At 73.6% G+C, this 49,424-nt stretch carries 45 protein-coding genes and 1 pseudogene; 22 read left to right on the top strand and 24 right to left on the bottom strand.

Going from position 1 to position 49,424, the window contains the following annotated elements:
* Positions 1-714 (bottom strand): helix-turn-helix transcriptional regulator (locus tag ACWEJ6_RS44995; protein WP_452431555.1); only part of this gene is annotated, 714 nt, incomplete at its 3' end.
* A gap of 95 nt (positions 715-809) precedes the next feature.
* On the opposite strand from ACWEJ6_RS44995, the gene ACWEJ6_RS44990 reads away from it, so the two are divergent.
* On the top strand, positions 810-1,208 hold the full coding sequence (locus tag ACWEJ6_RS44990) for a VOC family protein (RefSeq protein ID WP_452431554.1): 399 nt from the start codon (positions 810-812) through the stop codon (positions 1,206-1,208).
* Between the two features lie 21 nt (positions 1,209-1,229).
* Here the strand turns inward: ACWEJ6_RS44990 and ACWEJ6_RS44985 are convergent, their stop codons facing one another.
* Complete coding sequence (locus ACWEJ6_RS44985) at positions 1,230-2,099, bottom strand: arylamine N-acetyltransferase family protein (protein ID WP_364335167.1); 870 nt, start codon at positions 2,097-2,099, stop codon at positions 1,230-1,232.
* A 209-nt stretch (positions 2,100-2,308) separates the two neighbouring features.
* On the opposite strand from ACWEJ6_RS44985, the gene ACWEJ6_RS44980 reads away from it, so the two are divergent.
* Genes ACWEJ6_RS44980 through ACWEJ6_RS44970 form a run of 3 tightly spaced genes read left to right on the top strand, consistent with a single transcriptional unit; the run spans position 2,309 to position 5,390 of the window.
* Complete coding sequence (locus ACWEJ6_RS44980) at positions 2,309-2,986, top strand: FkbM family methyltransferase (protein WP_358295545.1); 678 nt, start codon at positions 2,309-2,311, stop codon at positions 2,984-2,986.
* Entirely contained in the window at positions 2,986-3,750 is a 765-nt protein-coding gene (locus ACWEJ6_RS44975) for an enoyl-CoA hydratase/isomerase family protein (RefSeq protein ID WP_452431553.1), read from the top strand. Before ACWEJ6_RS44980 ends, ACWEJ6_RS44975 begins: the two co-directional genes overlap by 1 nt.
* The gene (locus ACWEJ6_RS44970) at positions 3,747-5,390 is read left to right on the top strand and encodes a CoA-transferase (protein ID WP_452431552.1); all 1,644 of its coding nucleotides are present in this window, start codon (positions 3,747-3,749) and stop codon (positions 5,388-5,390) included. The genes ACWEJ6_RS44975 and ACWEJ6_RS44970 overlap by 4 nt, the downstream gene beginning before the upstream one ends.
* Before the next feature lie 116 nt (positions 5,391-5,506).
* On the opposite strand, the gene ACWEJ6_RS44965 is transcribed toward ACWEJ6_RS44970, so the two are convergent.
* Positions 5,507-6,718, bottom strand: a complete 1,212-nt coding sequence (locus tag ACWEJ6_RS44965) for a kynureninase (RefSeq protein ID WP_452431551.1) — start codon at positions 6,716-6,718, stop codon at positions 5,507-5,509.
* Positions 6,715-7,500, bottom strand: a complete 786-nt coding sequence (locus ACWEJ6_RS44960) for a tryptophan 2,3-dioxygenase (protein ID WP_364335157.1) — start codon at positions 7,498-7,500, stop codon at positions 6,715-6,717. The genes ACWEJ6_RS44965 and ACWEJ6_RS44960 overlap by 4 nt, the downstream gene beginning before the upstream one ends.
* A 239-nt stretch (positions 7,501-7,739) precedes the next feature.
* Here ACWEJ6_RS44960 and ACWEJ6_RS44955 point away from each other — a divergent pair, with 239 nt between their 5' ends.
* Positions 7,740-9,023, top strand: a complete 1,284-nt coding sequence (locus ACWEJ6_RS44955) for an acyltransferase family protein (RefSeq protein WP_397157938.1) — start codon at positions 7,740-7,742, stop codon at positions 9,021-9,023.
* 6 nt (positions 9,024-9,029) lie between these two features.
* On the opposite strand, the gene ACWEJ6_RS44950 is transcribed toward ACWEJ6_RS44955, so the two are convergent.
* Both ACWEJ6_RS44950 and ACWEJ6_RS44945 read right to left on the bottom strand, forming a co-directional pair.
* Entirely contained in the window at positions 9,030-9,401 is a 372-nt protein-coding gene (locus tag ACWEJ6_RS44950) for a DoxX family protein (protein WP_387673419.1), read from the bottom strand.
* Between the two features lie 98 nt (positions 9,402-9,499).
* On the bottom strand, positions 9,500-10,450 hold the full coding sequence (locus ACWEJ6_RS44945; RefSeq protein ID WP_452431550.1) for an NADP-dependent oxidoreductase: 951 nt from the start codon (positions 10,448-10,450) through the stop codon (positions 9,500-9,502).
* A gap of 100 nt (positions 10,451-10,550) precedes the next feature.
* Here ACWEJ6_RS44945 and ACWEJ6_RS44940 point away from each other — a divergent pair, with 100 nt between their 5' ends.
* Positions 10,551-11,258, top strand: a complete 708-nt coding sequence (locus tag ACWEJ6_RS44940; protein ID WP_452431549.1) for a TetR/AcrR family transcriptional regulator — start codon at positions 10,551-10,553, stop codon at positions 11,256-11,258.
* Positions 11,259-11,268: 10 nt separating this feature from the next.
* Here ACWEJ6_RS44940 and ACWEJ6_RS44935 read toward each other — a convergent pair whose 3' ends face one another.
* The 3 genes and pseudogenes from ACWEJ6_RS44935 to ACWEJ6_RS44925 form a co-directional block, all read right to left on the bottom strand.
* Entirely contained in the window at positions 11,269-11,439 is a 171-nt protein-coding gene (locus ACWEJ6_RS44935) for a hypothetical protein (protein WP_452431548.1), read from the bottom strand.
* A gap of 17 nt (positions 11,440-11,456) precedes the next feature.
* Positions 11,457-11,804, bottom strand: a pseudogene (locus ACWEJ6_RS44930) (class I SAM-dependent methyltransferase); the annotation flags it as partial.
* Positions 11,805-11,857: 53 nt separating this feature from the next.
* Complete coding sequence (locus tag ACWEJ6_RS44925) at positions 11,858-13,024, bottom strand: MFS transporter (protein ID WP_452431547.1); 1,167 nt, start codon at positions 13,022-13,024, stop codon at positions 11,858-11,860.
* A gap of 104 nt (positions 13,025-13,128) precedes the next feature.
* On the opposite strand from ACWEJ6_RS44925, the gene ACWEJ6_RS44920 reads away from it, so the two are divergent.
* Entirely contained in the window at positions 13,129-14,112 is a 984-nt protein-coding gene (locus ACWEJ6_RS44920) for a GlxA family transcriptional regulator (protein ID WP_452431546.1), read from the top strand.
* A gap of 38 nt (positions 14,113-14,150) precedes the next feature.
* On the opposite strand, the gene ACWEJ6_RS44915 is transcribed toward ACWEJ6_RS44920, so the two are convergent.
* The 4 genes from ACWEJ6_RS44915 to ACWEJ6_RS44900 form a co-directional block, all read right to left on the bottom strand.
* Positions 14,151-14,603, bottom strand: a complete 453-nt coding sequence (locus ACWEJ6_RS44915; RefSeq protein ID WP_352359900.1) for a DUF1579 family protein — start codon at positions 14,601-14,603, stop codon at positions 14,151-14,153.
* A 61-nt stretch (positions 14,604-14,664) separates the two neighbouring features.
* Positions 14,665-15,072, bottom strand: coding sequence for a DoxX family protein (locus tag ACWEJ6_RS44910; protein WP_387673411.1), 408 nt, complete (start codon positions 15,070-15,072; stop codon positions 14,665-14,667).
* Between the two features lie 18 nt (positions 15,073-15,090).
* The gene (locus ACWEJ6_RS44905) at positions 15,091-16,557 is read right to left on the bottom strand and encodes a multicopper oxidase family protein (RefSeq protein ID WP_452431545.1); all 1,467 of its coding nucleotides are present in this window, start codon (positions 16,555-16,557) and stop codon (positions 15,091-15,093) included.
* A 141-nt stretch (positions 16,558-16,698) separates the two neighbouring features.
* Positions 16,699-18,012, bottom strand: a complete 1,314-nt coding sequence (locus ACWEJ6_RS44900) for an extracellular solute-binding protein (protein ID WP_452431544.1) — start codon at positions 18,010-18,012, stop codon at positions 16,699-16,701.
* 148 nt (positions 18,013-18,160) lie between these two features.
* On the opposite strand from ACWEJ6_RS44900, the gene ACWEJ6_RS44895 reads away from it, so the two are divergent.
* From ACWEJ6_RS44895 to ACWEJ6_RS44850, 10 genes are read left to right on the top strand one after another with little or no spacing between them, the layout of a single operon-like run.
* Entirely contained in the window at positions 18,161-19,378 is a 1,218-nt protein-coding gene (locus tag ACWEJ6_RS44895) for an NAD(P)/FAD-dependent oxidoreductase (protein ID WP_387673403.1), read from the top strand.
* 26 nt (positions 19,379-19,404) lie between these two features.
* Positions 19,405-21,144: an amino acid adenylation domain-containing protein gene (locus ACWEJ6_RS44890; RefSeq protein ID WP_387673400.1), complete on the top strand. Its 1,740-nt coding sequence runs from the start codon at positions 19,405-19,407 to the stop codon at positions 21,142-21,144.
* Between the two features lie 10 nt (positions 21,145-21,154).
* The gene (locus ACWEJ6_RS44885; RefSeq protein WP_352359912.1) at positions 21,155-21,367 is read left to right on the top strand and encodes an MbtH family protein; all 213 of its coding nucleotides are present in this window, start codon (positions 21,155-21,157) and stop codon (positions 21,365-21,367) included.
* 3 nt (positions 21,368-21,370) lie between these two features.
* A complete protein-coding gene (hppD, locus tag ACWEJ6_RS44880) occupies positions 21,371-22,459 on the top strand; it encodes a 4-hydroxyphenylpyruvate dioxygenase (protein WP_452431543.1) in 1,089 nt (362 codons plus the stop codon).
* Entirely contained in the window at positions 22,456-23,808 is a 1,353-nt protein-coding gene (locus ACWEJ6_RS44875; protein ID WP_387673394.1) for a condensation domain-containing protein, read from the top strand. Before hppD ends, ACWEJ6_RS44875 begins: the two co-directional genes overlap by 4 nt.
* 5 nt (positions 23,809-23,813) lie before the next feature.
* Positions 23,814-25,169: a nucleotide disphospho-sugar-binding domain-containing protein gene (locus ACWEJ6_RS44870; protein ID WP_452431542.1), complete on the top strand. Its 1,356-nt coding sequence runs from the start codon at positions 23,814-23,816 to the stop codon at positions 25,167-25,169.
* 30 nt (positions 25,170-25,199) lie between these two features.
* Positions 25,200-26,183, top strand: a complete 984-nt coding sequence (gene rfbB, locus ACWEJ6_RS44865; RefSeq protein ID WP_352327799.1) for a dTDP-glucose 4,6-dehydratase — start codon at positions 25,200-25,202, stop codon at positions 26,181-26,183.
* Positions 26,184-26,201: 18 nt separating this feature from the next.
* Positions 26,202-27,473, top strand: coding sequence for a class I SAM-dependent methyltransferase (locus ACWEJ6_RS44860; RefSeq protein WP_358295601.1), 1,272 nt, complete (start codon positions 26,202-26,204; stop codon positions 27,471-27,473).
* Positions 27,474-27,484: 11 nt separating this feature from the next.
* Positions 27,485-28,237 carry a class I SAM-dependent methyltransferase gene (locus ACWEJ6_RS44855; RefSeq protein WP_352359922.1) on the top strand — a complete coding sequence of 251 codons (753 nt, stop codon included), beginning with the start codon at positions 27,485-27,487 and terminating at the stop codon, positions 28,235-28,237.
* Positions 28,224-29,378 carry an aminotransferase class I/II-fold pyridoxal phosphate-dependent enzyme gene (locus ACWEJ6_RS44850; protein ID WP_387673386.1) on the top strand — a complete coding sequence of 385 codons (1,155 nt, stop codon included), beginning with the start codon at positions 28,224-28,226 and terminating at the stop codon, positions 29,376-29,378. The genes ACWEJ6_RS44855 and ACWEJ6_RS44850 overlap by 14 nt, the downstream gene beginning before the upstream one ends.
* A gap of 45 nt (positions 29,379-29,423) precedes the next feature.
* Here the strand turns inward: ACWEJ6_RS44850 and ACWEJ6_RS44845 are convergent, their stop codons facing one another.
* Positions 29,424-30,755 carry an MFS transporter gene (locus ACWEJ6_RS44845; RefSeq protein ID WP_452431541.1) on the bottom strand — a complete coding sequence of 444 codons (1,332 nt, stop codon included), beginning with the start codon at positions 30,753-30,755 and terminating at the stop codon, positions 29,424-29,426.
* Positions 30,756-30,802: 47 nt separating this feature from the next.
* Between ACWEJ6_RS44845 and ACWEJ6_RS44840 the strand changes: the two genes are divergently transcribed.
* Together ACWEJ6_RS44840 and ACWEJ6_RS44835 are read left to right on the top strand one after the other, a co-directional pair.
* The gene (locus ACWEJ6_RS44840; protein ID WP_452431540.1) at positions 30,803-31,588 is read left to right on the top strand and encodes an SAM-dependent methyltransferase; all 786 of its coding nucleotides are present in this window, start codon (positions 30,803-30,805) and stop codon (positions 31,586-31,588) included.
* Between the two features lie 196 nt (positions 31,589-31,784).
* A complete protein-coding gene (locus tag ACWEJ6_RS44835) occupies positions 31,785-32,822 on the top strand; it encodes a trypsin-like serine peptidase (RefSeq protein ID WP_452431539.1) in 1,038 nt (345 codons plus the stop codon).
* A gap of 20 nt (positions 32,823-32,842) precedes the next feature.
* On the opposite strand, the gene ACWEJ6_RS44830 is transcribed toward ACWEJ6_RS44835, so the two are convergent.
* Positions 32,843-33,724 (bottom strand): SDR family NAD(P)-dependent oxidoreductase, encoded by an 882-nt coding sequence (locus tag ACWEJ6_RS44830; protein ID WP_452431538.1) that lies wholly within the window; start codon positions 33,722-33,724, stop codon positions 32,843-32,845.
* Positions 33,725-33,910: 186 nt separating this feature from the next.
* On the opposite strand from ACWEJ6_RS44830, the gene ACWEJ6_RS44825 reads away from it, so the two are divergent.
* On the top strand, positions 33,911-34,567 hold the full coding sequence (locus ACWEJ6_RS44825) for a TetR/AcrR family transcriptional regulator (protein WP_387673373.1): 657 nt from the start codon (positions 33,911-33,913) through the stop codon (positions 34,565-34,567).
* A 21-nt stretch (positions 34,568-34,588) separates the two neighbouring features.
* Here the strand turns inward: ACWEJ6_RS44825 and ACWEJ6_RS44820 are convergent, their stop codons facing one another.
* Positions 34,589-36,025, bottom strand: a complete 1,437-nt coding sequence (locus ACWEJ6_RS44820; protein WP_452431556.1) for a carboxylesterase/lipase family protein — start codon at positions 36,023-36,025, stop codon at positions 34,589-34,591.
* A gap of 174 nt (positions 36,026-36,199) precedes the next feature.
* Here ACWEJ6_RS44820 and ACWEJ6_RS44815 point away from each other — a divergent pair, with 174 nt between their 5' ends.
* Entirely contained in the window at positions 36,200-36,736 is a 537-nt protein-coding gene (locus tag ACWEJ6_RS44815) for an RDD family protein (RefSeq protein WP_452431537.1), read from the top strand.
* A 14-nt stretch (positions 36,737-36,750) separates the two neighbouring features.
* Here ACWEJ6_RS44815 and ACWEJ6_RS44810 read toward each other — a convergent pair whose 3' ends face one another.
* The 8 genes from ACWEJ6_RS44810 to ACWEJ6_RS44775 all read right to left on the bottom strand — a co-directional run bounded on the left by ACWEJ6_RS44810 (position 36,751) and on the right by ACWEJ6_RS44775 (position 48,158).
* On the bottom strand, positions 36,751-37,299 hold the full coding sequence (locus ACWEJ6_RS44810; protein ID WP_452431536.1) for a GNAT family N-acetyltransferase: 549 nt from the start codon (positions 37,297-37,299) through the stop codon (positions 36,751-36,753).
* 40 nt (positions 37,300-37,339) lie between these two features.
* A complete protein-coding gene (locus tag ACWEJ6_RS44805; RefSeq protein ID WP_387673364.1) occupies positions 37,340-38,653 on the bottom strand; it encodes a cation:proton antiporter in 1,314 nt (437 codons plus the stop codon).
* Positions 38,654-38,802: 149 nt separating this feature from the next.
* Positions 38,803-40,026 (bottom strand): cytochrome P450 family protein, encoded by a 1,224-nt coding sequence (locus ACWEJ6_RS44800; protein WP_387673362.1) that lies wholly within the window; start codon positions 40,024-40,026, stop codon positions 38,803-38,805.
* A gap of 26 nt (positions 40,027-40,052) precedes the next feature.
* Entirely contained in the window at positions 40,053-41,189 is a 1,137-nt protein-coding gene (locus ACWEJ6_RS44795; protein WP_358295627.1) for a M29 family metallopeptidase, read from the bottom strand.
* Between the two features lie 116 nt (positions 41,190-41,305).
* On the bottom strand, positions 41,306-42,415 hold the full coding sequence (locus ACWEJ6_RS44790; protein WP_452431535.1) for an NAD(P)/FAD-dependent oxidoreductase: 1,110 nt from the start codon (positions 42,413-42,415) through the stop codon (positions 41,306-41,308).
* Positions 42,412-43,422, bottom strand: a complete 1,011-nt coding sequence (locus ACWEJ6_RS44785) for a cucumopine synthase-related protein (RefSeq protein ID WP_452431534.1) — start codon at positions 43,420-43,422, stop codon at positions 42,412-42,414. Before ACWEJ6_RS44785 ends, ACWEJ6_RS44790 begins: the two co-directional genes overlap by 4 nt.
* Before the next feature lie 274 nt (positions 43,423-43,696).
* A complete protein-coding gene (locus ACWEJ6_RS44780; RefSeq protein ID WP_387673354.1) occupies positions 43,697-44,806 on the bottom strand; it encodes a S1 family peptidase in 1,110 nt (369 codons plus the stop codon).
* Between the two features lie 187 nt (positions 44,807-44,993).
* Positions 44,994-48,158 carry a BTAD domain-containing putative transcriptional regulator gene (locus ACWEJ6_RS44775; RefSeq protein ID WP_452431533.1) on the bottom strand — a complete coding sequence of 1,055 codons (3,165 nt, stop codon included), beginning with the start codon at positions 48,156-48,158 and terminating at the stop codon, positions 44,994-44,996.
* 125 nt (positions 48,159-48,283) lie between these two features.
* On the opposite strand from ACWEJ6_RS44775, the gene ACWEJ6_RS44770 reads away from it, so the two are divergent.
* Complete coding sequence (locus tag ACWEJ6_RS44770) at positions 48,284-49,384, top strand: alkene reductase (RefSeq protein ID WP_452431532.1); 1,101 nt, start codon at positions 48,284-48,286, stop codon at positions 49,382-49,384.
* Positions 49,385-49,424 lie beyond the last annotated feature (40 nt).

The raw sequence follows: 49,424 nt of genomic DNA, 5'->3' as shown, positions 1-49,424 counted from the left end.
CGAGGCCGCCGGGCCGATCGCGCCGCTCGCGCACCAGATCGCCGTCACCGAGCTGCTGCTGGTCGCCGTGGCGGAGCCGGGCAGGGTGCGGGCGTCCGCGACGCGGTCGAGGCGGAAGGTCCGGTCCTCGCCGAGGCCGGGGTCCTCGCCGGTGACGTACCAGCGGCCCGCGTGGCTGACGATCCCGTACGGGTGCAGCGTGCGCTCACTGCGCCGGCCGGTGCGGTCGGCGTACCGGATCGAGACGGGCCGGCGGTGGCGCACGGCGTCGGCGATCGTGAGCAGGACGGCGGCGTCCGGGCCGGCGGGCCCGCCGGACGGGCCGGTGAAGGCGAGGGATTCCATGAGCGCGTCGAGTCTGCGGACGAGCCGTTCTGGCAGCACCCGGCGGATCTTCGCGGCCGCCGTCTCGCTCGCGGTGTCGCCGGCGTCGCCCGCCGTGCGCCGGTTGGCGATCAGGCCGAGCAGCACGGCCAGGGCCTCGTCGTCGTCGAGCATGAGCGGCGGCAGGCGGTAGCCGCGGGCGAGACGATAGCCGCCGTAACGGCCGCGCACCGACTCGACCGGCAGCCCGAGGTCGACGAGCTGACCGACGTACCGCCGCACGGTACGGCCGTCCACGCCGAGCCGGTCGGCCAGTTCGGCCATCGTCCGGACGCCGCCCGACTGCAACAACTCCAGGAGCGTGAGCACACGACCGGTGGGTGGCGACATGAATACGAGCCTATGGCGAATAGTGGACCGAATCCGTCCAGTATCAGTCGTACCGTGCGGGGTGCCAAGAGCTGCACGAACACTGAAGGAACGTCATGAACTTCGTATCGATCCGCATCATCACCGATGACGTCGCCCGCCTCGCCGGGTTCTACGAGCAGGCCACCGGGACCCCGGCGACCTGGTCCACCGAGGACTTCGCCGAGATCAGGACCGGCACCGCCACGCTGGCGATCGCGGGCACCCGCACCGTCCCGCTGTTCGCCCCGGGCTCCTCCCGTCCGGCCGACAACCACAGCGTGATCGTCGAGTTCCTGGTGGACGACGTGGACCGCGTGTACGAGAACCTGACCGGCTTCGTCACCGACTTCGTCAACGAGCCCACCACGATGCCCTGGGGCAACCGGTCGCTGCTGTTCCGCGACCCCGACGGCAATCTCGTCAACTTCTTCACCCCGGTCACCCCGGCCGCCGTGGCGAGATCCGCCCGCTGATCGGAAGACCAGCGGGCGGGGTCAGGCGGCGGGGGTGCGGCGGCGGGACTGCCAGGACAGGTGGGCGTCGCGGACCTTGGTCCACAGGGCCTCGCGTTCGGCGCCGTTGACGTCGTCGAGGCGCAGCCCGAACACCTCCTCCAGGGCCCCGAACCACTCCCGCCGGGTGGACAGCTCCCGCTCGGTCCTGCCGTCCGCGCCGATCCGGCGCAACATGCAGCCCACCAGGCAGTCGGCGCCCGTCGCGTCGCGCCGCAGCACGACGGCGGCCCGCACCAGCCGGGACTCGGGCGACGTGCACAGGTACGGATGCCACTCCACGAAGTCCCCGGGCTCGGCGGGGGCCCGCTCGACGTCCAGCCCGGCGATCGACCCGCGCGGGTCGTGGTCGAACCGCCAGCCGCCGGGCTCCACGTCCGAGGCGGACAGCCGGAACTCGAACGGCCCCTGCCGGTACGTCCCCGCCCGCAGCGGCAGCGGCTCGTGCAGCCCGTCGCCGAGCCCGATGTCCACCAGCCAGTCCTGCCCGTCGAGGGCGACGGTGAGCGCGAGGTGCGGCGCGAACGACGCCGGCGAGGCGGGCGCCCGGACGGCGGCCTGCACCCCGGCCCGATGCCAGGTGACGTCGTAGCCGAGCGCGGTCAGCAGCGTGGCGAACGCCCCGTTGAGCTGCACGCAGTAGCCGCCGCGCCCGCGCAGCACCCGCTCGACCGACTCGCGCGGGTCCACGGTGATCCGCCGGCCGAGCTGCACCTCCAAGGTCTCGTACGGCACCCGCTCCACGTGCGCGCGGTGCAGGGCGCGCAGCGCCGGGAGCGACGGCTCGCCGGGGTCGCCGACGTCCAGCCGGTCGAGGTAGGCGTTCAGGTCACGGTCACGAGTTCGCCGCATGGGCCCTCCCTTCGGTCGCCGCGTCCATCGTGGTCCGCCGCGCGGCCGTCCCGCACCTCGCGGATTGCTCCTCAGATGACGCTGCGGGGCGGGGATCGGACGGCGGGCGGACGTACCGCGCAATCCACGAGATGCGGCGGCGCGCGGCCGCGACCGACGATGACCACGATGACGCTGCCCTGAGCGGTTCACCGGGAGGAGACGACCAGATGCGCAACCAGACTGTCGCACCGGAGCGGGTGAGCGCCCGATGGGAGGATCACCTGCCCGACCTGCTGGACAAGCTGGGATTGCCGGCCGAAGGGGCGATCCAGGTGGGCGCGCACCGGGGCCAGGAGGTGGAGGCGCTCACCAGGTGCGGGTTCCGCCGCCTGGTCATGATGGAGCCCAACGGCGACCACCTGCCCGCGCTGCGCGAGCAGCTCCGGCTGCACCACCTGGCCGCCGGGCTGCCCGAGCCCGAGCACGGCCACCCGGCCCGCGAGGTCGTGGCGGCGTGCGCCGGCCGGGAACGCGGCCAGGCCACGCTCAACGTCACCCCCTACGACAAGCAGTCCAGCATGCTGCCGCCGCTGCTGCCCATGGCCGTCGTCCGGCAGGACGTCGTCCCGGTGATCCCCGTCAGCGAGGTGCAGCACGGCTGCAACGTGCTGGTGGTGGACGCCCAGGGCGCCGAACTGGAGGTGCTCGCCGGGACCGACCTGAGCCGGCTGCGGCTCGCCGTGATCGAGGGCAGCGTGACGGCCCGCTACAGCGGCGGCTCGACCCTCGACAGCATCGCCGAGCACATGACGGCGCACGGCTGGCGCGAGGTGGCCGCCTGGCCGCACCAGCGTCCCGGCGTCGTGGACGTCGCCTGGCTGGCCCCCTGGCCCACCCCGTTCTGATGGACCGGCCGTCCGACGGGGGCCTGGCGTGCGAGCGCCGCGGGGCGGTGGCCGTCCTGCGGCTCGACCGGCCCCGCGTGCGCAACGCGCTCGGGTCCGGGCTGGTCGCGGCGCTCGGCTCCGCGCTGGCCGAGCTGGACGACGACCCCGGGGTGCGTGCCGCCGTGCTGACGGGCGCGCCGCCGGGGTTCTGCGCGGGTTCGGACCTGAAGGAGCTGTCCGGGATGACGCGTGAGGGCATGGTGCGGCACGAGGCCGACACCGGGCGCGTGGCCAGGGCCGTCCAGCATCTCGGCATCCCCGTGGTGGCCGCCGTCGAGGGCTTCGCGCTCGGCGGCGGCTTCCTGCTGGCCACCGGCTGCGACGTGGTGGTCACCGCCGAGGACGCCCGCTGGCACCTGCCTGAGGTGCGGCTCGGCTGGGTGCCGCCCTGGGGCATCCAGAGCCTGGCCGCCCGGGTCGGACCGGTCGCCGCGCGGCGGCTGGTCTGGGGCGACCGCCCGCTGACCGGCCGCGAGCTGCACGCGATCGGCGGCGCCGACGAGCTGGCCGCGCCGGGGCAGGCGCTGGCGTGCGCGCTGGAGGTGGCGGCGGGGCTCGCCGCGCTGCCCCCGCACGCGGTCGCCTCCGCCAAGCGGGCGCTGACCGACGCGGTGAGCGGGCCCGCCGAGACGCTCGACGCGCGCACGGCCTGGATGTTCGGCGCCGACTGCGCCTCCGCCGCGGCCCGCGAGAGCCTGGCCCGCTTCGGAGCCCGCCCATGACCGCCCGGGACCAGACCCCGCACCAGACCCCGCACCAGGGCCCTGACCAGGGCCCTGAGCTGGTCGCGGGCGGCCGGACGGGCAAGGTGTGCGGGGCGGCCGAGGCCGTCGCGCTCATCGAGGACCACCAGGCCGTCGCCAGCACCGGCGTCATCGGCTGGCTCACCCCCGACGCCCTGCTGGCCGCGCTCGGCGAGCGCTTCGCCGCCACCGGCGCCCCGCGCGAGCTGACCTTCTACTTCCCCTGCGCCACCGGGGACGCCGTCGGCATCGGCGGCATGGACCACGTGGCCAGGAAGGGCCTGATGCGCCGCATCGTGTCCGCCTCGTTCATCAACCCCCGCCACCCGGTGACCGGCGCCCGCCCCGCCCTGACCGAGCTGATCCAGAACGACCTCGTCGAGGCGTACAGCTGGCCGATGGGCGCCGCCATGCACTGGCTGCGCGAGGTGGCCCGGCGCGGCCCCGGCTACCTGACCCGGGTCGGCCTCGGCACGTACGCCGACCCTCGGCACGGCGGCGGCAGGTTCACCCGCCTGGCCCAGGAGGACCTGGTGGAGCTGGTCGAGCTGGGCGGCGAGGAGTACCTGTTCTACCCGTCCTGGCCGCTGCACGCCGGACTGGTCCGGGCGAGCGCCGCCGACCCCGACGGCAACCTGTCCTTCGAGGACCAGCCGCTGTTCTCCAGCGCGCTGGCGATCGCCCTCGCGGTGAAGGCGTGCGGCGGCACCGTGATCGCGCAGGTGTCGCGGATCGTGCCCGCCGGCTCGTCGCCCGCGCGCGAGATGCGTGTGCCCGGGGCGCTCGTCGACCGGGTCGTCGTGGTTCCGGACGCGCCCATGACCACCGGCGTACGGCACGACCCCGGCTACCTCCGGCACGTGCCCGACGCCGTCGCGCGGGTGCCGCGGCTGCCGTCCGGCCCGGACAAGGTGATCGCCCGCCGGGTCGCCAGGGAGGTCAGGCCGGGGGAGACCTCGATCTTCGGGTTCGGCGCCTCCTCCGACGCCGTCCTGGCCATGGCCGAGGACGGCCTGCTGGACGACGGCCGCCTGGACGAGCACCTGTTCACCACCGAGCACGGCTCCTTCGGCGGCATCGTGATGAGCGGCTGGCAGTTCTCGGCGAACTACTCCCCGCGGGCGCTGCTCGACGGGCCCTCGCAGTTCGACTTCATCGACGGCGGCGGCTGCCCGTTCGCCGCGCTCGCCTTCGCCCAGATCGACGCCGAGGGCAACGTGAACGTCAGCCGGTTCGGCGCGGCCAACCCCGGCGCCGGCGGGTTCGTGGACATCGCGCACAACGCCACGCGGCTGGTCTTCGCCGGCACGCTGACCACCGACGGCCTCCGGGTGAGCTGCGCCGACGGCGGGCTGCGGATCCTGGCCGAAGGGCGGGTGCGCAAGCTGGTGCCGCGGGCCGGTCACGTCACGTACCGGCTGGGCGAGGGGGTGCGGCGCGGGCAGTGGGCCCGCGTCGTCACCGAGCGGGCCGTCTTCGACGTCACGGCCGGCGGCCTGGAGCTGGTGGAGCTCGCGCCCGGCGTGGACCTGCGCCGCGACGTGCTCGACCAGATCGGCTTCCCGGTCCGCGTCTCGCCGTCGCTCGTCCCCATGGACCCGGCCCTCTTCCGCCCCTGACCGCCGGCGGGTGCAAGGCCGGGCGGGGCCGGGGGCGGCTGCCCGGCTGTGGTCCGCCGCCCCCTCTGGTTCACGCCGCTCGCCTCGCCCCGGCCGCCCCCGGCCGTCCCTCCGGTTCACGCCGCTCGTCTCGCTCCGGCCGTCGCGCCGGACGGCAGTGAGCGGATCTCCGCGGCGAGCCGGTCCATGGCCGCGTGCAGCAGCGCGTCCGACAGGTACGGCGCCGGCCCGAGCCGCAGGTACTCGCCCCGGCTGTCGGCCTGCACCCCCCGCGCCGCCAGCCCCGCCCGCAGCCGCCCCGCGTACGGCGAGCGCAGCGCCAGGAACCCGCCGAACTCCTCGGGCGCGGCGTCCAGGTCCCGGCTGACCACGTGCGCGGGCGCGCCGATCTCGTCGAAGCGCGCCGCCAGCAGCCCGCGCTGCCGCAGCGACACCGCCCGCAGCACCTGCGGCGTCAGCCCCTGCGCGGCGAAGAAGTCGAACACCCGGGCCGCCCGGTAGTGGCTCACCGGGTCGTAGGTCGCCCCCGCGAACCGGGCCGCCCCCGCCGGGTAGCCGACCCGGCCGCCCGCCCGCGGGTCCTCGGCCAGCTCGGCGAACTCCGAGTACCACCCGGTCACCACCGGCCGCAGCCGGTCGGCGTGCGCCGGCAGCCGCAGCACGCAGTTGCCCTCCCCGAGCTGCAGGTACTTGTACCCGCCCGCCACCACCCAGGCCGAGTCCAGGCCCGCCGTCGAGAACGGCACCACGCCCAGCGCGTGGTAGGCGTCCACCAGCAGCTCGGCCCCCCGCAGGCGGCAGGCGGCGGCGAGCGCGTCCAGCTCCGGCACGATCCTGGCCGTCTCGAACAGCACCGCCGAGACCAGGACGGCGGCCGTGCGCCCGTCGGCCGCCTCCGCCAGCCGCGCGGCCAGCGTGCCCACCGGCTCCGGCGGGACGACCACCACCTCCACACCCTCCTCGGCCAGCCGGGCGAGCTGGCGCCGCAGCGTGTGGAACTCGCCGCCGGAGGTGACCAGCCGGGGCCGGCCGCGCAGGTCCAGCGCCGACAGGAAGCGCAGCACCAGCTCGTGCGTGCTGGACCCGAGGGCCAGCTCGGCGTACGGGTCGCCGAGGAAGAGCCGGAACCCCTCCCTGACCCGGTCGGCCTTCTTGAACGCGGCGGCCCACTTGTCGTCCACGTCCCTGGCGGCGTCGTCGAACGCCTCGATCTGCCCGGCCAGCGCCACGTCCGGCCAGGCCTGGTGGGAGTGACCGGTGAGCAGCAGCCGGTCCGCCGCGCGGAAGGCCGAGTAGTGCGGCGCCAGACGTCCCGAGATGTCGTTCATGCCATGCTCCTGACCGCCCACAGGTCCGGGAACGACGGCGTCAGCGAGGCCCGCAGGTACGCCCCGCCGCTGGAGCCGCCGGTGCCCGGCCGGGCGCCGATGGTGCGCTCGACCATCTTCAGGTGCCGGTACCGCCACTCCTGGAGGCATTCGTCCAGGTCCACCAGGCGCTCGCAGAGCTGGGCCGCGCCGGTGTCGTCCCGGTAGACCCGCAGCAGCAGGTCCTGCACCGATTCCGACGGCTCCAGCGGCAGCCGCACGTCGCGGTGCAACCGGTCCTGCGGCACCTCGTAGCCGCGCAGGTACAGGTACGTCAGCAGCGAGTCGTACAGCGTGGGCCTGGCCATCGCCGCCTCGATCCGGGCGCGGGCCGGGGTGCCCTCGGCCTGGCCGAGCAGCATGCGCTCGTCGCGCCGGCCCAGCACCGCCTCGATCTCGCGGAACTGCGCCGACTGGAAGCCGCTGCTGGTGCCCAGCTTGCCGCGGAAAGCGGCGAACTGGAACGGCGTCATCGTCTCCATGACGTCCATCTGGGAGACCGCGAGCCGCATCAGCTTCAAGGACCGGTGCAAAGTCCGCATGGCGTGCGCGGTGAATCCGCCGGCGAGTTCGAGTTGCAGCTCGGCGAATTCGTGCAGCAATTGTTTGAACCACAGCTCGTACACCTGGTGGACGATGATGAACAGGGTCTCGTCATGGCTCTCGGAAACCGGTCGCTGCGCCGTGAGGATCTCCTCCAGCGCCAGGTAGGACGAGTACGTCAGAACGGTGTCTTCTCTCATGGACCCAACGATGCGCGCCCCGGGGAACGGGCGACAGGCCATTCCCGGGCAGCTACCTGCCCCGCCGGGACCGCTTCCTGCAATTCGCCGGAAACGCATTTCGGAAGATGTGGAAAAGGCCGTCCGGCGGCACGGGGAATTCAGCACGACACGAGATGCGGCCGCCCGCGGCCCCGCGTGACGATGGCGCCGAGGGGGCGCCGAGCCCCATCAGCGAGCGAACTGCGAGGAAACATGCCATGACCTCACCGGAGATCATCAAGAGGGGCGGCCCCGGCAAACGTGCCCCTCGGCTCGACGGGCTGCGCGGATATCTGGCACTGGGCGTGATCGTGGTGCACGTCGCCTTCGCCGCCGGCGTCATCGGCTTCTACGACAAACCGTCCGTCGGCATCTGGCCCGTGCTGATCCAGGGTCTCAACGTGCTGCTGCCGCCCTTCTTCGTGATGTCCGGCCTGCTGTTGTACCGGCCGTTCGCCAGGGCGACGATCGTCGGCACGCCGCGTCCTGAGCTCAAGGGCTACCTGATCAAGCGCATGCTGCGGATCCTGCCCGCGTACTGGCTGGTGGCCGTGGCGGCGCTGCTGCTGCTCAACCTCAAGAGCGTCGACGGCCTCTGGTACGTGCTCAGCCCCCTGCTGCTCATGCACTACTACGTGCCGGGCCCCGAGGCGGGCTACGCCGGGCTGGAGCCCACCTGGACCGTGCCCGCCGAGGTCACCTTCTACCTGGCGCTGCCCATCCTGGCCTGGATCTTCGACCGGTACGCCAGGAAGGCCGCCGACCCCGGCGCCAAGGCCCGCCGCCTGCTGGTCCCGCTGGGCGTCTTCGTGCTCGTCGGCCTGGCCTGGACCGCGTACACGCACCTGGAGTCGATGGGCCCCTTCCCGTACGAGTACTTCTGGGTGATCGGCTTCACCGGCTTCCTGGCCATCGGCATGGGCCTGGCCATCCTGTCGGCGTACGCGGAGGCCAAGGACACCACGCCCGCCTTCTACCGCCTGGTGGCCCGCCGGCCGCTGCTGTTCTGGCTGGGCGCGGCCGTCGTCTACGTGATCAACTGCATCCGGCCGTTCGGCAAGCCGGGCATGGCCGACTACGCCACCGTGCCCGAGGCGATGGCCGAGATGGTGCTGTTCCTGATCTTCGCGCTGCTGGTCATCGCCCCGGTGGTGGTGCCCGGCGTGCACTCGAAGGTCATCGACGCGGTGCTCACCAACCGTCCGATGCGCTTCTTCGGCCGCATCTCCTACGGCGTCTACCTGTGGCACTTCATCCTGCAGTACCTCTGGCTGCAGAACGGCAGCGTCTTCGGCGCGCCGCCGGTGCCGATGCCGATGGTGATGGGCAAGTCCGGCTTCTGGGAGCTGCTGGCGGTGGTGCTCGTGGGCACGGTCGCCGTCGCGACGGTCAGCTACTACCTGGTCGAGCTGCCCGCGATGCGGCTGCGCGAGCGCCTGGTGGCCCGGCGCGCCGAGACCGAGCCGCGCCGCCCGGCCGAGAGCCCGCGCGTCCCGGTCTAGCGCTGCTCAGAAGGGGTGAGGTCCGAAGCGCCCCCAGGCGACGAACGCGGCCAGCAGGAACAGGATCGCGTTGACGGCGATCGCGCCGGGCTCCTTGCGGCGGACGTGCACGAGCGCGGCCGGCACCATCACCACGGCCAGGCCGGCCGCGGCCAGCGGGGTCAGGGCGGGCGCGACGCCGGTGACCGCGGGCAGGATCAGCCCGAGCGCGCCGGCCAGCTCGGTGAGGCCGATGAGACGGACGGCGCCGGCGGAGAAGTCCTCGGCCCAGGGCAGTCTGGGCTCCAGCTTCTCCTTGGGCTGGGTGGACTTGGTGAGTCCGGCGAGCCCGAACAGGAGGGCCAGCACGGCCTGCACGATCCACAGGGCGATGTTCATCACGGGTTCCTTCGCGGAAGGGGGGTGGCCGGGGCGAGGGGCCCCGGCGTGGCCGGTCGAGGGGTGAGGACGGTTCCGGGACTTCAGGGCCGGGGACGTCAGGAGCAGGTGACGGCGATCTTGCCGAGGGTGCCCGCGCGGAAGGCGGCGAACGCCTCGGGGGCCTGCTCCAGCGGGTAGGTGGCGGTGACCGGCACGCGCAGCGCACCGGCCGTGACCCGGGCGGCCAGCTCGCTCAGGGTCCGCGGGTTCGGGTCGGCCATGACGGTGTGCACGGTGATCGCGGCGCCCGGGACAGCCCCCTGGACGGCGTCCTGGGTCAGGCCGAGGGTCGAGGCGAGCCGGCCGCCGCCGCGCAGCAGTCCCGCCAGCTCGGCGCCGTCACCCGCCAGGTGCAGCACGGCGTCCACGCCCGCCGGGGCCAGCGCGCGGACCTGGGCGGGCAGGTCGCCGCCGTGGTCGACGAGCTCGACCTCGGCGGCGGTGAGCCCGGTGACGAAGTCGGCCTCGGCGCCGGGACGGGCGGTGGCGATCACCCGGACGCCGCGGGCGGCGGCCAGCTGCACGGCCAGCGCGCCCACGCCGCCGGTGGCGCCGGAGATCAGCACCGTCTCGCCCTCGGTCAGGGCCACGGCGTCGAGACTGTCCAGCGCCGCGGTGCCGGCCAGGCCCAGCGCGCCCGCCTCCGCGGCGGCCAGCCCCTGGGGGAGCGGGGCGATGCCGTAACCGGCGGACACGGTCACGTACTCGGCCATCGAGCCGGGGCCGAGAAACGGCTTCATCACCACGCCGAAGACCGGCTGCCCGACGGCGAAGCCCTCGGCGCCTTCGCCGAGCGCCTCGACGGTGCCGGCGAAGTCCTTGCCCACCACCAGCGGGAACCGGTGCTCCATCATCTGCTGCAGATAGCCGGCGGCCACGGCCAGGTCGAAGCCGTTGACCGCGGAGCCGGTGACCTTCACCAGCACCTCGCCGGCCTCCGGCCGGGGGACGGGCAGGTCGGCCAGGGCCGGGTCGGCGGGGACGGAGTTCAGCATGACAGCACGCATGAGCTGCACCTCTCAGAAAAGTGGAACGGGCTACCCGTTTCGTGCTGCCCAGCGTAACAAGAAAAATGGGTAGGTCGTTCCACTTGGGTAGGATGGAGGCATGGATCATCCCGCCGACGCCTCCGCGCCCTCCGGCGAGCAGCCCGGGCCGGGCCTGCGCGCCGACGCCGAACGCAACCGCGAACGCATCGTGGCCACCGCCCGCCGCCTGTACGCCAGCCACGGCCTCGGCGTCTCCATGGCCTGCATCGCCCGCGCCGCCGGGGTCGGCAAGGCCACCCTGTCGCGCCGCTTCGCCACCCGCGAGGAGCTCATCAACGCCGTCTTCGCCGACCGCATGGACGCCTACGCCGCCGCCGTCGCCGAGGCGCTGGCCGACCCCGACCCGTGGCACGGCTTCGTCGGCTACGTCCGGGCCGTGTGCGCCATGCAGGCCGCCGACCGCGGCTTCGCCGACGTGCTGGCCATGACCTTCCCCGCGGCCAAGGCCCTGGAGAAGCGCCGGGCCGCGGCCTACCAGGGCTTCCTCGACCTCATCGAGCGCGCCAAGGCCACCGGCCGGCTGCGGGCGGACTTCACCGACCAGGACATGGTCATCCTGCTGATGGCCAACGCCGGTGTCATCGCCGCCACCGGCGACGCCGCCCCGGACACCTGGCGCCGCCTCGTCGGCCAGATGCTGCGCGCCTACGCCGCCCCCGGCGCCGACCTGCCCCCGCTGGAGCCGACCCCCGCGCCCACCGCCCTGTACCGGGCCATGGTCCGCCTCACCCGCCCCGCCCCCGGCCCGGACGGCGACCTGGGGTGAGCGGCCGGGGTCAGCGGGGGCGGGTGGCGGTGGCGCTGACCCACGCCTGGGCGAACATCGCGCCCGGGTCGGCGGCCCACGCGCGCAGCCGGTCGGCGTGGGCGGGCTGCTCCGCCAGTAGGCGGCGACGGCGTCGTCCAGGGGAGGGCTGAGCAGGAAGCCGCCCCAGTCGGGGCTGCACAGGCCGACCGTGCCGCCGGGCCGCAGGACCCGGTGGATCTCCGCCAGCGCGCGCGCCGGATGGGCCAGGTGTTCCATCAGGGCGTGCGAGAAGACGCGGTCCACCGAGCGGTCCGCCAGCGGGATGTCGTAGCAGGACCCCTCCTGGAACCGGACGTTCCGCAGGCCCCGTCGCCGGGCCGACGCACGCGCGCCCGTGAACTGGGCCACGTGCTGGTCGAGACCCAGCACGTGGCCCGGTGCGACGGCGGCGGCGAGGTCGTTGGTGATGGTGCCGGGCCCGCACCCCAGGTCCAGCAGCGACGTCCCCGGCGCGAGATGCGGCAGGAAGAAGTCCGCGTGCGTCGCGGCGCGCCTGGCGGCCATGAAGTCGACCGCGAAGGAGTCATGACCGGGCGTGTAGCGCTCGACGTCGGGAGTCATCGGCCGACCGCCTCCTTGGCGCGTGCGTCGATCGCTCCCGAGCAGAGCGCGAGGGCGAGCCCGGCGGCGGCCAGCACGGCGCCGACGGTGCTGGGGCTGGTGTAGCCGAACCCGGCGCTGATCATCAGCCCGCCGAGGAACGCGCCGAGCGCGTTGGCCACATTGAACGCCGACAGGTTCAGCGCGGAGGCGAGGGTGGGGGCGCCGGCGGCCTTGTCCAGGATGCGCATCTGCAGGGCGGGGACGGTCGCGAAGCCGAACAACCCCAGCAGGAACAGCGTGCAGGCGGCGAGGATCCTGCTGTGCGCCGTCACCACGAACAGGCTCAGCACGACGGTGAGCCCGGCGAGGAACACGTACAGGCTGGGCATGAGCCGGCGTCCGGCGAAGTGGCCCGACAGCAGGTTGCCCGCGGCCATGCCCAGGCCGAAGACGACCAGCAAGGCCGTCATGCTGCCGCTGCTGAAACCCGCGACCTGGGTCATCATCGGGGCGACGTAGGTGAAGGAGGCGAAGACGCCGCCGAAACCGGCCGTCGTCACCGCCATCGCGAGCCAGACCTGCGGCCGGCGCAGGGTCGACAACTCCGAACGCAGCCCGGCCTCGCCCCCGGGACGCAGCCGACCCGGCACCAGCGCCGCGATGCCCGCGAGGGACGACACGCCGAGCGCGGCGATCGCCCAGAACGTGGCGCGCCAGCCGGCGGCCTGTCCCAGCCAGGTCACCAGCGGCACCCCGGCCACGTTCGCCAGGGTGAACCCGCCGAACATGATCGACATCGCCCGTCCGCGGCGTTCCGGCGGCACGAGCTCGGCCGCCACCACCGACCCGACCCCGAACAGCGCACCCTGCGGGACACCCGCGACCACCCTGGCCGCCATCAGCAGGCCGTAGCCCGACGCGACCGCCGAAAGGACGCTGCCCGCCGTCAGCAGCGCCGCGACGATCAGCAGGGTCGTGCGACGCGGCAGGCGGGCCGAGACCGCGGTCAGCAGCGGCGCCCCCACGATCACGCCTGCGGCGTACCCGCTGATCAGCACGCCGGCGGCCGGGATCGACACCCCGACCCCCGTGGCGACCTGCGGCAGCAGGCCCATGATGGCGAACTCCGAGGTTCCGACGGCGAAACCCGCGACGGCCAGGGCCAACAGAGCCAGCGGCATGGCATTGCGCTCCTCATCTCATCCGGGACGAACGCCTCCAGCCTGGCCGCCGGGCCCGTCGAGCCGTGAGTGGCAGAAACGCACATGTGGGATAGTTTTCCGCCATGCGCAGTGTGGGGATCCTGGTCACCGAGCACGTCCGCGTCTTCGACTACGCCGTGGCCGCCGAAGTCTGGGGCCTGGACCGGACCGATCGCGGCGTCCCGGCGTTCGACCTGCGCACGTGCGGGCCGCGCGGCCCCGCGCTGCCCATGGGCCCGGGCGTGACCTGCGTCCCCGATCACAGCCTGGACGGCCTGGACGAGTGCGACCTGGTGGTCGTTCCCGGCGTCCAGGACCCGGCCCGGCCCGTCCACCCGGACGTGATCACCGCGCTTCGCGCCGCGCACGACCGTGGCGCGACCGTCGCGTCCCTGTGCTCGGGGGCGTTCGTGCTGGCCGCCGCGGGCCTGCTGGACGGCCGCAGGGCCACCGCCCACTGGCTCGACGCCGAGCAGCTCGCGCAGCGCCACCCCGAGGTGAGCGTCGACCCCGGCGTGCTGTTCGTCGGGGACGGCACCGTGTGGACCTCGGCGGGCGTGGCCGCGGGCATCGATCTGTGCCTGCACCTGGTCCGCCGCGACCACGGCGCCGCCGCCGCGGCCGAGATCGCCCGCACCATGGTCACCGCGCCGTTCCGGTCAGGCGGCCAGGCGCAGTTCATCACCCGCCCCGTCCCCGCCGGGGGTGGGCCGTCCGACAGCCTGACCGGCCTGCGCGAACGCATGCTCGACGACCTGGCCCACCCATGGACCGTCCCGGAGCTGGCGAACTTGGCCCGCATGTCCGAGCGCAGCTTCGCCCGCCGGTTCGTCCAGACCACCGGCGACACGCCCCTGCAGTGGCTGCTGACCCAGCGCGTCCTGGCCGCCCAGCACCTGCTGGAGGTCAGCGAGCTGCCCATCGCCGCCATCGCCCACCGCTGCGGTTTCAGCACTCCGCTGACCCTGCGCCACCACTTCACCCGCCACGTCGGCCTGCCGCCGCGCGACTACCGCCTGGCCTTCGGCAGGCGACCTGAGGCGGAACGCGACAGCCCGGCGAGGTAGCCGGGCCGGCCAGGACGCCACGACACCGGGATGCCGCGCTAGCCCGCCCGGGTCATGGTGGCCTCGTAGCCGCCGCCCGGCCACTCCCACCGGCCGCTGATGGTCCGGCCGTCCTCGCTGAAGGCGCCGCTGAACCCGGCCGGCGAGCCTTCCGCGCCGAACCAGATGTTGAGGTCGCGCCCGTCGAGCTTCCACACGTAGACGAAGTTGTTGCCGGTGCTGTCGAAGTAGTGCGAGCGCAGCGCGCCGCTCTCGGGGTCGTGGCCGATGTACTCCACGCCGGTCATCGTGCCGCCGCCGTGGCTCATCTCGACGCGCTGGACGAGGAAGAAGCCGCCGTCCATCCACTCGAAGACGAGCCGGCCGCCGGTCGCCTCGCCGGTGCCGAAGTCCTTGCCCGTCATCTCCCACGTGCCGACCAGCGGCTGCAGGGTCTGCAGCGAGGGGTCGGGGGTGGGCAGCTGGTTCTGCGGGTTGGCGGTCTCTGTCATGTTCCCTCCACGGGACAGGTCGATGCCCGGTACGCCGATCGCGTACCGGGCGGGGGTGAGCTCACTTGGCGCCGAAGAACGCCTTGACGCGGGACCAGCGGCCCCAGACGACCAGTGCCAGGACGACCAGCAGGACGGCCTCGATCACGGGGACGCCGCCCAGCACGATCGCGTTGGTGCCGGCCGCGCCGATCATCAGGCCGATCAGCGCCAGCGCGGCCACGCCGGTCAGACGCGGGATCAGCAGCCCGATCGCGCCGGCGATCTCCAGCACGCCGACCACGTAGCGGAACCACTGGCCGGCGCCGATGTCGTCGAACATGGCGACCATGGTCGGGTCGCCGGCGAGCTTGAGCACGCCGCCCAGGCCGACCTGGAACGCCAGAAGGACCTGGGCGACCCAGAGGGCGATGTTGACGCCGCGGCCGGTGGACCGGCCGACGGCGGACGTGCTGTTCGTGGTGCTCATGCAGTCCTCCTTGAGGAACTAGTTGATGATCTCCATCTGGCCCATCATCCCGATGGCCGAGTGCTCCAACATGTGACAGTGGTAGACGTATCGCCCCAGGTAGTCGCCGAAGCTGGCCTGGAAGCGCACGGTCTCGCCCGGCTGGATGAGCACCGTGTCCTTCCATCCCGCCTCGCCCGGCTGCGGCGGCGTGCCGTCGCGGTCCAGGATCCGGAACTGGGCGAGGTGGGTGTGGAAGTTGTGCGGGACGCCGAAGCCCGAGCCCCCGACGTTGGTGTCGGAGTTGGTGACCTCCCAGACCTCGCTGGTTCCCCGCTTGACCTGCATGTCCACCCGGTTGGCGTCGAACGCCTGATTGTTGATCAGGGCCTGGATGTTGACCGGGTCCAGGCTGAGGGTGAGCTGCCGGGTCTGCGTGGCCGCGGCCAGCGGGACCATCGCGCGCAACTGGCTGGGCACGCGGCTGCGGTCGACGGCCGGCCGTACGACGTCGAAGCGGAGCACGGACCCGCTCACGTCCTCCAGCGTGATCTGCGTGCCCAGCGGGAACGCGCCGAAGTCGATCACGACCTCGGCCCGCTCGCCCGAGGAGAGCACCAGCTTGGACGTCGGCACCGGCGCCGCCAGCAGGCCGCAGTCGGTGGCGATCTGCGTCATCTGGGCGCCGTTGCTCAGCGACAGCTCGAAGATCCGGTGCGTGGAGCCGTTGAGCAGGCGCAGCCGGTACTTGCGGGCCGCGACCTTGAAGTACGGCTGGGCCTTGCCGTTGGCGATCAGCGTCGGCCGGTTGTAGGGGTCGGCCGGGTCGAAGACGAGCCCGCCCTGGTCGTCGAAGAGCGCGTCGCGCAGCAGGATGGGCACGTCGTAGGCCCCGGACGGCAGGCCGAGCTGCTGCTCGTCGGCGCCCTCGACCAGGTAGAAGCCGTGCATGCCGCGGTAGACGTGCTCGGCCTCCATGTGGTGGGTGTGGTCGTGGTACCACAGCGTGGCGCCGGCCTGGGCGTTCGGGTAGTCGTAGGTCTTCGACCTGCCGTCGGCGATCAGGTCCATCGGGTACCCGTCGCTGGCCGCCGGCACGCGGCCGCCGTGCAGGTGCACGTTCGCCTCGTGGCCGAGCCTGTTGTCGAAGGTGACCAGCGCCCTGCGGCCCTGCCGGGCGCGGATGGTGGGGGCGGTGAACTGGCCGCCGTACGTCAGCACGGGCGTGCTCACGCCCGGCAGGATCTCGGTGGTCGCCTGCTGGATGGACAGCCGGTAGAAGTCGATGCCCGGCAGGGTGGCCACGGGGGCCAGCACCGGGGGCACCGGCATCGCGACGCTGAACGGCGCCGCGGTGGCGCCGGTGCGAACCGCGGGGACCCGGCCCCCGTGGTCGTGCATGCGCATCATGTGCTGTTGCTGCGCCTGCTGTTCCGGCTCGCCGAACAGCCCGCGGGACACCGGGGTGAGCGCGGCGCCTCCTGCCAGGCCACCGAGAACGATCAAGCGCCGTCGGCTTAACATACGGGAACTCCCATCGCCATGTCCGAGCGTGGCATCGCCCGCCGGCACGGTCTTCTTCTGAAGTGCTCACTTCACGGGCGGATGCCGTGGGAGCGGTGCCGCCGCCCGGAAGGCGGCGGTGGTTCAGCCCACCGACAGGCGGCGCGGGGTGCGCCCGTCCAGGCAGTCGGCGTTGTAGGCGTCGAGCAGGCTCTGAGCCCGCTGGGACGCGTCGGCGAAGCAGTCGTCGGGGTCGGCGCCGTCCAGCACCCGGGCCATGGCCTGCGTCATCAGGTCCTGGATCCCGGCGAAGTCCCCGAGCACCGCGCCCAGCGCGGCGGGCGAGCCGTCGGCCGCGCGGAGCTGGGCGGTCGCGGCCCGGTGCACCGGGTGCCGGTCGAACCAGCCCTCCTCCTCCAGCAGGCCGGCCGCGGCCCCGGTGACCGGCAGGAAACCGGCCTCCCGGTGCCACCGCGCCGCGTTGCCCGCGCTGAGCAGGTGCTGGACGAACGCCAGCGCGCCGTCCCGCCGCTCCGGCGGCAGCCCGTCGGTCAGCCAGAGCGCCTGGCCGGAGACCAGGTGCCCGGCGCGCGGCAGACTCTCGTTGTGCGGCAGCGGGCTCGCCGTCACCTCGAACCCGGACTCCCGCCCGCGCTCGGCGATCATGCCGGCCACCACCGAGGACGCGATCGTGAACGCCACCCGCTGCCCCAGGAACGCCCCCAGCGCCGGACCCCAGTCACCGGGCTCGCCCGCGCGCAGGTAGTGGCCCTCGGCGTGCAGGCGCCGCCACCAGGCGGCGTAGGCCAGCAGCTCCTTGGAGGCCAGGTCCACCCGTCCGGCGCGGCCGGCGCGGCCGTTGTCGTGGTCGGCCAGCAGGCCGCCCTGCCCGGCGACGGCCTGCTGGAACAGCCAGCCGTGGTTGGCCCAGGAGACGCCGTGCGGCGGGCCGCCGGGCAGCGCCCGTACGGCGGCGCAGGCGCGCTCCAGCTCCTCCCAGGTGCGCGGTGGCGCGTCGATCCCGGCCGCGCGGAGCAGGGTGGCGTTGGTGAGCAGCACCGCCGTGGTCGCCGTCGCGGGCGCGGCGACGAGCTCGCCGCGGTAGGTGTAGTGGCCGCGGACGGCCGGTTCGAGGTCGGCGAGCACGACCGGCTCGCCGAGGATCTCCGCGCGTCCCCCGACGGCGCGCTCGATCGGCGTGAACAGCGGCGCGCCGGAACGCGCCCGGGTGTCCAGCGCGAGCCGGGTGGCCGTGGCGTAGTACTCCGCCAGGTCCGGCGGCTCGCCCCGGCCGGCCGCGCGGGCCACCTCGGCGGGCAGCTCACGGAAGCCGTGCCCGGTGATCTCGATCCGGAGGTCCGGGTGCGCGGCCTCGAAGTCGGCGGCCATCCTCCTGATCGGGCCCAGGTAGTCCGGCAGGGGATGCTCGGCGATCCAGACGCTGATGACCGTTCTCATTCGCCTCATGATGAGCGCGGCCACCCTGCCGCACATCTTGTGAAATGCGGTGTTTCGTGAGCTCAGACAGCAATTCAAAGGATGTGGGCCCCGCGACGTGAATGTGACCCTGACTGCGAGTCGCAGAGCGGCGAAACGGAGGAGCACGGTGATCAACACTCATGACGAGTTCGACGTTGTCGTGATCGGCGGAGGCCCTGGCGGCTCGGGTACGGCGGGACTGCTGGCCCAGCGCGGGCACCGGGTTCTGGTGCTGGAGCGGGAGAAGTTCCCGCGCTACCACATCGGCGAGTCGCTGATCACGGGGTCCATGCCCACGCTGGAGGAGCTGGGACTGAAGGACCGGCTCGACCAGATGGGGTTCGTCAAGAAGTACGGCGGCACCCTGTTGTGGGGCAGGAACCAGGGCACCTGGGACTTCCGCTTCGCCGAGGCGTCCAACTATGAATACGCCTACCAGGTGCGCCGTGCCGACTTCGACGCCCTCCTGCTGGCCAGGGCCAGGGAGCTGGGCGCGACGGTGTTCGAGGAGGCCACGGTCAAGGACCTGGTGTTCGACGGCGACCGCGTCACCGGCGTCACGTACACGGTGAAGGGCGACGCCGAGCAGCGCACCGCCCGCTGCCGCCTGCTGATCGACGCCACCGGGCAGCAGCACCTGCTGGCCCGCCGCTTCGACCTCATCGAGTACCACGACGACCTGCGCAACATCGCGGTCTGGTCGTACTGGCAGGGCTGCAAGCGCTACGGTGGCACGCGCTTCGGCGACACCGTCACCGAGAACCGCCCCGCGGGCTGGTTCTGGTTCATCCCCCTGCACGACGGCACGGTGAGCGTCGGCTACGTCACCCCCATCGAGGAGTACAAGAAGTCCGGCAAGAGCCTGGAGGACCTGTACGCCTCGGAGCTGGCCGCCGCCGAGGAGGTGCGGGCCCTGACCGAGGGCGCCACCCGGGTCAGCGGCTTCCGCAGCATCCGCGACTGGTCCTACACCTGCACCCGCTTCCACGGCCCCGGCTGGGCCCTGGTGGGCGACGCGGCGGCCTTCATCGACCCGCTGCTGTCCACCGGCGTCGGCCTGGCGCTGCGCGGCGCCCACGGGCTGGCCGGCGCGGTGGACGAGATCCTCGCCGACCCGGCCTCTGAGGAGGCCGTGCTGGCCCGCTACGAGAAGGACTACCGCGAGTTCCTGAACTCCCTGCTGGACTTCGTGCGCTTCTTCTACGACCGCACCAAGCACAAGGAGGAGTACTGGGACAGGGCGCAGAAGACCCTCGACCCCAGCAAGCTCCGCCCCCGCAAGATCGACTTCGCCACGATGCTCTCGGGCGTCTCCGGCATCCACGCCATCTTCCACGACGACTGAGGAACCCGTTGATGTCGCCTACAACTGTGCACGGACACGTCGCCGAGCAGGCCAGGCGCACGCCCGACGCGGTCGCGGTGTCGGCGGGCCCGGTGCGGCTGACCTACCGGGAGCTCGACGAGCGGGCCAACCGCCTCGCCCACCGCCTGCGCGGGCTCGGCGCCGGCCCCGAGACGCCGGTCGCGGTGCTGATGGAGCGCTCGGCCGAGCTGGTCGTCACGCTCCTCGCGATCCTCAAGACGGGCGGCTGCTACCTGCCCGTCCACAGCGCCTACCCGGCCGACCGCCGGCAGTGGATCGTCGACTCGTCCGGGACGCCCGTCCTGGTCGCCGACCGCGCCAAGGCCGCCGCGGGCCTGCCGTCGGCCCCCGCGACCCTGCTGGCCGACGACGACCCCGCCACCGCGCAGCAACCGGCCACGGCGCCGGACGTCGCCGCCGGCCCGGACGACCTGGCCTACGTCATCTACACCTCGGGCTCGACCGGGCACCCCAAGGGCGTCGCGGTCACCCACTGGGACGTGCTCGGACTGGCCCTCGACCCCTGCTGGGACACCGGCGCCCACGAACGCGTCCTGATGGTCGCGCCGTACGCCTTCAACGTCTCGACGTACGAGCTGTGGGTGCCGCTGCTGCACGGCGGCACGATCGTCGTGGCGCCGCCCGGCGAGCCGGACCTCGACACCCTGCGCCGGCTGATCCGCGAGGAGCGGATCACCGGGCTGCACCTGACCGCCGGCCTGTTCCGCGTCGTGGCCGAGGAGGGGGCGGACTGCCTGGCCGGCGTCCGCGAGGTGCTCACCGGCGGCGACGTGATCGTGCCCGCCGCCGTCCGCCAAGTGCTGGCCGCCTGCCCGGGGACGACCGTGCGGGCCATGTACGGCGCGACCGAGGTGACCCTGTTCTCCACCCACGCGCCCCTGACCGCCGGCACCGAGCTGGGCACCACCGTGCCGGTCGGCGGCCCGATGCGGGACGTGCGGCTCTACGTGCTCGACGACCGCCTCAGCCCGGTCCCCGGCGACCTGGAGGGCGAGCTGTACATCGCGGGCAGGGGAGTGGCCCGGGGCTACTACGGCCGTCCCGACCTGACCGCCGAGCGCTTCGTCGCCGACCCGTTCGGCGGGCCCGGCGAGCGCATGTACCGCACCGGCGACCTGGTCCGGCGCAACGACGACGGGCAGATCGAGTTCATCGGGCGGGCCGGCGACCAGGTCAAGATCCTGGGCTTCCGGGTGGAGCTGGCCGAGGTGGAGGCCGTGCTGGCCGGCTATCCCGGGCTGGCGCACGTCGCCGTCGTGGCCGGGCAGTCGCGGCAGGGCGACAAACGCCTGGTCGCCTACGTCGTGCCGGCCGCCGAGGCCCCCGACCCCGCCGCGCTGCGCGCCCACGTGCGCACGTCGCTGCCGGACTACATGGTGCCCACCGCGTTCGTCGTGCTGGACGCGCTGCCCCTGACCGCCAACGGCAAGGTGGACCGCGCGGCCCTGCCCGACCCCGACACCGAGCCCGGCTCGGCCTACCGCGCGCCGCAGAACCCCCGCCAGGAGGTCCTGTGCACGGTGTTCGCCGAGGTGTTCGGCGTCGAGCGGGTCGGCGTGGACGACAGCATCTTCGACCTGGACGTCCAGTCGCTGCTGGCGATGCGGCTGGTCAGCCGGATCCGCGCGGCGCTCGGCGTGAACCTGTCCATCGGCGACCTGTTCGACGCGGCGACCGTGGCCGGCCTGGACGAATGGCTAGAGGCCGGCGCGCGCACCCAGTGAGAGGGACGAGATGAGCAACCCATTCGACGACCGGGACGCGGCCTTCCGCGTGCTGGTGAACCACGAGGGCCGGCACTGCCTGTGGCCCGCCTTCGCCGACGTGCCCGCGGGATGGGAGGTCGCCTTCGGCCCCGCCGTCCGCGACGCCTGCACCGAGTACGTCACCGCCCACTGGACGGACCTGCGCCCGCGCGGTCTCGCCGCCCGGACGGACGCCGGATAGCCCATGACCACCACGACGATCTTCGACGACCTGCGCCTGGACCACATCGGCTTCTACGTCGGCGACCTGGACGGCGAGACCGCCCGGCTGACCGGCTCCCTGGGCCTGGCGGCCTACGCCACCGCCCAGGACGGCCGGGCCCGCGCGGCGGCCCTGGGCGCGAACCGGATCAGGTTCGTGCTCACCCAGCCGCTGGCCGCCGACCACCCCGGCGCCGGCTACCTCGACCGGCACGGCGACGGCGTGTCCGACATCGCGCTGGGCGTGCCCGACGCCGCGGCCGCCTACCACGAGGCGGTGCGGCGCGGCGCCCGTCCGGTCTCGGCCCCCGCCGGGCGCGACGGCTTCGTCACGGCCGCCGTCCACGGCTTCGGCGACGTGCTGCACACGTTCGTGCAGCGCCCGGCCGGGGCGCGGGAGCGCGCGCTGCCCGGCTTCCGCGACACCGGGCCACGGCCGGCCGGTTCCGCACTCGGGCTGCGGGAGGTGGACCACCTGGCCGTGTGCGTCCCGGCCGGGGAGCTCGACGCCACCGTCGAGTGGTACCGGCGGGTCCTCGGCTTCGACCTCACCTTCGCCGAGCGCATCGCCGTCGGCTCGCAGGCCATGACCACCAAGGTCGTGCGCAGCCGCGGCCGCGGCGAGGTGACGTTCACCCTGATCGAGCCGGACGTGACCAGGACGCCCGGCCACATCGACGAGTTCCTGCGCGACCACGGCGGCGCGGGCGTGCAGCACCTGGCGCTGGCCGCCGCCGACATCGTGACCGCGGTGGAGGGCACCGCGGCCCGCGGGGTGGAGTTCCTGACCGCCCCCGACGTCTACTACAGCCTGCTCGCCGAACGGGTCCGGCCGGTGAAGTACCGGCTGGAGGACCTGGCCCGGCTCGACATCCTCGTGGACGAGGACCACGACGGGCAGCTCTACCAGATCTTCGCCCGCTCCACCCACCCCCGAGACACCTTCTTCTTCGAACTCATCGAGCGACTGGGCGCCCGCAGCTTCGGCAGCGGCAACATCAGCGCCCTCTACCGGGCCGTGGAGCTCCAGCGCAGCGGCCGACGCGATGCCCGCACGGAGGCGGCAGCATGACCATTTCCCCGCCGGCGATCCGGTACCCCCTGTCCTACACCCAGCACTTCCTGCGCCTGTTCGACCAGGGCGACGCCCAGGGGCCCTTCAGCGCCCGCTACAACATCGTCGTCGGCTGGCGCCTGCGCGGCCGCATCGACGTCGACACCCTCCAGCTCGCCATGGACGACGTCGCCGACCGGCACGACGCGCTCAACATGACGATCACCCGGGGGGAGGGGGAGGCGTACCAGGTGCGGCAGCCGTCCGCGCCGGCCCGGCTGCTCGTGGTCGACCTGCCGGCCGCCGCCCCCGAGGAGCGCGCGCTGCGGGCCGAGGAGCTGCTCACCGAGGTCGAGGCCGGCTCCTACAGCCTCCAGGAGCTGCCGCACCTGCGCGCCATCCTCGGCCGGTTCGACGACGAGGACGCGGTGCTGGCGCTGATCGTGCACCACACCGCGGGCGACGGCTGGTCCATGCAGCTGCTCATCCGCGACATCGTCACCCGCTACGCCGAGCGCCGCGGCCACGCCGTGCCGCCGCTGCCCGAGCCCCGGCCCTACCACGAGTACGCCGGCCGGCAGCAGGAGCAGGCCGGCAGCGCCGAGACCCAGGCCGCCCGCGACTTCTGGGCAGAGCGGCTGCGCGGGGCGCGCATGCTGGCCGTCCCCACCGACCACGCCAGGTCGGCCGGGCTGGCCAAGCTCTGCCCGGTCCACCGGTTCTCGCTGCCCAAGGACGTCTCCGCCCGGGTGATCAGCTACGCCAGGACGATGCGCAGCTCGCCGTTCATGGTGCTGCTGGCGGCCTACAACGTGCTGCTCAGCCGGATCACCGGGGCCACCGACCTGGTCGTCCCGGTGATCAGCTCCGGACGCGGGCAGCCGGAGTTCCAGGAGACCGTGGGGCCGTTCTTCAACTTCCTGCCGCTGCGCACCGGCCTCGACGGCTGCGCCACCTTCCGGCAGGTCGTCGAGCGCTCCCGCCGGACCTGCATGGACTCCTACGCCAACGAGATCCCGTTCCTGCAGATCGTGGCCGAGGCGCCCGAGCTGATGGCCGACGCCGCGCTGGAGAGCAAGGCGCTGTGCGCCCTCCAGGTCTGGCAGTTCGCCACCGGCATGGACGGCGAGCGCGTCGGCGACCTGGAGATCGCCGAGGTCCGCGAACGCCTGCTGGACCAGCCCAACGGCACCGACATCCCCGACGGCGCGCTGCTCACCTTCGACATCGCCCCCTCCGGCGAGATCTTCGGCAACTTCGCCTACAACAGCAACCTGTTCACCGAGAGCACGATCGTGACGATGGTGGCCGACTTCGGCGAGATCCTGCGCGCCGGCCTGGCCGCCCCCGACTCGCCTCTGGAGTGATCGCCATGCGCGTGATGTTCACCGTCTTCCCCGCGACGGCGCACTTCCTGCCGATCGTGCCCTACGCCTGGGCGTTGCAGGCGGCCGGGCACCAGGTGGTGGTGGCGGCCCCGCCGGGCGTCGACACCGGGGTCTCGGTGCCCGACTTCCACCGGTCGGTGAACGCGGCCGGGCTGACCGCGGTCTCCTGCGGCGCGCCCGAGCCGCTGTCGGTGCACGACCGCGGCTACCCCGGGTTCGCCGGGCTGATCCCGACGATCGAGGAGTCGGAGCGCCTGGTCGCCGCGCTCGGCATCACCGAGGCGGAACGCCCGCCCTGGGATGTCTTCTACCACTTCGCGCTGCTGACCATGCGCAACTACCATCCGCCGGAGCCCCGCCAGGACGTGCGGGCCGTCGTCGAGTTCGCCCGCGAGTGGCGGCCCGACCTCGTCCTGTGGGACCCGTGGTTCCCGTGCGGCGCGGTGGCGGCCCGGGCCTGCGGCGCCGCCCACGCCCGTACGCTGCTGGCCCCCGACTACACCGCCTGGGCCGCGGACAAGTTCGCCGGCAGCGGCGAGCGGAACCCCATGACCGGGGTGATCGGCCCGCTGGCCGACAGGTACGGCGTGACCGTCGACGACAACCTGCTGCTCGGCGACTGGACGGTGGACCCGTTCCCGCCCGGGATGAGCCTGCCCACCCCCGGCGTGCGCCGCCTGCCCGTCCGGTACGTCCCCTACACCGGGGCGAGCGTCGTCCCCGAGTGGCTGCGCCGACCGCCGGAGCGGCCGCGGGTGGCGATCTCGCTGGGCGTGTCGATGCGCACGTTCTTCAAGGGCGACTGGGGGCGCACCGCCAAGCTGATGGAGGCCGTGGACGGCCTGGACGCCGAGGTCGTCGCCACCCTGGACGCCAACCAGCTGCTCGACCTGGACCGCCCGCTGCCCGCCAACGTGCGCGTGTTCGACTACGTGCCGCTGGACCAGCTCCTGCCGACCTGCTCGGCGATCATCCACCACGGCTCGATCGGCACCTTCGCGGCCGCCTCGGCCATGAACGTGCCGCAGGTCGTCTGCGACACCGACGAGCACAACCGGCTCGTCGGCACCCCCGTCGAGGGCGGCATCGACTGGCAGCTCCAGTGCCAGAAGCAGCTCACCTCGACCCGAACCTCCCGGTACGTCACCACGCGCGGCGCCGGCGTGCGGATCAACCACCAGACGCAGTCCGCGGCCGAGATCCGCGACGAGCTGCTGCGCGTGCTGAAGGACCCCTCGTTCACCAAGGGCGCGGCCGCCATCCACGAGGACTGGCTGGCCACGCCGAGCCCGACCGACATCGTCGCGGAGCTGGAGCGGCTGACCGCCGCCGCCCGGTAGCCGTCGACCCCTCAGACAGGAGGCGGACAGTTGCGGATCCTGGTCACCGGCGGCGCCGGTTTCATCGGCTCGGAGTTCGTCAGAGCCACGTTGCGCGACTCGCCGGGCACGCGGGTCACCGTCCTGGACAAGCTCACCTATTCCGGCAACCTGGAGAACCTCGACCCGGTGGCCGGCCACCCGGGGCTGCGCTTCGTGCAGGGCGACACCGCCGACCCGCTCGTGGCCGACGAGGTGGTGGCCGGGCAGGACGCGATCGTGCACTTCGCCGCCGAGACGCACGTCGACCGGTCGATCGTCAGCGCGACCGGCTTCGTGCGCTCCAACGTGCTGGGCACCCAGACCCTGCTGGAGGCGGCCCTGCGGCACGGCGTCGGCCGCTTCGTGCACGTCTCCACCGACGAGGTGTACGGCTCCATCGCCGAGGGCTCGTGGACCGAGGAGACACCGCTCGCGCCGAACGTGCCGTACGCGGCCTCCAAGGCCGGCTCGGACCTGCTCGCGCTGGCCTTCCACCGCACGCTCGGCCTGGACGTCGTGATCACCCGCTGCACCAACAACTACGGCCACTACCAGTTCCCCGAGAAGGTCATCCCGCTGTTCGTCACCAACCTGCTCGAAGGCCGCCGGGTGCCCCTGTACGGCGACGGCGGCAACCGGCGCGACTGGCTGCACGTCTCCGACCACTGCCGGGCCATCCGGATGGTCCTCGACCGCGGCCGGGCCGGCGAGGTCTACCACATCGGCGGCGGCAGCGAGCTGAGCAACCTGGAGCTGACCGCCCGCCTGCTGGAGGCGTGCGGCGCGGGCTGGGACATGGTCGAGCACGTCCCGGACCGGCCGGGGCACGACCTGCGCTACTCCCTCGACATCTCCAAGATCGAGCGGGAGCTGGGCTACGCGCCGTCGGTCGACTTCGAGACCGGGCTGGCCGCGACCGTCGCCTGGTACCGGGACAACCGGTCCTGGTGGGAACCGCTCAAGCACCGCGAGCTCGCCGTGGCCGCCCACTGAAGATCATGAGGAGAAGCCATGCAGGACATTGTCCGACGTCTTGACACGTGCCGGGTCTGCGGGCGCGACGACTGGCTGGAGGTCACCTCCTTCGGGTCCGTGCCGCTGGCCAACGGCTTCCTCGACCCCGCCGACCTCCCGGCCGAGGAGCCCGCCTACCCCGTGGACGTCATCGTGTGCCGCAACTGTCGGCTGATGGCCATCCGGCACGTGATCAGGCCCGACGTGCTGTTCCGGCACTATGTGTACGTCACCTCCGAGTCCGACCAGATGACCGGCCACATGCGGCGCATCGTCGGCTGGTGCACCCGCCGGGCCGGGCTCGCGCCGGGCGAGCTGGTCGTCGAGCTGGGCAGCAACGTCGGCCTGCAGCTCGCGCTCTTCCAGGAGCAGGGGCAGCGGGTCGTCGGCGTGGACCCGGCCGAGAACCTGGCCGAGATCGCCAACGCCCGCGGCGTGCGCACGCTGCCCGAGTTCTTCGGCGCCGACCAGGGCCGCCGCATCCACGCCGAGCAGGGCGAGGCCAAGCTGGTGCTCGGCCGCCAGTGCTTCGCCCACATCGACGACGTGCACAACGTGCTGGACGGCGCCACCGCCGTGCTGGCCCCCGACGGGCTGGTCGCGATCGAGGTCCCGTACCTGCTGGACCTGCTGGAGGAGAACCAGTTCGACACGATCTACCACGAGCACCTGTCGTACTACTCGGTCACCACGCTGAGCCATCTGTTCGCGCGGCACGGCCTGCGCATCGTGGACGTCGAGCGGGCGGCCGTGCACGGCGGCTCGATCGTCGTCTTCGCCGCCAGGGAGGGCTCGGCCCACCCCGCCCGCCCCTCCGTGAACCGGCTGCTGTCGCTGGAGCGGCAGAGCGGCCTCGACTCCGACGAGGCCTACCTGGCCTTCGCCGAGCGCGCCCACCAGGTGATCAAGCAGATCGGCGACCTCGTGCGCGACCTGGCCGGCCGCGGCCTGACCGTCGCCGGGTACGGCGCGCCGTCCAAGGGCACCACCCTGCTGCAGTTCTGCGAGCTCGGCCCGGCCGAGGTGCGCTTCTGCAGCGACACCACCAGCCTCAAGCACGGCCGGCTGCTGCCCGGCACCCGCATCCCCTGCCGCTCGCCCGAGCAGGCCCGCGACCAGCAGCCCGACTACTACCTGCTGCTCGCCTGGAACTACGCCGACGAGATCATCTCCAAGGAGCAGGACTTCCTGCGCCGCGGCGGCAAGTTCATCATCCCCATCCCGCAGCCGAGGGTCGTGACGGCCGAGCCCGTCCCGGCGGTGGCCTGAAGGAGATCTGCATGGAATACGGATCCGACCACGCCGAGTACTACGACCGCGTCTTCCGCAGCCGCGGCAAGAGCTTCGAGGGCGAGGCCCGGGAGCTCGACCGGATCATCAGGGAACGGTCGCCGCACGCGGCCTCGCTGCTCGACGTCGCCTGCGGCACCGGCGCGCACCTGGAGACCTTCGCCAAGCTCTTCGACCACGTCGAGGGGGTCGAGCTGTCGCCCGACATGCGGGAGGTCGCCGGACGGCGGCTGCCCGGCGTGCCGCTGCACGCCGGCGACATGCGCACCTTCGACCTGGGACGCACCTTCGACGCCGTGACCTGCATGGGCAACGCCGTCGGCGAGCTGGGCTCCTACGACGAGCTGGTGGAGGCCGTCGGCCGGATGGCGGCCCACCTGGCGCCCGGCGGCGTCCTCGTCGTCGAGCCCTGGTACTTCCCGGAGAACTTCCTGGACGGGCACGTCGGCGGCCACACGCTGGTGGAGGAGGGGCTGGTCATCTCCCGCATGACGCACTCGCGCAGGGAGGGCGGCAAGAGCCGGCTGGAGGTGCGGTTCAGGGTTGCCGACGCCTCGGGTTTCAAGGAGTTCGCCGAGGTCCTGTACTCCAGCCTGTTCACCTGCGACCAGTACCTGGAGGCGTTCGCCAAGGCGGGCTGCCGGGCCGAGTTCCGGCCCGCGTTCAAGCTGGCCGACGGCCGGCCCAACAGCCCCGGGCTGTTCGTCGGCGTGCGCGAGGAGGCCGGCGATGGCCTTCGGTGAGCCCCTCGTCGTCGGGCGGCCGAACGCGGGGGAGCGGGCGCGCCTGCTGGAACGGCTCGGCGGCGTGCTCGACCGGCTCTGGCTGACCAACAACGGCCCGCTGGTGCGCGAGTTCGAGGCGCGCCTGGCCGACCTGACCGGCGCCCGGCACGCCGTGGCGACCTGCAACGCCACCACCGGCATCCAGATCGCGGCCAGGGCCGCCGGGCTGCGGCCGGGCGACGAGGTGATCGTCCCCTCCTTCACGTGGGTGGCCACCGCCCACGCGCTGGAGTGGATCGGCATCGTCCCGGTCTTCTGCGACTCCGACGAGATCACCGGCAACGCCGACCCCGACCACGTCGAGCGCCTGATCGGCCCGCGCACCCGGGGCATCCTCGGCGTGCACGTCTTCGGCTACCCGTGCGACGTGGACGCCCTGGAGCGCCTGGCCCGCGCGCACGGGCTCGTCCTGCTGTTCGACGCGGCGCACGCGCTCGGCTGCACCTACCGGGGCAGGCCGATCGGGACGTCCGGGGACGCCGAGATCTTCAGCTTCCACGCCACCAAGTTCGTCAACAGCGTCGAGGGCGGCGCGATCGTCACCGACGACGACGACCTGGCCGCGCGGGTCAGGGAGCTGCGCAACCAGGGCATCGACGCGGCCGGGCAGATCTCCGGGGCCGGCACGGTGGCCCGGATGAGCGAGTTCCACGCGGCCATGGGGCTGACCTCGCTGGAGGCCATCGACACGATCGTCGAGGCCAACCGGCGCAACCAGCGGGTCTACGAGGAGCTGCTCGCCGGGCTGCCGGGCGTCGTGGTGCGCGGCCAGGCGCCCGGCGAACGGGCCAACTTCCAGTACCTCGTCATCGAGGTGGACGAGGCCGTCGCCGGCGTGTCGCGGGACGCGGTGCTGGAGGCGCTGCTCGTGGAGAACGTGCACGCGCGCCGCTACTTCTCCCCGATCTGCCACCAGGTGGAGCCGTACCGGTCGGACCCGGGCAGGCACTTCCCGCTGCCCCTGCCCCGCGCCGAGGGCCTGGCCGCCCGCGTCCTGTCCCTGCCGACCGGTCCCACGGTGGACGCCGGGCACATCGCCGGCATCTGCCGCGTCGTCCGGGAGACGGTCCGGGCGGCCGACCGCCGGCTGGTCGCCTGACCCGCGACGAGGGCGCCTCCTTGACGGGGCGCCCTCGTTCTCCGGTCAGGCCGTACGGCTGGGTTCCGCCTCGGGGACGGGGGTCACGCGGTGGCGGACGGCCAGGCCGAACAGGGCGACCAGCAGGCCGCACGCGCCCGCCAGCGCGAAGGGGGCCGCGGGCCGCCACAGGTCGTAGAGCCAGCCGCCGACGCCGGAGATGACGAAGATGCCGATCGCGCCGCAGAGCGTCTGGACGCCGAAGCTGGAGCCCCGGTAGCGGGCCGGCACCTGCTGGGCCAGCAGCGGGCCCGCCGTGGTGATGACGCCGATCTCGCCCAGCCCGACGGCCGCCGCCACCAGCATCATCCCCGGCCCGAGCGGGTCGCTGACCAGCAGCGTCGACAGGTACGCGGCCCCGGCCAGCGCCTGGGCCAGGATCACCACGTCCTGCCGCCGCATCCGGTCGCCGAGCCAGCCGAACAGCGGCGCGCCCACCACGATCACCATGTAGGCGATGCCCACGATCGCGCCGCTCTTGGCCAGGGCCTCGGTGGCGGACATGCCGCGCACGGCCTTGGCGTAGTCCACGATCCACAACGACAGGAAGCTCGCCACCAGCGCCAGGTCGGCCCTGGCCACGAAGGACGCCGCGTACGACAGCGCCACGCCGGGGTCGCGGGCCAGCCGCACGCCCTCGACGACCAGCCGGCCCAGCCCGGCCCGCTCACCGGCCTGCCGCCCGGCCGAGTGCCCGGCGGGCGGCTCGACGGACGTGGCCAGGCCGGGGGCCAGCGTGCCGCGCAGGGCCAGTGCGCCCAGCAGCACCAGCCCGGCGACCACCAGGAAGCCCACCTTGGCCGCCGTGGCCGGGGCCATGCCGCCGCCCTCCAGCATGTTCGGCAGGCGTACCAGCACCAGCACCGCGATCACCGCGCCGATGCCGCTGAACAGGCCGAGCCAGCCGTAGGCCTTGCCGCGCGCGCGGTCGCGCACGTAGTCGGCGGTGATCGCCGACATGGTGACGTTCAGGGCGGCGATCCCCAGGGCGAACACGACCCGCAGGGCGACCAGGACGGCGACGTTGCCCGCGAACGGGTAGAGCGCCGCGCCCAGGGCGCACAGCAGCAGCCCCGCCACGGCGACCGGTCGGAGGCCGATCCGGTCGGCGAGCGCGCCGTACCAGGCCAGGCTCAGGATGAGCGCCGCCTCCGCGGCGACCTGGAGGTAGCCGGTCGTGCGGCCCAGGTCGTCGCCGGACAGCCCCAGCGCGTCGGTGAGCAGGTACGGCTGGGCGGCCGGCAGGAACGTGATGACCGCCGTGCCGAGGAGCCCGAGCCCCATGCATGCCCAGAGGTTGGTCCTGCTGATCCCCGTCGCGGGGTCGAGACCTAACATGGCAGAGATCATCCCAACGCCAGCCCTAGATCGTCTAGGTTTGGCACATGATGAGTGACCGAGTCCCGCCGGGCGTCAGCGCCGCGGTGCCCAACGTGGCGCGGATGTACGACTACTACCTCGGCGGGAAGGACAACTTCGCGTCCGACCGGGCCGCCGCGGAGAAGGTGCTGTCGATCATCCCCGAGATCAGGGGCGACGCCCGCAACAGCCGGGCCTTCCTGCAGCGCGCCGTGCGCCACCTGCGGCAGGCGGGCGTCGACCAGTTCCTCGACATCGGGTCGGGGCTGCCGACCGCGGGCCACGTGCACGAGGTGATCGAGGGCGCGAAGATCGTCTACGTGGACAACGACTCGGTCGTGCTCACCCACTCCCGCGCCCTGCTCGGCCACTCGCCCGACGTCACCGTCCAGGAGGGCGACCTGCGGCGGCCGGAGGCCGTCATGGAGCGGGCGGCGGAGGTGCTGGACTTCTCCCGGCCGGTCGCGCTGCTGGTGGTCTCGCTGCTGCACTTCGTCACCGACGCCGAGGACCCGGTGGGCATCGTCCACCGGTACCGCGACCTGCTGCCCGCGGGCAGCCACATCGTGCTGACGCACGTCGCCCCCGACACCATGCCCAGCAAGGCCGACGACGTCAGCGCCGTCTACCGCAACGCGACCTCGCCGTTCACGGCCCGCAGGCGGTCGGTGTTCGCCTCCATGCTGGACGGCTTCGACCTCCTGGAGCCGGGCGTCGTCAACACCCGCGAGTGGCGTCCCGACCCCGACACCGACCCGTCCCCGATCGACGGCGACTACCACCTGTGCGCGGTGGGCCGCAAGCGGTCCTGACCCGCGCGGCTTCCCTCCGACGTGGCCCATCACCTCCGGGTGGTGGGCCACGCGTGTTTCTGCCCGCCCCACCGTTTCGAACATGTGATCTAAAACTTGTGGGCTTCCGTCGTCGGCCATGCTTACGATCTTGGTGTTCGCCGGCCGGGCCGTCCGGCCGGCCAGACCGGACGGAGAGATGTCCTTGAGGCGTGCAATGATCGCGTCAGCCGCCGCGCTGAGCCTGCTGACCCCCGTCGTCGTGGCCGGGCCCGCGCGGGCGGCCACCGTCGCGACGGTCCCGCTGGCCACCGCCGTGGACAAGGCCAGGGAGGTGGCCGGGTTCTGGCTCGCCGACGACGCGGCCAACCTGCGGGCCGCCACGCCGTACACCGTGCTGGCCGCGGCGATGGGGGGCGAGCGCCTGTCCACCGGCGTCGTCCCGGACGGGCCCGCGGTCAGCACCCCGCCGATCGGGGCCGAGAACCCGCCGCCCGGCGACGAGGTCGTGACGTCCGGCAAGGTGTTCTTCATCGGCAGCGACGGCCTGCCCCACTGGTGCACCGGCACCTCGGTGCAGTCGGCCTACCGCAACCTGGTGGCCACCGCGGGCCACTGCGTGTTCGACGTCGAGGCCCCGATGGGCGCGCTCGGCAAGTGGGTCTTCGTCCCCGCCTACTCCGACGGCGCCACCCCCTACGGCCTGTACGTCGGCAAGCAGGGCATCACCCACTACGACTTCGAGGACCTGCACGACTTCGACCGCGACTACGCCTTCGCCACCGTCTACAGCGGCGTCGTCCTGTCCGCCCCGGACACGCTGACCACCGTCGGCCGCCTCGGCGACAACGTCGGCGGCCTCGGGGTCGCGGCCAACCAGCCGCTCCCGCCCGCGGCCGACGTCTTCGGCCACCCCTCCGGGCCGCACCCCGACGGCTCCGGCCCGTATACGGGCCGGAGCCTCGAACGCTCGACCGGGCCGACGTTCGCGGTCAAGCCCTCCGGCCTGCGCGCGGACCGGCCCGTCGGCGTGGACTCGCCGTTCACGGCCTCGCCCGGGGCGGCGTGGGTGACCGGGTACGACGCCGAGACCCGCGCCGGCCACCTGACCGGCCTGACGATCAGCGTCGCCGACACCGACGCCGACGGGCGGTACGACACCGGCATCTCCCCGTACTTCGACACCGGGCTGTTCCAGGTCTACCGGGACGCGGCCAACCGCTGGACCGGCTCCATCACGTACGTCACCGGCTGACCCGGCCCGCGCGGACCGGGTCAGGAGCTCGCGGCCCGGACCGCGCCGGCGTCGCTCGCGGCGGCGTCCGGCAGGCCGTGGGCCTCGGCGGACAGGTCCTGCCACTCGTCCCACAGCCTGAGCCGGTCGGCGTACGCCTGCCGGACCATCGGGTAGAAGCCCTGCCCGAACAGCACGCGCAGGGGCGGGTTCTCGGCGTCGACGAGCTTGAGCAGAGCCCGGGCGGCGGCCGAGGGGTCGCCGGCCGGCTGCTTGCCCGTCATCGAGGCCAGGCGCCGGCGCAGGCCGTCGTAGGCCGGGTCCGGCGTGGCCAGGTGACCGTTGGCGAGCGGGTCGGGGTTCTTGCCGTTCCGGGTGGCGAAGCCGCCGGGCTCGACGATGGTCACCTTGACGCCGAACTCGGCGACCTCGCCGGCGAGCGCCTCGTTCAGCCCTTCCAGAGCCCACTTGGAGGCGTGGTAGGCGCCGCCGAGCGGAACGGCGATGAGCCCGGCGGCCGAGGACAGCTGGATGATGTGGCCGCTGCCCTGGGTGCGCAGGTGGGGCAGGACGGCCTGGACCACCCACACCGCGCCGAACAGGTTGGTCTCCAGCTGGTCGCGCAGTTCCTGCTCGGTCAGCTCCTCGACCGCGCCGACCTGGGCGTACCCGGCGTTGTTGACGACGACGTCCAGGCGGCCGAAGTGGTCGACGGCCCGCCGCACCGCCTCGGCGACGGCGGCCCTGTCCGTGACGTCCATCGCCAGCGGGAGGATCGCCTCGCCGTAGGCCGTCACCAGGTCCTGGAGGCCGTCGACGCGGCGCGCGGTGGCGGCCACCCTGTCGCCGCGGGAGAGCGCGGCCTCGACGAACTCGCGGCCCAGGCCGCGGGACGAACCGGTGACGAACCAGATCTTGCTCATGATGACCTTCTGTTCTTCCGTTGCTGGTTGCCGGGCACGGGACATCGCGCCGGGATCTTTTCCCTGTTGTGCACTGATTGCACTGCCGTGCAGCGACTGCACATAGATATACTCAGGTCGCGAGTGGTCGTCAACACGGCCGCACACCGAACCTGACCGGCGGCCCAAGGAGTGACAGGCGGCATCATGACCAGTGACGATCCGGTCCGCGGCGGCGGACGCGAAGCGCAGCGGCGCCGCACCCGTAAGGCGATCATCGACGCGGCGATCCGGCTGAGCGCGGGGGGCGCGACCCCGTCCATCGACGAGGTCGCGGCCGCCGCCGACGTGTCCCGCCGCACGGTCTACATGTACTTCCCGACCCTGGACCACCTGCTGATCGACGCGACCGCGGGTGCGATCAACGATCCGCCGGTCGAGCAGGCGCTGGCCGACCCCGCGCTGGCCGGCGACCCCGCCGCCCGCGTCGACGCCCTCATCCGGACGCTGCTGGAGCACTCCCCGCAATCGCTGCCCCTCGGGCGGCGGCTGATCCGCCTGACCGTCGACCTGCCGGGGGGCGGCTCGCCGGGGGCGCCTGCCCCGCGCCGTACCCAGCGGCGGGTGGGCTGGCTGGAGCAGGCCTGCGCGCCGCTGCGCGCCACCCTGAGCGAGGAGGCGTTCCAGCGGCTGATCTCGGCCCTGACCGTCGTGGTCGGCTGGGAGGCGCAGATCGCCCTGCGTGACGTCCGCGGCCTGGACGCCGAGGCCGAACAGGAGGCCGTCCGCTGGGCCGCGCGTGCCCTGGTGAACGCGGCCATCAGCGAGAACGGCCGCGGGCCCGGCGCCGGCGGGAGTGCCTGAGGCGCCGGGCCGGGGCGTCGTTCAGTCGATGACGGCGATGCCGGCGGCGGACCAGAGCGCCCTGGACGACGCCTCGGGGTCGGCCACGTCCGAGGAGCGCACGTCGAAGACGTGGGTGACGGCCTTGTCCGGTTCGTGGCCGGGCCAGCCGGGGTCGCCCGTGGCCGCGAACCGGGTCCAGGCGGTGCGGAACTGCCGCGAGAGCGCCTCGGCCTCCGGGACGCCGCCGGTCAGCATCATGGCCAGCGGCGTGTCCAGGGTGCCGAAGGTCAGCGGCACGTCCAGGCCGTGGCAGGCGCCCAGCGGGGTGGGCGACCAGGCCAGCTCGTAGGCGAAGGTCCGCCCGCGATGCGCGTCGGCCAGCAGCGCGCTCGGCATCCTGAACAGCCAGTCGGACATGAGCGTGCCGTACAGCCGCCGCGCGGACGCCCCGGGGAGGGCGGCGCGGTAGGCCGCGTCCGCGCCGGGCGGGGCGAGCGCCGCGAGGGCCGCGTCGAGCCGGGCGGGCAGATCGGCCTCCGGCCGCGGGTCCATCGACAGGAAGAGGTCGAACTCGTCCCTGGTGAAGCCCACGATCAGGTCGACGTCCCGGGCGGCGCCCCCGGCCAGGGCCGGCCACGGCGGCGAGGGCAGGACCTCGCCGTCCACGACCGGCATGAACGGGACCGACGCGAACGCCAGCCGTCCCCATCGTCCGGGGAAGGCCGGGAAGTCCTCGGCGGCCACCGCGCTCCCCGCCGCGAGCAGCTCCTCCGGCGCGCTCTCGGACGGCGCCGCGCCGCCCAGCCGCTCGACGACGGCCGCGGTGACGCGGGCGGCCCGCTCGGGGGTGAGGAACAGGCCGGGCACGCTCTGCGCGATCGCGCGCCGGAACAGGCCGGCCGCCGAGGGCATCGTCAGCAGGCAGGCGACCGAGCCCGCGCCGGCCGACTCGCCGAAGATCGTGACGTTTCCCGGGTCGCCGCCGAACGCGGCGATGTTCTCCTGGACCCAGCGCAACGCCGCGACCTGGTCGAGCAGCCCCCGGTTCGGCGGCGCGCCGTCGATCTGGCCGAAGCCCTCCATGCCGATCCGGTAGTTGAACGAGACCACGACCACGCCCTCGCCCGCCAGCGTCCGCCCGTCGAACTCCGGCAGGTCGGACGAGCCGGTGACGTACGCGCCGCCGTAGATCCACACCATCACCGGCAGGCCCGACCCGCCGGGGTCGGGCGACCACACGTTGACGGTGAGGCAGTCGAGCCCGCCGGCGGAGCTCCACGCCGGCATCCCGGGGACCACCGCCTGCTGCGGCGGCCGGGGGCCGAAACCGGTGGCGTCGCGGGTGCCGTCCCAGGGGTCGGCGGGCGCCGGGGCGGCCATCCTGAGGGATCCGAAGGGGCTCTTCGCGAACGGAATGCCCCTGAAGACGGCGATGCCGTGCTCGTCGGTCCCGCGTACCCTGCCTGCGGTCGTCATCGTCACCACTGACCATCTCCTTCCCGCGGGCCTGTGCCCGTCGGCAGTGTCGATGTTGAACGATAGAGCCTGTGTTGGTCGGCATAGATTTGAGGGTCCCCCCTCATCCTCCGCCTGGTCGCCGCCGTGCGAGGATCGGGCTCCCTTGTGTGTGCGGGTCATGGAGGCGACGCGTTGCTGAACGAGCGGGAGCGGACGCGCGGCGGCCGGGCGGCGTTACGTCCGAGGCTGGTGGCGGCCGGCTGGGACTATCTCGTGATCGCCGCCTGGCTGACGGCGCTGGCCGCGGTGTTCGTCCCGCTGAGCCGCGCGGGAGCGGGGTTCGGCGGGCTCGGCGCCCTGGGCACCGACCTGCTGATCACCGCGCTGAGCGTGCTGCCTGTCGGGGCGTACCTGGTCATGGGGGAGGCGGGGCGGCGGCAGGCCACGTGGGGCAAGCGGCGGGCGGGCCTCGTCGTGGCCATGGCCGGCGGGGGGCGGCCCGGCGTGGCGCGGATCGTGGCGCGCGCCCTGGTGAAGCTGCTTCCGTGGCAGTGCGCTCACATGGCGGTCTCCCGGCTGGTCCGCGAGCCGGAGTCGGCCGTCGCCATGCCCCTTCTGGTCGCGGCGTACGCCCTGGCCGGGGCCTCGGTCGTGCTGGTGCTGACCCGCCGCGACCGGGCCGCCCTGCACGACCTCGTGACGGCCACCCGGGTGGTGCCGGCGCCCTGACGCCCCTCCGACGGTCAGACCTCCGGCAGGGAGGGATCGGGCTGCCAGGGGCTCGGCGCGGTGATGGACCAGCGTTCGTGGTCGCGCCAGGCGCCGTCGATGTAGAGGTAGTCGGGCGACAGCCCCTCGTAACGGAAGCCCAGCCGCCGGGCCAGGGCCAGGGACGCCTTGTTCGCCGGCTGGATGTTGGCCTCCAGGCGGTGCAGCCGCAGGTCGCCGAACGCGTGCCGCAGGGCGAGGGTGAGCCCGTCGGTCATGTAGCCGCGGCCGGCGGACGGGGCGAAGGCCGCGTAGCCGAGGGACGCCCCCTGGTAGCGGCCCCGGATGATCGAGTTGATGTTGACCGTGCCCGCCGCGGCGCCGCTCTCCCGGACGCGGATCAGGAAGCCCAGGTTGAGGCCGTCGTCGAAGCGGCGCATCCAGGTCCGGAACTCCTCGGCGGTCGAGGGCAGTTGCATCCACGGCCGGTGCAGTTCGGCGCTGGCCCGGACGAGCGAGCAGAACTCGTCCTGGTCGGAGAGGGTGAGCGGGTGCAGCTCCACCCGTGACGGCATTTCGGACATGGGGCAACTTTAGGGCGTGCCGTGCGAGTCGTCGTCCCCGTCAGCTCGCCGTGGTGGTCCAGGCGCGGTGGGCCGTCTCGCGGATCTCCTCGTCGGCGGTCTGCTCGACCCGGGCCATCGCCGCGCGCAGGATGGGCGGCGTCATCAGCGAGGTGACGATCGCGACCAGCACCACCAGCGTGTACGCCTCGACGCTGAGGATGCCCAGCCGCAGGCCGACCATGGCCACCACCACCTCGATCACGCCGCGCGCGTTGAGCCCGGCGCCCAGGGCCAGCGCCTCCCAGCGGTTGAGCCGGCTCAGCCGGGCGCCGGCGTACGCGCCGACGAACTTGCCGACGATCGCGACGGCCAGCACCGCGAGCCCGGCCAGCAGCACCGGCGGGCGGGTCAGCGCCGTCAGGTCCATCCGCAGCCCGGCGGTGGCGAAGAAGACGGGGGCGAAGCCGTACAGCGTCACCGTGCGCAGCGGCGCCAGCCGGGCCGGGTCCACCCGTCCCGCGCCGCCGATGAGCATGCCCATCACGAACGCGCCGAAGACCGACTCCAGGCCGAGCGCGTGCGTCCCGGCCGAGGCCAGCACGATCAGCATGATCGCCATGCCGACCGTCGGGCCCGCCTCGGGCGACCGGGCCGCCAGCCGCATCGCGCCGCGCACCAGCGGACGCCCGACGGTCAGGGCCACCACGACGATGGCCACCAGGTAGGCCAGCGAGGTGAGCACGGTGCCGGTGCTGACCGCGTTGACGGCCATGGCGCTGACGATCGAGAGCATGAACCAGCCGAACGCGTCGTCGATCATCCCGGCGGTGAGCGTGAGCTGGCCGATGTTGCGGTGCAGCAGCCGCATGTCCATCAGCGTCTTGGCCAGCACGGGGATCGCGCTCACGCACATCGCCACGCCCATGAACAGCGCGAACACCGTCGCGTCGGTGCCGTCGGGGACGATCATCCGGGGCAGCAGGAACCCGGTGGCGATGCCGAGCCCGAGCGGGATGACCAGGCCGCCCACGCTGATCCCGGCCGCGGTGGCCGCCCGCCGGCGCACCAAATTCAGGTCCATGTGGATGCCGGTCAGCCCGACCAGCAGCAGCACGCCGACCTGCCCGACGGCGTCCAGCAGGTGGAACTGGCCGGGGTCGGCGGGGAAGAGCCAGCGCTGGAGGTCCGGCGCGACGTGCGCCAGGATCGACGGCCCGAGCACGACCCCGGCGAACAGCTCGCCCACCACGGCGGGCAGCCGGAACCGGGCCGCCAGCGCCCCGAGCCCCAGGGCCAGGCCGAGCAGCACTCCGATCTGCAACAGGAACACGAGCATGCCGTGCGCGCCGATGGGGGCGATGGGCGTCTGCATGAATACCCCTGGAGGTCGATCCTGGTTTCCGAACCCGGATATTCAGCAAAGAACGCCCGGCGCGGACGCCGCAACGGACCCGTTCACATGCGGCAATCTCCGAGAAGGCAGCCCATGAAGATCCGCACGCACGGAGAAACCGGCGGAGCTCAGCCGGTGGCGCGCGGGCCGAGCAGCACCGGCAGCGCGCGCACGCCGTTGTCCAGCAGCGAGGTGAGCCGGGGCAGGTCGTCCAGCGGCCCGGCGGCCCGGATGCCGGGGAACGTCGCGAACAGGGCCGGCAGCGCCACCTCGGCCTGCAGCCGGGCCAGCGGCGCGCCCAGGCAGAAGTGCGGCCCGTGCCCGAACGCCAGATGCGGCACGGCCGGCCTGGTCACGTCGAAGTCGGCGGCGTTCTCGCCGAACCGCTCGGGGTCGCGCCCGGCGGCGGAGAAGCAGGCCAGCACCGCCTCGCCCGCCCGCAGCCGGACGCCCTCGATCTCCAGGTCCTCCATGGCGTAGCGCATCGGGAAGTAGGCGTTGGGCGACTCCCAGCGCAGCGCCTCCTCCACCGCCGCGCTCCACGGCACGGCCCCCGAGCGCAGCAGTTCGAGCTGCTCGGGCCGGCCCAGCAGGGCGCGCACGGCGTGCGCGATGAGGTTGATCGTCGTGACGTGGCCGGCGATCAGCAGCACCTGCACGGTGTCCCGCAGCTCGGCGTCGTCCAGCCGGCCCTGGGCGTGCAGCGCGATCAGCTCGCTCGTCAGGTCCTCGCCGGGCGTGCCGCGCCGCACCTCGATGATCTCCCCGACCAGCTCGAACAGCGCCCTGCGACCCTCCGGGCTGTCCGGCGGGCTCTGGTCGAGCTGCACCACCTCGTCGGTGAGCGCGCGCAGGCGCTCGCGGTGGGAGTCGGGCACGCCCAGCATCTCGACGATGACGCGCAACGGCAGCGGGTAGGCGTACTCGGCGCGCAGGTCGACCGGCTCGCCCGGCGGCCGGGCCGCCAGGTCCTCCAGCAGGTCGCCGACGATGGAGGTGATCCACGGCTCCATCCGCTGCACCTGGCGCGCGCTGAACAGCTTGACCAGCGGGCCGCGCAGCCGCCGGTGGTCCTCGCCGTCGGCGTTGAGCATGGACGCGTCGGTGACGAGCCGCATCAGCGACGTGCCCTGAGGGGCCGCGGCGCGGGCCTTCGGGTCCCAGTACCGGATGTCGCGCGTCATCGCCGGGTGCGACAGCACCGCCTCCAGCGTGGCGTGGCTGGTGGCGGCCCAGGCCAGCACCCCCTCCACCCGGACCGGGACGAGCGGGCCGGCCCGGCGCAGCCGCTCGTCGCTGTCGTGCAGGTCGAGGGTGGCCGGGTCGAGGACGAACTCGGGTTCCATGGTCATCCTGTCTGTCTGGTGCGGTCGGGCGGTCATCGGCTCGACGTCGCCCCGCTGTAGCGGCGGGGGAGGACCATGACCGGGTTGTCGTCGAGGATCACGTCCGGCGGCCCGAAGCGTTCGGCCACCCGGCGGATCTCGGGGTCGTCGAGCAGCAGCAGCCGGCCGTCGAGGACGAGCGGCTCGTCGTCGGCGTACAGGGTGGGCCGGTCGACCTGGCAGTCGCAGTGGGCGAAGCCGGGCGCGGTGGTGACGGCCACGCCGTCGGTGAGCGCGTCGAGCCCGCAGTAGAACGCGCCGGCGTGCTTCTCCCGCTCGAACTGGCTGCCGCCGGCCACCCGCACCTTCGGGTTCAGCCCGATCAGGGCGTGCCGCAGGTAGAAGCCGCCGGGGGAGAAGCGGCGCAGCCGGTCGGCGGCCGTCCCGCCCTCGATCTTCTGCACGACGTTGCCGGCCAGGTGGACGCTCAGCGGCTCCTCGGGCACGCCGGTCACCGTGCAGTCCTCGACGACGAGCACGCCCTCGGTGTCGGCGGGCCAGAAGTTGACGCCGCCGTACGGGAAGGGCCGCCACTGGCCGGGGCCCGGCGGCTCGGCGTCCGGCATGAGGGTCAGCCCGGACAGCGTCAGGTCCGTGCCGGCCGTCGAGGTGACCCGGATCCTGGTGGTCGCGGCCAGCTTCTCCAGCGTGCGGTGCGCCAGGGCGTAGAAGACCTCGTTGGGCAGGCGCGCGCCGGTGAGCAGCGCGCCCGCCGTGGCGCTCATGTGCAGGGACGCGAACCTGACCGGCAGCGCCGCGATCTCGTCGAAGAACAGCGGCGCGGTGTGCACCTCGCCCCACCAGGTGCAGGCGATGACGACGTCGGACGCCCCGACCGCCGCCCGCTCGACGTGGTGCCCGGCCCCGCTGTCCCAGCCGCCCGGGCTGAACGGCGCCACCGACAGGATGTGCACGTCGGCGTCCCGGTAGGCCGCCGCGGCCGCGATGGCCTGGACGACCACCGGGTCGACGGTGTGCTCGGCCAGCACCAGCACCCGCTCGCCCGGCGCCACCCGCAGGTAGTGCACCAGGTTGCGGGCGCCGGGCATGAGCTCGACGATCGAGTACGGCGCGGCCGTCGGCTCGGCCGCGTAGCCGACGGGCGCCGTGGCGTACGGATTCGTGGTCATCGTTGCCTCCCCCGGAGCCGGTCGTACCCGCTGCCGTGCCAACCCGCGGCAACGCCACGCCTCGATCACGGAAAGGATGCGGCGTCGGCGCGGGCGGCACGAGTCCGGGCGCGGTGTCAGCGCGAGCGTCGCCGCGACCCGGCCGACAGCTCGATCGGGTCGAAGCCGAACGCGTCCGCCGGGTCGTGGCCCAGGTACAGGTCACGGACCAGCTCCCCGGCCGCCGGGGCGTTGCACAGCCCGTGGCCGGAGAACCCGGTGGCGTACAGGAACGCCGGCGATCCGGGCAGCCGGCCGATGAAGGCCGACCGGTCGGGGCTGGCGTCCCTGGGGCCGCGCACCGCCGTCTCCAGCCCGGACAGGTCCAGGTCCGGGTACGTGGTGGCGAGCTGGGCCCTGGCCTTGACGAACCAGGCGTCCCGGTCGGTGCCGGGGTTGCCCATGCCGATCAGGATCCGGTCGCCGCGCCGGCGGATCAGCAGCCCGCTGGCGGCGTGCAGGGTGACCGGCATGTCCGGCACCTCGGGCAGCGGGCCGGTGGTGAGCAGTTCCTGCACCGCCGGCCCGGTCAGCGGCAGGTCCACGCCCGCCGCCGAGGCGATCCAGCCCGACCAGGCGCCGGCCGCGCACACGATCGCCTGCGCGGTGAGCGTGCCGTCCGCGGTCTCGACCCGTCCGGTGGCCGGATCGACGGCGGTGACCGGGCAGCCGGTGCGCAGCGAGGCCCCCGCCCGCGCCGCGCCCTCCGCGTACGCCTCCACGATGGCGGCCGTGTCGCTCACGAACGCCTGCGGCGACCACGCGGCCGCCAGCAGCGACGGCTCCTCGACCAGCGGGTTGAGCCGCCGGGCCGCCTCCGCGCCGATCAGCGACACGTCCACGCCCGCGGCCCGCTGCGCCGGCAGCTCGGCCTCGAACCTGTTCACCTGCTCCCGTTCGGTGAACAGCACGAGGTAGCCCACCTGCCGCATCGGCAGCTCGGCGCCGGGCCAGCGCGGGAACGACTGGTAGGCCGACAGGCTGCGCACCGCCATGGCGGAGCTGACCGGGTCGCCGGAGAAGTAGGCGCGCAGCACGTCCGCGGTGGCCCGCGAGGCGCCGGAGGCCAGGTCGTCGCGTTCCAGGACGACGGTCTCGACCCCCGCCTCGGCCAGGTGGGCCGCGATCGACAGGCCGATCACGCCGCCGCCGATGACCACCACCTCGGCCCGGTCGGCCTGGCTCATGCCGGGGCCACCGTCCCGCCCTGGAAGGGAGCCAGCATCGAGCCGGAGATCGGGGCCACCGAGCCGTCCGCGCGCAGGTGCTCGTCGACCTGCCACGGGAAGAGCTGGAGGTTCCAGGCGCCCAGGCAGTTGACGTACAGGGCCATGTGGCTCATGAGCGCGACGAAGTCCTCGCGGTCCTGGAGCTGGTCGGCGACCTCCAGCGCGCGCTCGGTGAACTGGTGCAGCTTGTTCAGCCCGCAGTAGCCGAGGAACTCGGCCGGGGTGGCGGCCATGATGCGCGCCATCTGCTGCAGGAACTCCAGCGGGAGCTGCTGCTGCTGGGCGGCCCTGACCAGGCCGGAGTAGCAGCAGTAGCCCAGCGGGCGGGTCTCGCCGTTGACGAACAGCATCGTGGTCAGCGTGGTGCCGAAGCTGCCCGCGCCCGAGGCGATCCGGCCCTCGTGCAGGTCGACCAGCTCCTGGGGCGGGTCGAGCCAGATGCGCTCGATCTCGTCGTGCAGCTCGGCGAGGAGCTGCTCGGCCGCGGTGTGCCGGGCCGTCGGGCGGCGCAGCTGGTGGCCGCCGCCGTCGCCGGCCCTGCGCACCTCGACGATCACGGGCTCGCCGCCGGAGTACACCGACTGCCAGACCGCCTTCCCGGCCTCGGCGAGCGCGTCGAGGTCCTCCTCACGGACGGTGCCGATGGGCGTGGCGGGCATGGGCTCGCTCAGCGGGCCGTACTTGATGCCGAGGTGCTGGAGACGGGAGCAGAACACCGATCCGTCGGGCGCGATCCGCCGGTCGATCTTGTGGACGCCCGGGACGTGCAGCAACTCGGGCATCGGGGCCAGATGGTAGAGGTGGTGGCCCGCCACGAGGGCGTGGCCTTGCAGGCTGCGGTAGGGCAGGGTCCGCCACAACGCGTCGGCGAGGTCGCGGTTGCGTCCGTCAAGGTCTGCTGTGACCGATACGCCGATGGTGGGCCAGAGAATTTCGATCTGCCGCTCAGTGGCCGATTTGTTCATAACGCGGACAGTAACACAGCCGTTACGACCCGTAATGGAGGGGGTCGGACGGCGACCGGAGGGGGAATTGTCCGGAAAGAGGGCGCCATGGGCGGTCGTCGCGCGCGCCGGCGGAGGAAGTTTGGCGCCCCAGCCGTTGCCGACTGGGGCGATGCCCACATTAGGGCGTTTTGTCTGTTTTGTATAGGTTCTTTTACGCGAACGTGCGGGCCGCGCCTGCACGCGACCCGCACGCGACCGCACAGAGATCGGCTCACCCGCTGTCAGCGGCCGATCAGAAGACGTTCACCCCGTAGGCGCTCAGCGCCTCGGTGACCGGCTGGAAGAACGTCGTCCCGCCGCTGGAGCAGTTGCCGCTGCCGCCGGAGGTCAGGCCGAGCGCGACGCCGCCGGAGAACAGCGCGCCGCCGCTGTCGCCGCCCTCGGCGCAGACGTTGGTCTTGATCATCTGGCGTACGGTGCCCTCGGCGTAGTTCACGGTGGCGTTGAGCGCCGTCACCGAGCCGCTGTGCACGTGCGTCGTGCTGCCGCTGCGCTGCACGGACTGGCCGACGTAGGCGTTGCCCGCGCTGGTGATGTCACGCGAGCCGCTGTAGAGGTCCACGCCGCCCGGGTGGGCGATGCTGGTGTTGGTGTACTTGACGATGGCGTAGTCGTTGCCCGGGAAGCTGGATCCCGTCGTGTTGCCCAGGGTCGTGGTCTTCGCGGAGTTGGCGTACCACGTGGAGGCGATGTTGCCGCAGTGGCCGGCGGTCAGGAAGTAGTAGGTCGAACCGCTGACCACGTTGAAGCCCAGCGAGCAGCGGTACTGGCCGCCGTAGATCGCGTCGCCGCCCTGGATGAAGAGGCTGAACCTGCCGGGCTCGTTCTCGACGCGCACCGCGGGCGTGGCCGCCTCGGCGCTCTGGCCCTGCGCGGCGGCCGCCTGGGTGTTGGCCTGCTGGACCGCGATCTGGACCTTGGTGCGCGCGCTGCTCGCGACGGTGCTGTCCACCCAGACGACGACCTGGTTGGAGGCCGGGTCGACGGCCCACGCGGTGCCGGGGACGGCGGCCGTGCGGTCGAGGAAGGACATGATGGCGTCGAGCGCGGGGCCGCTGCGGGACACGACACGCGGCACGGCGCCCGAGGCGGTGATGGCCTCGGCGTCGGCCGGATCGGTGGTGGTGACCACCATCTTGCCCTGTGCCTGGTCGAAGTAGGAGCCGGCGGTGCGGGCGCCGAGCTGCCCCTCCAGCCTGGCCGCGGCGGCGGCCGGGTCGGCGGCGGGCTGGGCCGGCGCGGGCGATGCCTGGGCGGGTACGCCCGTGACCGCGCCGGTGAGGAGTCCGGCGGTGGCGACGATCAGTGCGGCGCGCCGGATCCGTAAGCCATGGATGCTCACTGGAGCCTCCTGAGGGTGGGGTGACTTGCCCGCAAATATGAACAAAATCCCCAAGGAGGGCAAGGGGCTGTCATACTGATTTTTTGACCGGGAGTAATAGCTCAAGGAAGGGGCGCGGCCACCTCAGGCGCGCTGCTGACCTGGCGTTATGTTCCGGCACATGAGATCGCATCGGCCCGAGCAGGACTCATGAAAAGTTCGACCCGGCATTTTCGGCGATGTCAAGAAAGTTGTTTGTGCCGTGCAGGAACGTCGCGGCGAAGACGTCCCGGCCCAGCACGGCGACGGCGGACGCGGTGATCCGCTCCACGTCGCCGCGTTCGGCGGCCGGCAGCGGGGCGCCCACGCTGCCGCGCAACCCGTCGGCCGCGCCGAGCAGCAGCGCGGCCCGTTCCGCCGCCCCGGCCAGCGCCGCCGCTCCGGCCAGACCCTCCAGGGAGAGCGCCAGGGTCCGGGGCTCACCGGTCGAGCGGGCGATCTCCAGGCCGCGCCGGTGGCTCGCGGCGGCCGACTCGTGATCGCCGCGCAGCTCGGCCACGAACCCCAGCTCGGCGTGGACCAGGTGCGCGCCCGCGGGTGAGGAGGGATAGACGTCGCGCAGGCGGGCCAGGAAGGACTCGGCGGCGTCGAGATCCCCGGACCGCCGGGCGCCGAGAGCCAGGCCCATCACCGCGTGCACCTCGCCGTAGAGGTGGCCCTGCCGCGCGGCCAGGTCCCGTGCGCGCTCGTGCAGGTCGCGGGCGCGGTCCCAGTCGCCGGCCAGCAGCGCCAGGCGGCCGAGCCCGGAGTGGCGGACCGACAGCTCGCCCGCCAGGCCCAGCTCCTCGGCGATGCGCAGACCCTCCTCCTGGAGCCGGGCCGCCTCGGCGTGGTCGCCCTTGATCTCGGCGACGGACGACAGCGGCGGCACGGTCTGCAGCTCGCCCCAGCGGTCGCCGAGCTCGCGGAACAGCTCCGCGCCGCGGCGGGCGTCCCGGTCGGCTCCGGCCAGGTCGTCGCGGAGCATCGCGTGCGTGGCGCGCAGGGCCAGCGTGGCGGCGGTGGTCCACCGGTCGCCGGACGCGGCGGCCACGTCGAGCGCGCCCGTGCCGGGGTCGCCGGCGTTGAACCGGGCGTAGGCGTACAGCCAGGCCAGATGTCCCGGCACGGCCGCGCCGTCCGGGGCGGGAACGTCGCAGGACGCCGGGCCGGGGCGCTCCCCGGTCAGCAGCAGGAACGCCGCGTGGGCCACCTGCGCGCCGGCCGACCCGGGGGCCAGGGCGCACACCCGCGCCAGGCTGCGGCGGCCCTCGTGCAGCCGGCCGCGCAGCAACCACCACCACGACAGGGCGGCGGCCAGGCGCCCGGCCAGGACGGCGTCACGGGTCCCGACCGCCGCCTCCAGCGCCGCGCGCAGGTTGGCGGCCTCGGCGTCGAGCCGGGCCAGCCACTCCCGCTGGCCGGGGCCGCGCAGCTCGGGCTCGGCGCGCTCGGCCAGGTCCGTGTAGTAGCGCAGGTGCCGGCCGCGCGCCTCGCCGAGGTCGTCGGCCTCGCCCAGACGTTCGGCGGCGTACGCGGCGACCGACTCCAGCAACCCGTACCGGGGGCCTGCGGGGCCGTCGGTCATCACGGCGAGTGAGCGGTCGACCAGCCTGGTGACCAGGTCGAGGACCTCCGCGGTGACCACGCCGTCACCCGGGCACACCGCCTCGGCGGCCTCCAGCGTGCAGCCGTCGCGGTGGACGGCCAGGCGGCGCAGCACGACGCGTTCGGGCGTGCTGAGCAGCTCCCAGCTCCAGTCGATCACCGCGCGCAGCGTCCGCTGCCGCTCCGGCGCGCCGCGGCGTCCGCGGGTGAGCAGCGCGAACCTGTCCTCCAGCCGCACCGCCAGCTCCCGTACGCCGAGCCCGCGGACCCGGGTCGCGGCCAGTTCGAGCGCGAGCGGCAGGCCGTCGAGGCGGCGGCAGAGCTCGGCCACCAGCTCGCGGGTCTCGTCGTCGGGGGAGAAGCCGGGCGCGGACGCGGCGGCGCGCTCGACGAACAGCCGGACCGCGTCGGCCGGCCGCAGCGGCTCGACCAGGAACACCCGCTCACCGGCCAGGTCGAGCGGCTCGCGGCCGGTGGCCAGGATCCGCAGCCCGGGCGCGGCGGCCAGCAGCCCGGCGGCCAGGCCGGCGGCGGCCTCGACGACGTGCTCGCAGTTGTCCAGCACCAGCAGGATCTCGCGCTCGCGCAGGGCGGCGGCCAGCCGCGCCCCGGGCGTCCCGGCCGCCGGGCCCGCGCCGAACGCGGGGGCGTCGTCGCGGACGTCGAGGACGGCGGCGACGTGCTGCGCCAGATCGCCGGCATCGCCGCGCCACCCGGCCAGCTCCACCAGCCACACCCCGTCGCCGAACCCCTGGGGCCCGTGGGCGGCCCGGCGGGCGGCCTCCAGCGCCAGACGCGTCTTGCCGACCCCGCCGGGACCGGTCAGGGTCACCAGCCGGACGTCCCCGAGCAGCCGGCCCACCTCGGCGACCGCCGCGTCCCGCCCGACGAGGTCGCCGAGCGGCGCGGGCAGGTTCGTCCGCGCCTCCCGGCCGGGCTCCGCGACGCCGCCCGCGACCGGGCGAACGGGTCCCCCGGCGCTCGCGGTGGGCAGGAGGGCGGGATCCTGGCGGAGGATGGCCTCGAACAGGGCGGTCAGGGCGGGGGACGGGTCGACGCCCAGCTCGTCGGCGAGCCGGTCGCGCAGGTCGCCGTAGGAGGCGATCGCCTCGCTCTGGCGCCCCGCCACGTACAGGGCGCGGAGCTGGACGGCGCGCAGCCGCTCCCGCAGCGGATGGCGGGCCACCAGCCCCGCCAGCTCGCCGGCCAGCAGCAGGTGGTCGCCCGCCGCCAGCCGCGCCTCCGCCTGCTCCTCCAGCACGGACAGGCGCTCCTCCGCCAGCCGCCGCGCCGCGACCCGCGCGAACTCCTCGTCGGCGACGTCCGCGAACGCGGGCCCGCGCCACAGCCCGAGCGCCTCGGTCAGCAGCGCGGCGCGCTCGCGCGGGTCGCCGGCCGGGCGGGCCAGGGTGACCAGGGACCGGAAGCGCGCCGCGTCCACCTCGTCGGACGCCTCCAGCCGCAGCCGGTACCCGGCCGCCTGGTACGGCACCCGGTCGCGCCCCAGGGCCGCGCGCAGTCGCGACACCTTGGCCTGCAACGCGTTGCCGGCCCGCCCCGGCGGCTCGTCGCCCCACAGGTCGTCGATGAGCCGGTCGGCCGACACCGGCCGCCCCTCGTGGACGAGCAGGTCGGCGAGCAGGGCCCGGACCTTGCTCTCGACGATCTTGACGGGCCGCCCCTCGTCGTCCCACACGGCGAGCGGGCCGAGTACTGCGAACCGCATGGGAGAACCGTACACACGCCCCGGAGGAGGACCGTCAGCAGATCGTCAGGATCCCCGCAGCGCCCGGGTGCAGAGTTCGGTCACGGATCACGGCGATCCGCTTCGTACAGATCGGAAGCACTGACATGTCCGGCACGTCACCCCTGTTCCAGCCCACGACGCTCGGCTCGCTGAGCCTGCCCAACCGCCTGGTGATGGCGCCGATGACGCGCAACCGCGCCGCCGCGGACGGCACGCCCACCGGCCTCATGGCCGAGTACTACGCCCAGCGGTCGGCCGCCGGGCTGATCATCGCCGAGGCCACCACGCCCAACGCCGTCGGCCAGACCTACCCGAACATCCCCGCCCTGCACCTGCCCAGGCACGTGGCCGGCTGGCGGCGGGTCACCGAGGCGGTCGCCGAGGCCGGCGGCCGGATGTTCGTGCAGCTGCAGCACGGCGGCCGGATCGGCCACCCGGCCAACAGCGGCCTGCGGCCCGTCGCGCCGTCCCCGGTGGCCTTCCCCGAGCCGGTCGCCACCCCGGACGGGAACCGCCCGGCCGTCGTGCCGAGGACGATGAGCCTGGACGAGATCGAGTCCACCGTGGCCGACTTCGCCGCCGCCGCCCGCCGGGCCGTGGACGCCGGCTTCGCCGGGGTGGAGGTGCACGGCGCCAACGGCTACCTCATCCACCAGTTCCTGGCCGACGGCACCAACCACCGCACCGACGCCTACGGCGGCTCGACGGCCCGGCGCATGCGCTTCGCCGTCGAGGTGGTGCGCGCGGTCGCCGCCGCCGTCGGGCCGGAACGGGTCGGGCTGCGGCTGTCGCCCGGGTTCCCCGGACAGGGGATGAGCGAGAGCGACACCGACGTGCTCTACCCGGCGCTCGTCGAGGAGCTGTCCGGCCTCGGGCTGGCCTACCTGCACCTGGTGTGGGCCAAGCCGGACCAGCCGCTCTACCGGCGGCTGCGCGCCGCCTGGCCGGGCGCGCTGATCGCCAACCCGGCCCAGCCGTGGCCGGGCCCGCTGCCCGCCGACGGCGGCCGGCGCGAGGCGGAACGGCTGCTCGACGCGGGCGCCGACCTGGTGTCGCTCGGACGGGCCTTCCTGGCCAACCCCGACCTGCCCGAGAGGCTGGCCGCCGGGGCCGCGCTCAACCCCGTCCGCATCGAGCACTGGTACGGCGGCGACCACACCGGCTACACCGACTACCCGACCCTGCGCCAGCCTGCGCCGGCCTGAGACCACCTGCTCGCACCGGCGGCGTGGCCGCGGCTCCCAG

Source organism: Nonomuraea sp. NPDC004702 (genome assembly GCF_053601695.1).
Note: the sequence above shows the minus strand (reverse complement) of the source record. Positions and strands in the feature narration are given on the sequence as shown.

Excerpts from the sequence above, each read along its gene's own strand:
- ACWEJ6_RS44990 (WP_452431554.1), top strand. The coding sequence starts at position 810 with ATGAACTTCGTATCGATCCGCATCATCACCGATGACGTCGCCCGCCTC.
- ACWEJ6_RS44985 (WP_364335167.1), bottom strand. The coding sequence starts at position 2,099 with ATGCGGCGAACTCGTGACCGTGACCTGAACGCCTACCTCGACCGGCTG.
- ACWEJ6_RS44980 (WP_358295545.1), top strand. The coding sequence starts at position 2,309 with ATGCGCAACCAGACTGTCGCACCGGAGCGGGTGAGCGCCCGATGGGAG.
- ACWEJ6_RS44975 (WP_452431553.1), top strand. The coding sequence starts at position 2,986 with ATGGACCGGCCGTCCGACGGGGGCCTGGCGTGCGAGCGCCGCGGGGCG.
- ACWEJ6_RS44970 (WP_452431552.1), top strand. The coding sequence starts at position 3,747 with ATGACCGCCCGGGACCAGACCCCGCACCAGACCCCGCACCAGGGCCCT.
- ACWEJ6_RS44965 (WP_452431551.1), bottom strand. The coding sequence starts at position 6,718 with ATGAACGACATCTCGGGACGTCTGGCGCCGCACTACTCGGCCTTCCGC.
- ACWEJ6_RS44960 (WP_364335157.1), bottom strand. The coding sequence starts at position 7,500 with ATGAGAGAAGACACCGTTCTGACGTACTCGTCCTACCTGGCGCTGGAG.
- ACWEJ6_RS44955 (WP_397157938.1), top strand. The coding sequence starts at position 7,740 with ATGACCTCACCGGAGATCATCAAGAGGGGCGGCCCCGGCAAACGTGCC.
- ACWEJ6_RS44950 (WP_387673419.1), bottom strand. The coding sequence starts at position 9,401 with ATGAACATCGCCCTGTGGATCGTGCAGGCCGTGCTGGCCCTCCTGTTC.
- ACWEJ6_RS44945 (WP_452431550.1), bottom strand. The coding sequence starts at position 10,450 with ATGCGTGCTGTCATGCTGAACTCCGTCCCCGCCGACCCGGCCCTGGCC.
- ACWEJ6_RS44940 (WP_452431549.1), top strand. The coding sequence starts at position 10,551 with ATGGATCATCCCGCCGACGCCTCCGCGCCCTCCGGCGAGCAGCCCGGG.
- ACWEJ6_RS44925 (WP_452431547.1), bottom strand. The coding sequence starts at position 13,024 with ATGCCGCTGGCTCTGTTGGCCCTGGCCGTCGCGGGTTTCGCCGTCGGA.
- ACWEJ6_RS44920 (WP_452431546.1), top strand. The coding sequence starts at position 13,129 with ATGCGCAGTGTGGGGATCCTGGTCACCGAGCACGTCCGCGTCTTCGAC.
- ACWEJ6_RS44915 (WP_352359900.1), bottom strand. The coding sequence starts at position 14,603 with ATGACAGAGACCGCCAACCCGCAGAACCAGCTGCCCACCCCCGACCCC.
- ACWEJ6_RS44910 (WP_387673411.1), bottom strand. The coding sequence starts at position 15,072 with ATGAGCACCACGAACAGCACGTCCGCCGTCGGCCGGTCCACCGGCCGC.
- ACWEJ6_RS44900 (WP_452431544.1), bottom strand. The coding sequence starts at position 18,012 with ATGAGAACGGTCATCAGCGTCTGGATCGCCGAGCATCCCCTGCCGGAC.
- ACWEJ6_RS44885 (WP_352359912.1), top strand. The coding sequence starts at position 21,155 with ATGAGCAACCCATTCGACGACCGGGACGCGGCCTTCCGCGTGCTGGTG.
- hppD (WP_452431543.1), top strand. The coding sequence starts at position 21,371 with ATGACCACCACGACGATCTTCGACGACCTGCGCCTGGACCACATCGGC.
- ACWEJ6_RS44875 (WP_387673394.1), top strand. The coding sequence starts at position 22,456 with ATGACCATTTCCCCGCCGGCGATCCGGTACCCCCTGTCCTACACCCAG.
- ACWEJ6_RS44870 (WP_452431542.1), top strand. The coding sequence starts at position 23,814 with ATGCGCGTGATGTTCACCGTCTTCCCCGCGACGGCGCACTTCCTGCCG.
- ACWEJ6_RS44860 (WP_358295601.1), top strand. The coding sequence starts at position 26,202 with ATGCAGGACATTGTCCGACGTCTTGACACGTGCCGGGTCTGCGGGCGC.
- ACWEJ6_RS44855 (WP_352359922.1), top strand. The coding sequence starts at position 27,485 with ATGGAATACGGATCCGACCACGCCGAGTACTACGACCGCGTCTTCCGC.
- ACWEJ6_RS44850 (WP_387673386.1), top strand. The coding sequence starts at position 28,224 with ATGGCCTTCGGTGAGCCCCTCGTCGTCGGGCGGCCGAACGCGGGGGAG.
- ACWEJ6_RS44845 (WP_452431541.1), bottom strand. The coding sequence starts at position 30,755 with ATGTTAGGTCTCGACCCCGCGACGGGGATCAGCAGGACCAACCTCTGG.
- ACWEJ6_RS44840 (WP_452431540.1), top strand. The coding sequence starts at position 30,803 with ATGATGAGTGACCGAGTCCCGCCGGGCGTCAGCGCCGCGGTGCCCAAC.
- ACWEJ6_RS44835 (WP_452431539.1), top strand. The coding sequence starts at position 31,785 with ATGATCGCGTCAGCCGCCGCGCTGAGCCTGCTGACCCCCGTCGTCGTG.
- ACWEJ6_RS44830 (WP_452431538.1), bottom strand. The coding sequence starts at position 33,724 with ATGAGCAAGATCTGGTTCGTCACCGGTTCGTCCCGCGGCCTGGGCCGC.
- ACWEJ6_RS44825 (WP_387673373.1), top strand. The coding sequence starts at position 33,911 with ATGACCAGTGACGATCCGGTCCGCGGCGGCGGACGCGAAGCGCAGCGG.
- ACWEJ6_RS44820 (WP_452431556.1), bottom strand. The coding sequence starts at position 36,025 with ATGACGACCGCAGGCAGGGTACGCGGGACCGACGAGCACGGCATCGCC.
- ACWEJ6_RS44810 (WP_452431536.1), bottom strand. The coding sequence starts at position 37,299 with ATGTCCGAAATGCCGTCACGGGTGGAGCTGCACCCGCTCACCCTCTCC.
- ACWEJ6_RS44805 (WP_387673364.1), bottom strand. The coding sequence starts at position 38,653 with ATGCAGACGCCCATCGCCCCCATCGGCGCGCACGGCATGCTCGTGTTC.
- ACWEJ6_RS44800 (WP_387673362.1), bottom strand. The coding sequence starts at position 40,026 with ATGACCATGGAACCCGAGTTCGTCCTCGACCCGGCCACCCTCGACCTG.
- ACWEJ6_RS44795 (WP_358295627.1), bottom strand. The coding sequence starts at position 41,189 with ATGACCACGAATCCGTACGCCACGGCGCCCGTCGGCTACGCGGCCGAG.
- ACWEJ6_RS44790 (WP_452431535.1), bottom strand. The coding sequence starts at position 42,415 with ATGAGCCAGGCCGACCGGGCCGAGGTGGTGGTCATCGGCGGCGGCGTG.
- ACWEJ6_RS44785 (WP_452431534.1), bottom strand. The coding sequence starts at position 43,422 with ATGAACAAATCGGCCACTGAGCGGCAGATCGAAATTCTCTGGCCCACC.
- ACWEJ6_RS44775 (WP_452431533.1), bottom strand. The coding sequence starts at position 48,158 with ATGCGGTTCGCAGTACTCGGCCCGCTCGCCGTGTGGGACGACGAGGGG.
- ACWEJ6_RS44770 (WP_452431532.1), top strand. The coding sequence starts at position 48,284 with ATGTCCGGCACGTCACCCCTGTTCCAGCCCACGACGCTCGGCTCGCTG.